Origin of the sequence: Campylobacter sp. CNRCH_2014_0184h (genome assembly GCF_025772985.1) — a bacterium.
Classification (GTDB): Bacteria; Campylobacterota; Campylobacteria; order Campylobacterales; family Campylobacteraceae; genus Campylobacter_D.
In genome coordinates this window covers 229,578-275,719 of sequence record NZ_JAKMTB010000002.1, presented here as the reverse complement: position 1 = coordinate 275,719, position 46,142 = coordinate 229,578, and the positions used below count along the sequence as shown (strand labels likewise).

Genomic DNA, 46,142 nt, shown 5'->3' with positions numbered 1-46,142 from the left:
GTTGGTGATATTTTATTGTTAGTTATTATTTAGATTGTTGTTTGTTTGGGTTGGAAAGATTGGTATTTGAATTAAATAGTGTTGTGGTTTTATAAAATTATAGAATTAATTAGACTTGTTTTATTTGTATATTGTAAGGCAAAATTTATTGTTGGGCTAGAATAAATATGTTTGATAAAGATTAATTGTTTTTGGTTGGTGGATTTTTTAGTTTTTGTTAATTGTTATATCTAGATATAGTATATAATGACATGTGAAAATAGTATGGATGACAATGATTAAATCAACTTCTTTTCAATCCTTTAAAGTAAATTTTAGTAAAATACAAAATATTCTTTATAAAGGATAAAAATGCACTTTACTTTGCTAAATGAAAAAGATTTTTTCAACCCCTACTACCGCAAAAAGCAAATTACACAAAATGAATTTGACACTTTTAGCAAGGCTTTAATGCAGTATATAAAAAGGCTTGAAAGTTCACAAAGTGAAAATGAAGACTATCTTGTAGCTAACGCACTTAGTCCATTTTTAACCACTCTAAATTTCAAAACCCACATCAAAACCAAGCAAAAAGGCAAAAGCGAGATCGACTTAGCCATCGCTAAAGATGAGCTTAGCAAAGACTTAGAAGTTCTCATCGAAGCTAAAAAGCCCAACTCAAAAGAATTCATCACCCACACAAAGCCAAATTCCAAAGCCTTGCATGAGGCCATTTTGTATTATTTTAGAAACAGAGAGCATAGCTTTAGCTTGAAATTTATCATCATCACAGACTTTTATAAATTCTACATTTTCAAAGCTAGTGAGTTTGAAGAACTTTTTTATAAAAACACAAGTTTTAAAAAGCTTTTTGAAGAATTTCAAAGCCCAAATTCACTTTTTAAAGGCAACACTGATGAATTTTATAAAGAAGCAAGCAAGCTCATAGAAAATTCCAAAGAAAGCTTAAAAGGCTTTTTCATTGATTTAGCCTTTTTAAAAGACAAGCAAAAGTCAAATTTCAAAAACCTAGCAAGCATTTTTAAAACCTTCCACAAAGACTTTTTGCTAAATGAATTTAGCCCAAATGACGCAAACTCACTAAACAACGCATTCTATAAAGAGCTTTTATACATCTTGGGTTTAAGCGAGAGCAAACAGCTTTCTAAATTCATCATCACACAAAGTGAGCAAAGCAAACAAGCCCAAGGCACACTTTATCATCTCATAGCGAGCAAGCTTCCAAAGCATGACTTTGAAGAGGTGCTAAAATTCATCATACTTTGGCTAAACCGTATTTTATTTTTAAAGCTTATTGAGTCAAATTTGGTTAGATTTAACGATGATAAAACCCTTAAATTTCTAAACTATGAAAAAATTCCAAATTTCACCACCCTTTCACACCTTTTCTTTGATATCTTAGCTAAAGAAAAGCACACAAGAGCACAGAGTAAATTTAGCTATTTGCCTTATTTAAATTCATCACTTTTTGAAAAACAAGCCATCGAAAAAACCACACTAGAAATCGCTACTTTAGAAAATGATGCTTTGCTAGAGTATCACCCACACACGCAGTTAAAAGATGACAAAGGCAAAAGTAAAAAAGGCAAAGTAGGTTTGCTTGAGTATTTGTTTGAGTTTTTAGACAGCTTTGACTTTGGAGCAGATGAGCAAAGCGAAGAACTCATCAAGCAAAAAGAACTCATCAACTCAAGCGTTTTGGGAAATGTCTTTGAAAAGCTAAATGGCTACAAAGAAGGTAGTTTTTACACTCCAAGCTTTATCACTTCATATATGTGTAAAGCAAGTATAGAAAAAGTCGTGCTTGATAAGTTTAACCATACTTTTAAGCTAAATGCCACCAAGCTAAGCGAGCTAAGAACCCAGCTACGCCAAGAAAAAATCCCTCAAGAGCAAAAACTAGCCTTGCTAAATTCCATACGCATTTGCGATCCTGCGGTGGGAAGTGGGCATTTTTTAGTTTCAGCTTTAAATGCCATGCTTATGGTGCATTATGAGCTTGGTTTGTTTGAAGAGGACTTTTACCTAAGTGTACAAAATGATGAAATTTTAGTGCAAAATCACAAAGGCCAGTTTTTAGAGTATAAACGCCCTGATTTTGACAAAGACAAAACCCATCTTTGTCAAAAAGAACTTTTCGAGCGTAAAAAAGACATCATAGAAAACAACCTTTTTGGAGTAGATATCAACCCAAACTCATGTGAGATCACCAAACTAAGGCTTTGGATAGAGCTTTTAAAACACAGCTTTTATGAAAGCTTTGATGATACAAACTATCATGATCTTAAAACCCTACCAAATATCGACATCAACATAAAATGCGGAAATTCACTTATAAGTTATTTTGAAATTCACAAAAGCCTTTCTCACTACCCCAACATCAAAGAACGCATGGATAAATACAAACGCATAGTCAAAGACTACAAAGAAGGCTTTTACAACGATAAAACTCTCATCGCAAAAGAGATCAAAAACCTTAAAGAGTCTTTTAAAAATTTCTGCTTAAAAGACAAATTTGCCAAAGAGATCAAGCAACTTACCAACGGTGCTAATGAATACTCTAAAAAATACGGCGATTTTTTAGTACAAGATGAAAAAGATGAGAATTTTAGAGCATTTTTCTCTAAAAATATGTTTGAATTTGACTTTGATGAAAGTGCTGCCAAGAAAGAATTTAAAAAGCTTAAAAAGCTTTATGAGAGTATATTTGACTTAGAAAGTGCAAATCCTTTTGAATGGCGTTTTGAATTTAGTGAAGTGCTTGATGAGGGCGGGAGTTTTCAAGGGTTTGATCTCATCATCGGTAACCCACCTTATATAAGAATACAAGGGTTAGATAAAAATTTATCGCAGTATTATAAAAAACATTTTAAGGTGGCAAGTAAAAATTATGATATATACATTTTGTTTGTAGAGCAATGTTTTAAGCTTATAAAAAATAAAGGAGCAATTGCTTTTATAATGCCTCATAAATGGATTAATGCTGATTTTGGGTTAAATTTAAGAGAATTTGCAAAAGATAAGATTAGCAAGATTATATCTTTTGGGGAATTTCAGGTTTTTGATGCTTCAACATATACCGCTTTACAATGGTTTGAAAATAATTCTTCGCATTTGAAATTTATTCAAACGGATAAAAATATCAACTCAAAAGAAGAAATGTCAAATTTTATTTTTAATTTACAAGAAGAAGATTTTAAAATTATAGACAATAAAAAATTATCTTCATCATTTTGGAGTTTTGAAGAAAATTTAAATCAAGAAATTTTCTTAAAAATCAATCAACATATATTGGTAAAGGATTTATTTAGGGTTTTTGTAGGCTTGCAAACAAGCAAAGATAGTGTTTATTTTTTAAAAGATTGCAAAGAAAATAAAAATCTAGTTAAAGGATATTCTAAAGAGCTTAATAAGGAAGTGGAGATAGAAAAAGAAATTTTAAAACCACTTTTAATGGGTGATAATTTTCATAGATATGAAAAACCTGTTTCAAGTTCAATGGTTTTATTTCCTTATTATAAACAAGATGATGCAAATGCTAAAGCAAAAATGTCTCTTTATGATGAAAAAGAATTAAAAGCTAAATTTCCAAAAGCTTGGAGTTATTTAAAAGAGTGTGAAAATGTTTTAAGAGCAAGAGAAAATGGAAGATTGTCTAATGATGATTTATGGTGGAGATATATTTATCCAAAAAATCAAACATTATTCGATAAAGAAAAATTACTTTGTCCAGATATTTGTAATAATACTCATTTTGCTTTTGATGATCTTGGAAAATTTTATTTCACTACAACTATTTATGGTTATGTTAAAAATGAAGAATATAAAAATTTAGATTATAAGTATTTAATAGCTATTTTAAATTCATCATTAACTTGGTGGTTTTTGCAAAAAACTAGCGTTGTGATGAGAGGTGGATTTTATAGGATTAAACCTGCTTATATAGAAAAATTTTGTATACCAAAAATAAATTCTAAAAATGAAAAACTAGCAAACGAGCTTGTAAGTTTAGTCGATGAGATTTTAGTTTTAAAAGAACAAGACAAAAACTCAGACACCAAAATCCAAGAAGATAAAATAAACTCTATCGTTTATAAACTTTACAACCTAAACGAAGAAGAAATAAAAATCATTGAAGGAAAATAATGAAAGAAAATATATATAACATTGATTTAGAAATACCATATAGTGGTATTTTTATAAAGGGTTTAGATGATGAAAAACTAACTATTTCTTTAGATATATTAAAATTTATGGAAATCAATACAGAAAAACTTGAATCTTTAGGTGGTAAGCTAGATGTTGGAGAATTAGCTAAACCATTAAATCCATATATTATTTATAAAACTTTAGAAGAAAATCATAAAAATAACTTTAATGGCATTAAAATTATAGACAAAATAGAAGAAGAAAATAACATTGTTTATTATTTTAATTTTGGATTAACATTAGATACTTTTATAGGACAAATAAAAGAAAATATAGATGAAATTTTATTAAAAAAAATAAACCAAATGAAAAATTTTATATCGTTTTGCTGTTTTTCTTGTGAAATAGTAGGAGACGCCACTTTAATTCTCCCAAGTGAGCTTGAAAATTTAAAAAATAGTTATGGCTATGAAGGAAAAAACTATAAAAGCATTTTTAAAAGAGAAGTTTATATAAATTATAGCTGCTTCGAAAGAATAGTTTTTTCAAATTGCAAATTTGAATCTAAAGTATCTTTACATGCAGTTGATGGAAGTAATAAAAAAATTGCTTTTTTTAATGGCGTAGATTTTTCAAATTGTGTTTTTGAAGATGAGATAAACTTTAAATTTTTTGTATCAGGGACGCCATTACCTGATGGTAAATACTACAACAATGAAAAAGACACTATATTTAAGAATTGTGTATTTAAAAAAAGAGTTGATTTTCACAATTCTAAATTTGTTAATAGTGTATATTTTAATAATTCTTATTTTAAAGATTATGTTGATTTTCATGAATGTAAATTTGAAAAATCAGCTTGTTTTTATGGAGTAACATTTGAAAAAACTCCAAATTTTAGTGCTTGTTATTTTAAAGAGCAAAAAGCTGTAAATTTAACAAATGTCAATATAGATAATTTAGATTTTGAATCAGTTGAAAAATATATAGAAGATAATTATCAAGATGAGACTTATAAAAACGAAATTGAAAATATACACAACGAGGAAAAAGAAAAAATAAATCAGATCAACAACAAGCATAAATTAAGATATGCTAAAAATTTAAAAGATTCTTTCAGAGTTATAAAAGATGTTTTGATAAGCCAAAATAATATTTTAGAGGCTCAAGAATGGCATAAGCTAGAACTTTATGCAAAAGAAAAAGAAACTATGATAAAAGCTACAAGTATAAATGATAATATAGATTCTAAAAATACTACTGCAAAATTTTTAAAAGAAGAATTATATAATTTTACCGAATGGATTAATTTTACATTGTTGTTTGTATATAGAAACACTAGTAGTCATCACACAAGTTTTTTAAAAATACTTAATTTCACAGTTGTAATGATTGCATTGTATGCTTCATTTCTTTTTTGGCTACAAAACGATGGTGCTATTAAATCGGTTTATGGTTTTATAGTTGTACTAGCTTTTGCAGCGGTTATAATTATAGCTTTCGTTTCTTTGATTGCTTGTAAAAGCATATTTAAATTACGCACATCTCGATTTTTTTTATTTGTGAGTATGGGATATGGTGTATTTTTATTATTATGTTTTCAAACTTTAGAGGCTCTTATTGTATGTTGTTATATTTTATTAGCTTCTTCTATTAGTTTGATGTTTTTTTGTAAAAAATGCCTGCGTTTTTTTATTGTAGCTTTGGCATATATTGTTTTTTCTGTTGTTCTAATCGAAAAACCACAATTTATCAACCCTTTTATAGGTGTTTTTTCATCAGAAAAACTTCATGAAAGTAAAATTGAAAAAACCATTCAAGATTTAAATTCTAGTTCTATTCTAAATCTTGCAAAAATTTCTCATAAAGATTTTAACCTATCTTGGCATTATCAAGATGTTTCTTTTGTAGAACTAGATGTGGCTAAGAAGTTAATCATAGAAAACAAAGATAATATCTTAGATTTAAAAGAACAAAATTTAACCATAGCAACAGAATTTTTAGGTAAAAAATATACCGAAATTTCTAAAGCTATAAAGCAAGATGAAATTACATCAAATGTCATAAAATCCACTAGCGTTTTATATAGTATTATACTTTTACTTTGTATATTCTCACTCCAAAAAACCGCACGCAAAAACTCCATAATGCCAAGCTAAATCAAAAGGCTTATTAAAGCCTTTTTTATTTTTTGCTTTTTAAATTTTGCTCGTTTTTAGCTTATGGTATAATGAAAATTATCCAAAAAAGGAGTACCATGCTAAAGACAAGTTTTAAAAAATCAGTTTTTATCCCAAGCATTAGCATTATAATCATCTTAAGTCTTAGTTGTATTTTCTTACCTAAGCTTACAAATGATTTTATCAATCATATAAAAAGCGGGATTTTTGCAAATTTTTCATGGTTTTATATACTAAGCGTAAGTTTTTTTGTGTGTTTTATGCTAGCACTCGCACTTTCAAAATTTGGCGATATCAAGCTCGGTGATGATGATGAAAAACCTCATTTTAAATTCACTTCATGGCTTGCTATGCTTTTTGCTACGGGTATGGGTGTGGGGCTTATGTATTTTGGTGTGGCTGAACCTCTTATACATAAAAAAGCCTTGCAGACAAGCGATGAAGAAGCTATGCTACATACTATCTTTCACTGGGGAATTCACCCATGGGCTATTTATGGGATATGTGCTTTGGCTATGGCGTATTTTGGTTTTAGATATAAAATGCCTCTTAGCTTGCGTAGTGCTTTTTACCCTTTGCTTAAAGACAAAATTTATGGTTTTTGGGGAAATTTAGTCGATATGCTAGCTTTAATTGTCACGGTTTTTGGCATTAGCACTACGCTTGGTTATAGTGCTTCTCAGCTTAATGCTGGCTTTTTAAATTTAGGCATTTTAAACGAACAAAGTTTTTTAGAACAAAGCGTGATTATAATCATCATCATTTCTTTAGCTACGCTTTCATCGATTAGTGGTTTGACAAAGGGCTTAAAAATTTTAAGCGAGGCAAACTTGGTTTTTGCAGTGTGTTTAATGCTTTTTGTACTTTTTTCAACAAATACCATTCAAATTCTTTCGCAATTTAGCTCTAATATTGGCAATTATTTGCAAAATTTAATTTCTTTGAGCTTTAAGACTTATTATTATGAAAAAGAGCATATAGAGTGGTTTAATAACTGGACTATTTATTATTGGGCTTGGTGGCTTAGTTGGGCGCCTTTTGTGGGCTTTTTCATCGCTAAAATTTCTCGTGGTAGAACGATAAGGGAATTTATCTTTGGCGTGCTTGTAGTGCCTACTAGTTTTAATATACTTTGGTTTAGCATTTTTGGTAATAGTGCTTTAAATTTTAATGATATCTTAAGTCCTTTTACTTCAGCACCTGAAAGCTTGCTTTTTTATTTTTTACAAAATTTTTCTTTTTCTTATTTTAGCTCTTTGCTTGCACTTTTGGTTTTAGCTTTATTTTTCATCACTTCAGCAGATAGTGGGATATTTGTGTTAAATTCTTTAAGCAGTGGTGGGGCTCATGAGCCATATAAATGGCAAAATATCCTTTGGGGTTTTGTACTTGCGCTTTTAGCTACTTCTTTGCTGTATTCAGGTGGTTTGGGGGCGATTTTAAGTATCACTATGATAGTGGCCTTACCTTTTGCCTTTTTGCTTTGTTTGATGTGTTTTTCACTGCTTAAGGGTTTAATCGTAGATGTAAATTACTCTTTAACTAAGCTTAGTCAAAGTAGTGTGTATTTTTCAGGGGAATTTTGGCAAGAAAGACTAGCTAGAATTTTAAAACAAAGTAAAGAGCAAGACATACAAAATTTCTTAAACACCAAAGTTAAAAATGCTATGGAATCACTCAGCCAAAGTCTAAAAAATTACGGCTTAAAAACACAGATCGTTCAAGAAAAATCAAGTATAAGTTTGATTATAAAAAAAGAATTTGCAAAAGATTTTATCTATGGAGTGCAAGTAGTAAAAAAACAAGCAAGCCAAAGCATAATCGATGATAAATTTATGCCAACTTATTCTAAAGAATTTATCTTTGAGCCACAAACTTTTTTTGCTGATTCGCGTAATGGTTATAATATAGAGTATTTAAACGAACAAGAAATCATCGTAGATATACTAAAGCAGTATGAGAGGTATTTGCAACTTTTATTTGATGATAAAAATGAAATTTTTACCAAAGCTTATGATTAAAAAGCGTTATAATTTCACTTTATTTTATAAGAAAGGTCTTTTATGTTGCGATTTTTTTTAATGCTTTTTTGTGCTTTAAATCTTTTTGCTGCTACGCCAAAAGATACGATTGTTATAGCAGTGGAGAATGAACCAGAGCGTATTAATCCGCTTTTTAGTGAAGATCACGATGTGGCGATTGCTCTTGTGTTTTCAGGGCTTACGCGCTTTGATGAAAATATGAATCTAGCGCCTGATCTTGCTAGTTCTTGGAAAGTTAGCAAGGATGGGCTTGTTTATGAATTTACTTTAAGAGATGATGTGTTATGGCATGATGGGGTTAAATTTAGTGCTAAAGATGTAGAATTTAGTATAAATGCTTTAAAAGATGAGAAGTTAAACTCGCCTTCAAAAGTAAATTTTGATGCGGTTAAAGAAGTAAAAATCATCGATGATTATCACTTGTCTATCACACTTTCAAAGCCTTTTCCTGCATTTTTAGATGCTTTGAGTGTAGGGATTTTACCAAAACACTTGCTTGAAAAAGAAAATTTAAATACCACTAAATTTAATCAAATGCCTATAGGAACAGGATCATATAAGCTAAAGCAATGGAAAAAAGGTCAATACATGATCTTAGAGGCAAATGAAAATTATCATTTAGCTAAAGTAAAAACACCAAAACTCATACTAAAACACATTAAAGATCCAAGTATTAGTGCTATTGAGCTTAAAAATGGTTCTATTGATGTGGCTTTGGTTGATTTTGCTCTAGCTTCAAATTTTGAAAATGATAAAAACTTTAAAATGCTTATAGAACCTTCAGCTGATTACCGTGCTTTGATGTTTAATCTTAATCATGAGTTTTTAAAAGATCAAAATGTGCGTTTAGCGCTAAATTACGCTATTGATAAACAAGCTATTATAAATTCACTTTTGCATTCTTTTGGAAAGGTGGCAAATCATCCTTTAGAAAAATCATGGGCAAATCCTAAAGAATTTGCAAGTTATGCTTATGATATAAAAAAAGCAAATGAGCTTTTAGCAAAAGCAGGCTTTGTGAAAAACAAAAATGGCATTTTAGAAAAAAATGGCAAAGAATTTAGCTTTGAAATGTATGCTATGAGTGAAGATCCGCTAAGAGTGGCTTTGGTAAATATCTTACAAAGTGAGTTTTTAAAACTTGGCATAAAAGCAAAAGCAGTAGCTAAGCCAAGTGGAAGTTTTGATTATACGAAAATTGATAGTTTTTTAGTGGGTTGGGGTAGTCCTTATGATCCTGATTTTCACACCTTTAGAGTTTTTGCAAGCTCTCAAGATAGTGCTTTAAACTCAAGTGGATGGAATTTTGGCCATTATCAAAATGCTAAAGTTGATGAAGCTTTAACAAAGGCTAGAAATTCGCTTGATATAAATGAAAGAAAAAAACACTATAAAGAATTTATTGATGCATTACAAGATGATCCTGCGTTTTTATTTATAGCTTATATTGATTATCCTTTAGTTTTTGCTAAAAATATCCAAGGTATAAAACCTCACATTTTAGGTCATCATGGAGTAGGTTTTACTTGGAATGCTTATGAGTGGAGCAAAAATTAGTGTTAAAACTCATTTTTAAACGCCTTTTATGGGCGTTTTTTTTGATGATTTTTGCAAGTTTTTTATGCTTTGTGATGATTTATCATGCTAAAGGAAGCGTGGTTTTTGCTAGCGTGCCTCAAGGAACTAGTATTAAAATAAAAGAAGAAATCGAGCGTAATTTAAATTTAGACAAGCCCTTATTAGAGCAGTATGAAAATTGGCTTTTTAATGCCATGAAAGGCGACTTTTCCTACTCTTTAATCAGTGGAGAAAAAGTTAGTGAGATTTTAAAAGAAAAACTTCCCTATACCATCATACTAGGGAGTTTAGCTTTTTTGGTGCTTTTTATGTTATCTTTGGTTTTAGCACTTTTTTGTGTTCTTTATAAAAATAGTTTTTTAGATAAATTTATTACCTTTTCAACGATGAGTTTTTTTGCATTGCCTGCTTTTTCTTTATCGCTAATGCTTATTTTGGTTTTTGCTGTATTTTTTAAGCTTTTTCCAAGTTCGGCTATTGCAGATATTGGCTTTGAAGATGATGTGCTTAATCGTTTGTGGCATTTGTTTTTACCAGTATGTGCTTTAGTGCTTTCGCATTTAGCTGTTTTTGTGCGTTTTATAAGGACAAGTTTGATTGATAGTTTAAATCAAAGCTTTATAGAAAGTGCTTTTGCAAGAGGGCTTAGCAAAACAAGAATTTATTTGCACTTTGTGTTAAAAGATGCTTTTGGTTCTATACTTGCGTATTTTGGTGCTTCTTTTGTGAGTTTTTTAATGGGAACTTATATAGTAGAAAGTGTGTTTTCTTATGAGGGCGTGGGAAATTTAGTGATTAAAAGCATATTGTTTAAAGATTATCCTGTGGTGCTAGCTGTGGTGATTTTTAGCATTTTAGTAGTGGTGCTTGTAAATTTGATCGTAGAAATAATTTGCAAGATGATTAATCCAAGGTTTACTAATGCGTAAGTTTTGTGTGATGATGATTTTGCTAAGTTTTATTTTAGCACTTTTTGCACCTTTAATAAGTTCTTATGATCCAAATTTAGTGGATTTAAGTAAGGCTAAAATAGCCCCAAATTTAAATCATATTTTTGGTACAGATTTACTTGGTAGGGATGTTTTTACACGTATTTTATACGCCTTGCGTGTTTCTTTATTTGTAGGGGTAATGGCAGCATTTTTTAGTGTGCTTTTTGCTTGTGCTTATGTGTTTTTAACAAGATTTTTTGCTTATGCTTTTTTTGCTAGGGTGCTTGATATGCTTTTAGCGCTACCTTCTTTGCTTGTGATTATGTTTTTTCAAAGCTTTTTAGCAGGATCTTTGTGGAGTATGATTTTTATCATCGCTTTGGGGCATTTTGCTTTTGTGGCAAAAGTGCTTGATACCCAACTGAATAAATTTCAAAAACTTGAGTTTTATCAAAATGCTATCATTTTAGGTTCTAGCAAGATGAAAGCTTTATTTAGTGAACTTTTGCCTGCTTGTTGGAATTTGCTTTTTGTGCTTTTTGTTTTAAATATTGCTCATGCTATTACAAGCGAAGCCACTTTGAGTTTTTTTGGTTTGGGCGTAGAGCTTTGGACTCCAAGTTTAGGAAATATGCTAAATGAAGCAAGCAAGGCTGTGTTTTTAGGATTTTGGTGGATGATAGTTTTTCCAGTAGCCTTTATACTTATGCTTATTTTGCCTTTGCTTGCTTTGGGTAATGATTTACAAGAAGAGATTAAAGCATGATAGAAATTTCAAATCTTAACCTTAGCTTTAAAGATAAAATCTTACTAAAGGATGTAAATCTTAATTTAGAAGATGGTAAAGCTTTGGCTATCATGGGTAAAAGTGGAGCAGGAAAAAGCTTACTTTTAAAAAGCATGATTAAGCTTTTTGATAAACACTATAAGCTTAATGCGCAAAAATTTCAGATAGATCAAAAAGATATTTTAAAATTAAAAGAAAAAGAACTAAATGCCTTAAGAGTTAAGATAAATTTGCTTTTTCAAGATGTTTATGGGAGTTTTTATCCTCTTGTTGATATAGGAAGTTATTTTAATATAGTTTTAAAAACTCATACTAATTTAACCACAAAAGAGATTAAAGAAAAGGCCTTTTATTATTTTGAGTGCTTAGGGCTTAAAAATCATGATCTTTTGTGGCATTCTTTTATATATCAGTTAAGTGGTGGTATGGCAAGACGCATTCAAATAGCGCTAGCTTTGTTAAGCGAGGCTAAGTATTTATTGTGTGATGAGATTACAAGTTCTCTTGATAGAGCTAATGAAGAAAAAATCATCGCTATTTTAAAAGAGCTAAAAACGCAATTTAAAAATCTCATTTTCATCATGCATGATATAAATTTAGCTAAAGAGCTTTGCGATGAGGTGGCCATCATAGAAGATAAAACTTTGCTTTATCAAATGCCTATGAAAGAATTTTTAAGCAATCCAAAAGGAACTTTTGCAAAAGAATTGCTAGAACTTTATGAGAATGAAAATGTTTTTAGAAGTTAAAAATTTAAGCAAATCTTATAAATTTAAAAAACACTGGTATTTAAAAGAAGAAGAAATTTTTGTTTTTAAAGATGTGAGTTTTGCTTTAAATCAAAATGAAAATTTATTGCTTTGTGGGGAAAGTGGTAGTGGTAAAAGCACTCTAGCTAAAATTCTTTGTATGCTTGAACGAGCAAATACTGGAGAAGTTTTGTTTGAAAATGAAAATATATTAAATTTAGATTTTAATACTCAAAGAAAATTACGCCAAAAAATTCAATATGTTTTCCAAGATCAAAAGCTAGCTTTAAATCCTTACAAAAGCACTAAAAGACTTTTACTTGATGTATATGAAAATTTTAAACTTAAGCCCGATTTTGAAGAGCTTTTTAAACTTTTTGATGCTTTTGAACTTGAAAAAGATATTTTAAATTTAAAACCCTCTAAGTTAAGTGGTGGTCAAAGTCAAAGATTAGGTTTGATTAGAGCTTTGCTTTTAAGGCCAAAATTACTTATTTTAGATGAAATCACAGCAGCGCTTGATGTAGTAACTGCTTATAAAATTTTAAACTATTTGCACGCTTTTCAAAAAATGCATGATATTACTTATATATTTATTTCTCATCAAGAAAAAATCTTACAAGATATATGCCATAAAAAAGTGTTTTTATAATAAAGATAAAAATTGTTTCATTTTGAAATACCTAAAAAATTATTTTTTTGATAATAAGTTTTTATATAGCTAAGTTAAAGTAAAATAAATTTTAATTATGCTTGAATAAAAGGTTTATTATGACGCACGCAACTATAGAGCATCAATACTTTGGCATCTTTGCAATGCTTGTTATTGCAAGTGTTATATTTTTTACTTTGGTGTACATTTCTTCTAAAATAGGCTCCAAACTCGCCTCTCATAATAGAAAAAAACTCGGACTTGGGATTTATGAGTGTGGGCCTATGGCTTCTAAGCAAGCAAATAAAATCAATTCTCAATTTTTTGTTTTTGCATTGATTTTTATTTTGCTTGATATTGAAGTAGTATTTTTATTTCCTTGGGCAGTGATTTTTAAAGATTTAACCGCAGAGCTTTCAAATTACAGCCTATCTTTATTTGCCTTAGTGGAAGTATTTGTTTTTATTTTATTGCTTGCAATAGGTTTTTTATACGCTTATAAAAAAGGAGCATTCGCATGGCAGAGTATCAAAAAATGAGCAATGCACCAGTTGTTTTAACTACGGTTGATAAGTTAGTGCAATGGGGTAGGAGTAATTCTTTATGGGCGCTATCTTATGGGCTTGCCTGTTGTGCTATTGAAATGATGGCAGCAGGTGGTGCAAGATATGATTTTGATAGATTTGGAACTATTTTTAGAGCAAGTCCAAGACAATCTGAAGTAATGATTATAGCGGGTACTTTAAGCAAAAAACATGCTGAATTTACAAGAAGACTTTATGATCAAATGCCTGATCCTAAATGGGTTATTTCTATGGGTTCTTGTGCAAATACCGGCGGTATGTTTAATACCTATTCTACTGTTCAAGGGGTAGATAGGATTATTCCTGTTGATATTTATGTGCCAGGTTGTGCCCCACGCCCTGAAACTTTTCAATTTGCTTTGATGATTTTGCAAAAAAGAATTCGTAAAGAAAAAGCAAGCAGAAAAATAGCTCCAAAAAGGCTTATATGATGAGAAAATATAGCGATAAGAAAAATGCTCAGCTAAAAAATTATTATGAAGATAGATTTTACCATGCACCTGCAACTAAAAAACTAAGCACAGAGAGTAGTGCTTTTGAGAGCGATCATCAAATTTTAAGCCAAGAATTTGAGTTAAAAAATTCTTTTATAGAGCTTGATTTTTGGGTAATTGAAATAAATAAAGATGATAATGTTGCTATTCTTAGCATGCTTAAAAATTTAGGTTATAGTTGTTTTACTGATGCAAGTGCGATTGATTTTGTCGCTCAAAAACAAGGTTTTGAAGTATATTATCAGCTTTTAAATATGGAGAAAAATTTAAGAGTGAGAATAAAGACTTTTGTTGGTTTAAAAGAAAGACTTCAAAGTGTTATGAGTGTTTTTAAGGGTGCTAATTGGTGTGAGAGAGAAATATATGATATGTTTGGAATTTTCATCATCAATCATCCGAATTTAAAAAGACTTTTAATGCCTGATGATTGGTATGGACATCCTTTTTTAAAAAGCTATCCTTTGCATGGTGATGAATTTGCTAAATGGTATGAGATAGATAAAATTTTTGGAAAAGAATATCGCGAGGTTGTAGGTGAGGAAAATAGAGATCCAGGTTTTGTAGATGAAAAAGACACGCTAAATTTTAGCAGAATTTATCATGAGGTTGGTAAAGGTGAAGCCCCAAGAGAAGATAAATACCTACAAGAATATCAAGAAGAAGGTGGTGTGCCTTTTGTGAAAAAAGCCAAGAGAACGCAAGTAAAAATTTTAGACAAGAGAAGATAAAATGCAAATTTCTACTAAATTAAAACCTTATTATGAAAATATAAGCTTTGAGCGTGAAGATGGTACTATGATAGTAAATCTTGGTCCCCAACACCCTAGTGCTCATGGAAATTTACGCCTTATTTTAGAACTTGATGGAGAAGAAATCACTAAGGCTGCTCCTTGTATAGGCTATATGCATCGTGGTATGGAAAAAATGGCTGAAAATATGATCTATCAAGAGTTTATCCCAACTACTGATAGAATGGATTATATCGCAGCTAGTGCAAATAATTATGCCTATGTAGCTGCTGTGGAAAAACTTTGCGGTTTGGAAATTCCACGCAGAGCAAGTGTGATAAGGATGATTTTACTTGAGTTAAACCGCATTGCTTCGCATTTGTTATGGCTTGCTACACATGCTCTTGATATTGGTGCGATGACAGTATTTTTATACTGCTTTAGAGAGCGTGAATATGTGCTTGATTTAATAGAAAAATATTGTGGGGCAAGACTTACACATTCATCTATGAGAATAGGTGGGGTAATGCTTGATTTACCTGAAGGTTTTTTAGATGAGCTTTTAGCATTTTGCAATAAATTTCCAAATGATATAAAAGATTATGAAGCCTTGCTTGATGATAATAGAATTTGGCGTGCAAGAACTGAAAATGTAGGAGTGGTAAGTAAAGAACAAGCGCTAAGTTGGGGTTGTAGCGGGGTTATGCTAAGAGGAAGCGGGATTGCTTATGATGTTAGAAAAGAAGAGCCTTATTTGCTTTATGATGAGGTAGATTTTGGCGTGCCTGTGGCTAAAATGGGTGATTCTTATGCAAGATATAAAGTTTATATGCAAGAATTTAGAGAAAGTTTGAAAATTTTAGTTCAATGTGCTAAGCTTTATCAAGATACTCCGCCTGAAATTTTATGCAATCATCCTGAGTATGTAAGCGCTTCAAAAGAGCAAATCATGACACAAAATTATTCGCTTATGCAACATTTTGTTCTAGTAACCCAAGGCTTAAAGCCACCAAAAGGAGAGGTGTATGCGCCAACTGAAAGTCCAAAAGGCGAACTTGGATTTTTTATCCACTCAGATGGTAGCGGTAGACCATATAGATTAAGAGCTAGAACCCCAAGCTTTTTTCACTGTGCGTTTTTAGAAGAAATGCTTATAGGGTCATATTTGGCTGATGCGGTGGCGATTTTAGGAAGTATTAATATAGTTTTAGGTGAGATAGACCGATGAGACGCGTGGATTTAAGAAAAAGTCAAGATTTGTTTAAGGATTTAGAACAAATCATTCAAAATGCCTATATGGGTGAAGTTTTGGTGGTTTTGTTTGAAATAGGAGATTTTTCTAATGTAGAAAAAAGTTTTGCTTTCATAAAAGAGCAAAATTGTGAACTTTTAAATTCTTTAAAATTTAATCAAGTAGATTGGACTATAGTTTTTAAAAAGGTAGGACAATGAAATTAGCAAAATATCAAGAAGGCTTAAATGCTTTGTGTTTTGTGGATTTACTTTCTTTAAAAAATCCTTCACTTTGTGCTAAGCTTAACAAAAGTAAAAATTTCAATATTTCCTGTTTAGAAGATAAAAATTTAAAAGCAAGCTTTTATAAATGTGAGATTGCAAGTGTGCCTTTTGTGCTTGCATTACTTTGTAAGATGAGTTTGGATACTGAATTTAACGAGCTTGATGAGGGTTATTTAAGTGCTGAATCTTGCTTTGGCGAAGAAGAGGCTTTAGAGATTTTGGAGTTTTTAAAAGAAGCAAAGTGTATTATTTTTGATGAAAATTTATACCAACATAAAGACTTTGAAAATATTAAGTATTTTTTAGAAAAACTTTGTCATAAATTTAATCTTTTGCTAATTTGCTCTAATGAAAATGAAGAAAATTTGTCAATACAAAATTCTTTTAGTGAACTTTTAGAACTTGATAATTTTGACGGAACTATCATCATGCAAGCACCTTTAAGGGATAAAAATTTGCATTGTTCTTCATCTTTTGCTTTGATTGCCAAGGTTAAGGATGAGGATAAAATTAATTTAAAAATAAACACTCAAGAATTTACAACTATAGTAAAAATCAATCATGATTTAAAAGGCACGGTGGCTTTGTTTGATTATGAAAGCGCTGATTTTGCTTTTTCAAAAGCTCAAGTTAAGGTTATAAAATGAAAGTTATCATTAATGGTATAGAATGTGAGGCAAATGAGGGTGAGTATATCTTAAATGTCGCAAGAAAAAATGATATTTTCATTCCTGCAATTTGTTATTTAAATGGTTGTTCTCCAACACTTGCATGTCGTATGTGTATGGTAGAAGCTGATGGTAAAAAGGTTTATTCTTGTAATACTAAAGTTAAAGAAGGTATGGTAGTAGAGAGTGATTTGCCAAATTTATGGGATGAGCGCAATGCTATCATGCAAGCATATTGTATCAACCATCCTTTACAATGTGGGGTATGTGATAAATCTGGCGAATGTGAGCTTCAAAACTTTACACACAAAGCAAGAGTAAATGTGCAAAATTATTGGATTAAAGATACCCATAAAGAGCATAAAAAATGGGGCGAGATTAATTATGATCCAGCTTTATGTATAGTGTGTGAAAGATGTATCACAGTTTGTAAAGATAAAATAGGTGAAAGTGCTTTAAAAACTACTCCAAGAGGAGCAAACGCGCCCGATGCAAGTTTTAAAGAGAGTATGAGTAAAAACGCGTTAGCGATTTGGACTAAATTTCAAAAGAGTTTAATTGCGCCAAGTAGTGGTGATATGCTTGATTGTTCATTTTGTGGAGAATGTACAAGTGTATGTCCAACAGGAGCCTTGGTGGGTTCGGCTTTTCAATATACATCTAATGCTTGGGAATTAAAGAAAATTCCAGCTAGTAATCCCCATTCTAGTGATTGTGAGTTGATGTATTATGATATTAAACAAACTAGTATTAATAATCAAAAAGAAAAAATTTATAGAGTGAGTAATGATTTTGCTTTTGCTACGCTAAATAAAGCTGCAAGATATGGTTTTAATACCCAAAATGAAGTTCAAGGTAAAGACGAAAAAGCTTTTGAAAAACTAGTAAATATGATAAAAAATAATGAAATAAAAAATATTTTATTTAATAGTTTTATTACTAACGAAGAAGCTTTAATCTTGCAAAATTTAAGTAAAAAATTTAATCTTAATCTTATAAATCATGAAGCTAAAAAATTCCAAGATTTCCTAGCTTGTTTTTATCAAAATGCAAATGCAATGTATAATGCAAATACAGACGATATCACTCAAAGTGATTTTTTAATCATCGTAGGTTCGTTTTTACGCTATGATGCGCCAACGCTAGGATATAAAGTTAATAACGCTTTGGTAATGAATAAAGGTGCAGGACTATATTTTCACCCTATAAAAGATAAGGGTGTGGATAAATATTCTAAAAATTTCTTGCAGATTAATCATGATATTAAAGATAATGAAAGTATTTTATTATTTATCTTGCAAAAATTTGCCAAAGAGCTTTCGCAGGATTTTAAAAACACATTAGAAAATGCATATTATCAAGATACAAAAGAAATAGAAGAAACTATTAATGAAGAAGTTACTGAAAAGATAGAAAAGCAAAATGAAAATGGCGAAACTATTATAGAAGAAGTTAAAAAACTTGTGCCTAAAAAAATTAAAAAAAGCATAGAGGTGCAAAGATCAAATTATGCGAAAAATCTTGGTATAGATGAGGATATTTTAGAGACTTTACTCGCAAAAAAGCAAAAATCTACACTTATTATAGGAAGTGATTTTTACTATGATGAGCAAAGTGCAAAGCTAGCAAAACTTTGTGCTTTGGTGCAAAAATATACTGATTTTAAAGTCTTTTTAAATCCAACTTGCACTAATACTTTAGGCGTGAGTTTGATTTGTGATTTAAGTCAAGATTTTCAAGCGGGAAAAACACTAGGTTATAATGAAAAAGGTGATTTTACTTTTTCTTATGATGGGCATTTTGATCTTGCAAGTTCTAGTTTAAATCAACAAGAAGGTAGCTTTGTAAATTATGACAAAAGATTAGTTCCTACGAATGCAGCTTTAGAATTTAAAGGTTATTTTTTAAATGATTTAGCAAATGCTTTAGGTTTTGATGAAGAATTTACAATCAACTATACTAAATTTTTACCACAAAATAAAGGCTTTAGGGCAATTGATTTTGATGAGTTAGAAAATCATTATGATAATGGTGGAACAAACCATAGAGGCTATGAGCTTGATTTTTCTCATTTTGAGTTTGAAAAAATATTAAACACCCAAGAAGTCAAAGAACAAAATGAAGGAAATTTAACCTTATATCATGCAAATCGTATTCATCAGTTTTCAAAGCTTAGCAATAGAGCTTTTAATGAGGTTGGAGCTTTATTTTTATCGTCTGATTTAATGCAAAAATTTGATTTAAATCAAGATGATAGTGTTATTTTAAAAAATGAAAAAACTCAAATTGCTATAAGTGTAAAATGTGATGAATCTTTAGAAAATGGTGCGTATTTGGGGGATTATGATGGTAAGATTGATTTTAAATCTTTGTTTAATAATACTCGATATGCAAAAGTTTGGCTTGAAAAAGCAGGAGCTAAAATATGAGTGATATTACTTTTTTTATTATAGAAACAATTATCAAATGCGTGCTTGTTATAGCTATTTTTGCTACTTTAGCAGGCTTGGCAACTTATCTTGAAAGAAAGGCTTTGGCTTTATTTCATCGTCGTTTAGGACCTGATATGGTAGGTCCTTTTGGATTGCTTCAAGTGGTTGCTGATATGATTAAACTTTTTACTAAAGAAGATATTGTTCCAACTTATGCTCAAAAAGTGGTGTTTTTAATCGCTCCATTAATCGCAGCAATTTGTGCTTTTGTGGCAATTGCAGCTATTCCTATTTTTCCTGAATTTACTTTATTTGGTAGAGTGATTCGTCCTATTATCGCTGATATTAATGTGGCTTTATTATTTGTCATAGGTATGGGCGGGGTTAGTTTTTATGCGATTTTTTTAGGAGGCCTGGCTAGTAATAATAAATGGTCATTGTTAGGCGGGGCAAGAGGACTTGTTTCTATCATTTCTTATGAGAGTGTTGCAGGTCTTTCTTTGGTATGTGTTGTAATGCTTGTTGGTTCTTTGTCTTTGGTAGATATTAATAATTATCAAAGTGAAGGCATACTTTCTTGGCTTATTTTTAAACAACCTTTAGCTTTTATTTTATTTGTGATAGCTATTTTTATAGAAACTAATAGAACTCCACTTTGTTTAAGTGAAAACGAAACTGAACTTGTTTCAGGTTATGGCACTGAATATAGCGGACTTAGATGGGGTATGTTTTTTATCGGAGAATATACAGCCATGATTACCGGAGCGATTATGATATCGCTTTTATTTTTGGGTGGATTTAATGATTTTTGGATTATACCAGGGGCTATTATGATGCTTTTGAAAGTGTCTTTTGTGTTCTTTTGGTATTTTTGGGCTAGAGGGGCTTTTCCGCAACTGCGTCCTGATCAAGTAATGAGAATGTGTTATTTGATTTTAATTCCTTTAGCGGTTTTAAATTTATTAATTAGTGCTTTAGTACTTGTGATATAGGAAAAACAATGAAAAAAGGTTATTTTAAAGTAGATTTTGAGCGTAAAAATCCTCAAAATGCTTATGAAAAATTTATACAAGTAATCAAGCGTTCTTTAAATACAGAACTTTTTGTAGGTTTGTTTGTCGTATTAAGAGAAATGTTTAAAAAAAATAATAGCGCAACGATTAAATACCCTATGGAAAAAGTTGCTTTAGATAATCGCTACCGTGCGGTACATCGTTTGATGCGTTTTATTGAAAGTGAAAATGAATGTTGTATTGGTTGTGGCTTGTGCGAAAAAATTTGCATTAGCAATTGCATAAGAATGGAAACAAGTTTAAGCGAAGATGGACGTAAAAAGGTTGAAAATTATAGTATCAATTTAGGACGTTGTATTTATTGTGGCTTTTGCGCTGATGTTTGTCCTGAACTTGCTATTGTGCATGGCAAAGAGTATGAAAATGCAGCAGAGCAAAGATCGTATTTTGGTCAAAAGGAAGATTTTTTAACTCCTATCGATGAGCTTAAAAATCAAGTAGTATTTGAAGGAAGTGGTAGTTTAAGAAAAGATGCTGATGATTTAGTAAAGAAAACTCCAAATTATTATGAGATAGATTTGCAAAGACAGCAAGATACCCCAAAGGAAGAAAATGTTTGAAACGATAGCTTTTTGTTTGTTAAGTGTTTTGGTATTGGGATTTTTTCTAATTAGCGTTTTAAGTACTAGTGTACTTTATGCTATTAGTTCTTTGGCTGCGGCTATGGTGTTTTTGAGCGGATTTTATTTTTTACTTAATGCTGAATTTATTGGAGCGATTCAAATTATCGTTTATAGCGGGGCTATTTTAGGTCTTTATAGTTTTGCTATGATGTTTTTTGATGCTTCGATAAAAGTAAAGGAAAGTCTAAAAGGTAAAAGAGTATTTATTTTTGCTGTGATTTTTAGTGCCATTTTGTTAATTAGTATTATTATGGGCTATAACTTTGGTTTAAATGAAACTAGTGAAGTTTATGATCTTGATTCAACTCAGCAAATAGGTTTTACTTTATTTACAAAATACATGCTTGCTTTTGAATTTATGGCAATTTTACTTTTAATAGCTTTAATTTGCGCTATAGCACTTACTCAAAAAAATATAAAAAAGGATGAGCAATGATGTTAGAAAAATACTACATTGTGGCTATTTTGATGTTTATCATTGGTCTAATAGGTATTATAAAACGCCAAAATTTAATTATGCTTTTTATTTCAAGTGAAATTTTATTAAACGCTGCTAATTTAGCTTTAGTTACAGCAGGAGTTTCTCATAAAGATATTGAAGGACAAATTTTTGCTTTATTTGTAATGGGGGTTGCAGCTTGTGAGGTAGCTGTTGGGATAGCACTTTGTGTTTTATGGTATAGAAAAACAGGAACACTAGAGCTTAGTTCTTTAGCTGAAAAAGGAGAGTTAAAATGCAAAATTTAGCTTTAATTGCACTTTTTTCTCCTTTAGTTTCAGCCATTGTTTTAGGTGTTTTTGCTTTTAGTGCTAAGAAAATTATTTTAGGTTATTTAGCTTCTTTGCTTATAGCTTTTTCGGCACTTGCCTCAATTATTTTATTAAGCAATGGAGTGCATTTTAATTTTGAACTTGGTACTTGGATATCTTTGGTAGATGTTAGTTTTGGTTTTAAAATAGACTCTATTACTTTAATTATGATGAATGTAGTAAGCATAGTTGCTACTTTTGTGCATTTATATAGTATATTTTATATGGAACACGATGAAGGGTTTAATCGCTATTTTAGTTATTTAGGGCTTTTTGTTTTTTCTATGATGTTCTTGATTATGAGTGATAATTTCTTAGGACTTTTCATAGGTTGGGAGGGCGTTGGACTTTGCTCATGGCTTTTGATAGGTTTTTGGTATCATAATGAAAAATATACCTTTGCTGCTAATGAAGCATTTATCATGAATAGAATTGCAGATTTGGCTTTGCTTTTAGGAATTTTCTTAATTTATATAGAGTTCAATTCTTTAAAATACGATGAGTTTTTTACCCTTTTATCTTTAGGGCATGAAAATGATATGATTTTGATTTTAATAGCACTTTTACTTTTTGTGGGCGCTATGGGCAAATCAGCACAATTTCCTTTCCATACTTGGCTTGCTGATGCTATGGCAGGACCTACACCAGTTTCAGCGCTAATCCATGCTGCAACTATGGTTACTGCGGGAGTTTATTTGGTGATTCGTGCCGGAGAGCTTTATTTGCAAGTCCCTGAAGTAGGGTATTTTATCGCTATACTTGGAGCTTTTGTAGCGCTTTTTGCCGCTTCTATGGCTATGGTGGCTAAAGATTTAAAGAGAATTATTGCTTATTCAACGCTTTCTCAACTTGGATATATGTTTGTAGCAGCAGGTCTTGGGGCTTATGCTATAGCTTTATTTCATCTAGCAACCCATGCATTTTTTAAATCTTTACTATTCTTAGGTGCGGGCAATGTTATGCATGCGATGAATGATAAACTTGATATTAGCAAGATGGGCGGGCTTTATAAAAGTATGCGTTTTAGCGCTATTTTAATGCTTATAGGCTCTTTGGCTTTGGCAGGAATTTATCCTTTTGCAGGATTTTTCTCTAAAGATTTAATTTTAGGATTTTCTTTTATAAGTCATCATCATGGAATTTTCTTGGTACTTTTAATAGCAGCTTTTATGACAGCTTTTTATAGTTTTAGACTTTTAATGCTTGTATTTTTTACTCCAAAAAGACATGAAGAACATCCTCATGAAGCTAGTAAAATAGCTTTATTTGCGATGAGTCCTTTGGCTTTGCTTGCTATTGTTGCAGGATTTTTTGAGCATAGCTTTATGGAGTTTGTAAGTCAAAACTTAGCTTTTATTGATGGGCAAAATTCTTTAGTTATGATGCTTGCAAGTGCTGCTGCAGTGCTTGGAGTGCTTTTGGCTATCATGGCTTATTGGAAAAATTGGTTTAAACCATCACTTTCTAAAACAAGTATTTATAAGATTTTGTTTAATGAATACTATATACCAAGGTTTTATCATCAATTTATTGTTAGTAAATATGCTTTATTTTGTGAATTTTTAAGAAAAAGCGATAAAGAAATTTTAGATACTTTGGTAGATAGTGTTGCATTTTTCCTTAAAACTTTTGCTAGGACTCTTAGCATAGGTAAGGATTATTCTTTGGTTTTAAGAATTACAGTGTTGGCTTTTGTATGTTTATTTTGTTTAGCGTTGGCGGTGTAAAATGCTTAGTTTATTAATGTTATTTCCATTTTTTGCAGCTTTTATAGCTTTGTTTTTGCAAAAAGAAGATAGCAAGTCTTTTGCTGTTTTAGTTAGTTTTTTGATTTTAATTTTTAATGTTTTTTTGTTGTTTAATTATCATGGTGGCATAGCTTATGAGTTTAGTTTAAATTCTTTAATAGTTAATTTTCATATCGGTGTAGATGCTATAGCGCTTTATTTGATGTTGCTTTGTTCTATTATGATTTTTTTATCTTTTATATGTTTAGATATTCAAGATAAAAGTGTTGTAGTAAGTATATTTTTATTGCAATTTTGTATTATAGGGCTTTTTGCTTCATTGGATGCTTTATTGTTTTATGTATTTTGGGAGTTTTCTCTTATACCTATTATTTATTTAATAGGCAGATATTCAGATAATTATAAAGCAGGGATTAAATTTTTCATTTATGCATTTTGCGGTTCTATGCTCATGCTTTTAGCGATTATTTATGTAGGATTTTTGTATTATCAAAGTTTTGGGTATTGGAGTTTTGATTTACTTGCTTGGTATCAGAGTGAATTTTTCATACCTGAAAGTGTGCAAAATTTAATCTTTATAGGATTTTTTATCGCTTTTGCGATTAAAAGTCCTTTATTTCCTTTCCACACTTGGGCGCCAAAAGTTTATGCAAAAAGTCCGACTTTAGTATCTGTAATGCTTGTTAGTTTTAAAATGGCTCCTTTTGGATTTTTAAGATTTATCTTGCCTTTAACACCTGATACTTTAAATCATTATTATTCTTTACTTGCTATTTTATGTATAGTTGGAATTTTATATGCAGCTTTAATTGCTTTTAAAACCAAAGATTTAAAAGAATTAATTGCTTATAGCTCAATTTCGCATTTGGGTGTGGTGATTTTGGGTATTGTGACTTTTACTTATAATGGGGTTAGTGGTTCTGTATTTTACATGTTTGCACATGGTATAGTAACGGGTGGTTTGTTTTTGGCTGCTTATATGCTTTATAAAAGATATCATACTTTTGATTTAGACTTTTATAAAAATTTAGCTAAAACAGCTCCATTATTTAGCTTTTTCTTTGCGGTGTTATTATTTTCATCTATTTCACTACCTTTGACTATTTCTTTTGTAGGTGAGTTTTTAATTTTACAAGGCATAGCAAGTGTGAATTTATGGTATGCATTATTTGCAGGTGGTGTGATTATTTTAGGGGCTATTTATATGTTAAATATTTATAGAAATATGTTTTTTGCCACTAGTGAAGAAAAAATAGAGAAATTAATATTAAAAAAAGGTGAAATTTTTGTTTTGAGTATTTTAAGTGCCTTGGTAATTTATTTAGGGATAGCTCCAAGTGCTATGCTTGATGAAATTGCTTTGAATGTAAATAGCATTCTTGAAGTTATGCAAACAAGAAATATTGCAATAGAAAATCAAAAAATCATAGATGATATAAGAGGTTTTTAATGAGTGGCTTTAGTTTAGAAAAATTCAATTTTGTATTGTTATTTCCTGTGTTATCATTGCTTTTTTGGGCTATTGTTTTGCTTTTGTTGGATGCATTTAAAAAGCTTTCTAGAAATTTTTATATAGGAGCAAGTGTTATAGCTTTATTTAGCGCTTTGTGTTTTTTATTGCTTTATAATGGCTTTGTTTTAGATAATTCTCATGCCTTTTTTGGTTTATTTGTAAGTGATAATTATGCAATTTTTGCTCAAATAGTTATTTTAGTTTTTTCAATGCTTTATTTATTAATGGATAAAGATGAGCAAAAGGCAGAGTTTTTTTCTTTGTTTTTATTTATGATTGCTTCTTTGATATTAATGATATCAAGCACTAATTTAATTGTAATTTTCCTAGCTTTAGAAGGTTCTTCTTTAGCTCTTTATACATTAATAGCACTAAGAGGAACTCATAATGCTATTAGCTCTAGTATAAAGTATTTTACTTTAGCTGCGGTAGGCGCTGGGTTTTTTGTCTTTGCTTGTGCTTTTGTATATTTAAAAACAAAATCTTTGGATTTAGATAATCTATTGCATTCTGAATATATTTCAGATCCTATCTTGCTTTGTGCTGGGGTAATGTTTTTAGTTATTGTTGGAGTAAAACTTTCTATTGCACCTTTTCATTTTTGGTTAAAAGATGTGTATTGTGGAGTGCATACAAATTTTATAGCATTTATATCTATAGTACCAAAAATAGCTATGATAATAGTAGTTTTAAGAATTTTTTCTGCTTTAGGCGGTGGAGTAAAATTTGAATACATAGTAGCATTACTAGCAATTTTTTCTATGCTTGTTGTAAGTATAGTAGCTTTAATCCAAAAAGATGTGAAAAAAATGCTAGCATATAGTTCTATTACTCATTCTTCTTTTATATTAGCAGTTATTGTTTCTAGTATGAGTGTGAGTTCTCAAGGAGATGGGACTTCTTATTTGCTTTCAATTTTTGCTTTGTTTGTGTATTGGATATCTTTTGCTTTTGCAAATTATGGAATTTTTTTAATATTGAGTTTATTTCAAAAAAGTTCATTTGAGAGTTTTTCAGGTTTGTTTGATCAAAGACCAGTGTTGTCTATAATGCTAGCTATATTCATTTTGTGTATAGCAGGTATTCCGCCTTTTGGTATTTTTTGGGGTAAAATTTTAATTTTAGCTTCTATTTTAAACTCAGGCTATTATGTACTTGTATTTGCTATAGCTTTAAGTTCTATGATTATGCTTTATGCTTATTTAAAAATTTTAATTTATGTTTTTTTCAAAAAGGCTCAAATCATAGAAAGTGCAAACTTAGATGTAAAACAAAAGATTATTTTATGCTTGTGTTTGATTGGAAGTGTTTCTTGCGTGTTTTTGCTTTTGTAAAATAATATTGCTATAATCACGCTTATGATAAGGGTTTTATTTTTATTTTTATTAAGTATAACTTATACATTTTCTTTTGAAATTATTGTTAATAAAGGAGAAGAGCATAAACGCCCTTTTACGCTTTTGCATTTAAAAGATGATAAGGATTTTACTTGCAAAAGTGTTTTTGAATTTGAAAAAACCCATTTTGAGTGCAATGTTTTAGGTGTTAGCAATATGCAGTTTCAAAATAAAGAATTTGATGATTTTACGATTTATTTTGAAAAGCACCAAACTTTTTTGACAATCAAAATCTATCCTAAAATTTTAGCTAAGATGTTTAATTATTCTCAAGATATTTTTAATGCTAAAGAAATTCAAAGTCAAAGTGAAGATGCTTCTAAGCATTTTGTATTTATTTTTACCAAAGATTTAAGGTATTATAAACCTAGCGATGGGCTTGATTTTGATATTTATTTTGATGATGCATTAATGCCTTATATTGGAGCATTAGATTTAAATTCTAATCCTATGGAAACTTCAAAAAGTGCAGATTTTAACGCTTATTTTAGTATAAAACAAGAATATGAAGCAAAAAAATATGATCAGGTTTTAAGGGATGCAACTAGCGCTATTAAGCGTTATCAGGGTAGTGTATTTATGAATGAATTTGAGCTTTATAAATTAAGAGCTCAAAATAAACTATACACCTATGAACTTGATAAAGACCAAGTAATTTTAGAGCAAATGTTAGATGATGCTAAAAGATGGGTAAGAACTTATATTAACGATAAAGATTATACAGAAGTGATGTATATTATGATGAGAGTTTATATGGGTTTATCGCAAAGATCTAATGTTGAATATATTATAGATACTTTAAATACTGAACACAAAGGTGATAAATATACTATAATGGCTTTACTTGATTATGCAGATTATTTGTATCATTTGGGTAAAAAAAATACCGCAAATAATATTTATCAAGATGTATATTATTCTACCCCAAATGCAGATTTAGCCAGTAGAGCTGCTTTATTTTTATCAAAAAATCATCTAGAGGCAAAAAATATAAAAGAAGCCAAAGAATTAGCAAATAAAATTTTAGAATCAAACCCTGAATTTTTCATGAGCGATTTAGAAAATTCTTTATTATTAGCAAAAGCTTTTGCTAATAATAGGGTTTATGGTTTAAGTTCTAAAATTTATGAGTATATTTTTACGCATTTAACCAAGGTAGATAAAGAATATGAAAGAGTATTAAAAGATCTTGCCTTGTCTTTATTAAATGCAAATGAGCATATTAAAGCTCAAAAATATTTAGATCTTTATGCAGAAGATTTTCCTTTGGGTGAATATGTGAGTTTAATTAAAGAAGCACAAGATAAAAACTTTTTATATTTAAAAGATGCTAATGCAAGTTTTTTGCATCAAAAATATGAAGAAATTATGAAAAAATACGCTGGAGAAATTTCTAGTAAGGCGCTGTTTGATAATGTCAAATTATATTTTCAAGAAAAAAATTATGAAAAGGTTATAAGTTATCAAAAAGACATTGAAAAATACTCCAATAAAGAAGTAAAAAATCTTTTAGAACAAGCTGCTATTTTGGTTTTAGAGCAAAGATTAAAAAATGATGAGTGTTTGGCTGCTATTAAAATATATGATGATTTTAAAGCTTATAATATAGGAGGCAAAATACAAAATAAAAAGCAAATGCTTGAATGTTTTAAACGCACAACGCGCATAGAAGAAGCTAAAAAATACATAGTGGAAAATGAAAATGATGATATTATTTTTTATAAGCTTCAAAGTGCTGATTTAGCTCTTAAAGATAAGCGTTATAGCTTTGTTATAAAAACAATTAATGATATTTTAAACACAAGAACGATTATTAGTGATAATGAAAAATTTGAAGCAAATTATATTAAATTTTTTGCTGAGCTTAGATTGCAAGATTATAATGCTATGATAAGAACTTTGCAAAAATTAGAGCAATTTCCTATGAATTATCGTATGGTGGAATTATATTATGAGTTTTTGCGTTATTGTGAAAAAAATAATTTTCTAACCAGCATTTTAACTTATGCTCCAAAGGCTATTGACTATCAAAATTTAAAAGGGGTGAATCTTTTTAGTCCTGATTTAGAATTTATCTATATCAAAGCCTTAAAACAAAACAATCAAGCCCAACAAGCCTTAACTTTGTTTAAAGACTTACTTGCTAATCCTTTAAAAGATGATGAGCGCGCAAGAGCTTTTTATATGCAAAGTAATATTTATGAAGATTTAAAAGATGTACAAAATCAAAAGCAAAGTTTGCAAAATTGTATAGATATTAATGCAACAAGCAATTGGCAAAATTTATGTAAAGATAAATTAAATGTCTTAAATACTCAGCCTTGATATTTTTTTAAAATATAAGCTTTTAAATTTTCATAAGCGTTTTGAAAATCTAAAATTTCTTTATTGAATTTTTTATTAAAAGTTCTTTGTCTTTTAGCAAGTTGTCTTGTGTGAATGACGATGAGCTCTTCAAGCTCATTTAAATTTATTTTTTTATCTAAAAACTCTTTGCATTCTTTTAAACCTATGGAATTTAGTGCTTTTAAATTATGATCATAATTATCAAATAGCATTTTAGCCTCATCTACTAAACCCTCATTTAGCATATTTTTAGTGCGCTTAATAATGCGTTTTTCTAAAAGATCTTTTTGCCAAGAAATTTCAAAAATATCAAGTTTTTTAATCAAAGCTTCTTGTTTGGTTTCTTTTAAAACTTCACTTGGAGTTTTATTAGTTTGCTCATAAATTCCAAGCCATTTTTTCAAACGATAAGTATCGTTTTTTTCTATTTTTGCTTGTGGATCAATTTTTGTCATTAAATGATAAATTTCATCGTTACTTAGTGCGCTTTGACTTTCTTTAAAATTTTCACTCAAGCCATCCATTAAAGCTTTTAAATAAAAGCTAGTTCCACCTGTGATAATAAGCATTTGATTATTTTTTTGGGCAAAAGCTTTTGCTTTTTTGTATTCTTCAAAAAACAAAGCGATGTTAAAATGCTCATTGACATTTAATAAATTTATGCCAAAATAATCAAGCTCGTCTAAGGTTTTTTGCTCTGTTTTGGCTGAAGCGATGTTGATTTGTTTATACACGCAAAGACTATCAAGGCTTAAAATACTTGCGTTAAATTCATAAGCTAGTTTATTAGCAAGTTCTGTTTTGCCACTTGCGGTAGTTCCAATGAGTGCAAATTCAAAAAACATCGTAAAAATATCCTAAATTTAAAATTATTTTAGTAAAATCATAACAAAAATATATTATAAAGAGAAAAAATGCCTATATTAAAAGAAAAATTGAAAGATATTTTAGACTTGATAGTTTTTAAGCATTCTATTTTTGCTTTACCTTTTTTATTCACTTCAATGATTGTGGCTTCTGTTATTTTAAATGATAGCACTTGGTTTGGCTTTAAGGCTTTATTTTTGGGTGTTATTTGTGCAGTGAGTGCAAGAAATTTTGCAATGGCGATTAATCGTTTGATGGATGAGGATATTGATAAAAATAATCCAAGGTGTGCAAATAGACCTAATATCGATGGGCGTATAGGTAAAACTAGTATTTTACTTTTTATTATTTTAAATGCTATTGTTTTTGTTTTGGCAAGTTATTTTATTAACAAACTAGCTTTTGCTCTTTCTTTGCCGGTATTATTTATTTTAGCTATTTATTCAGCTTTTAAAAGATTTTCATCCCTAGCACATTTAGTATTAGGATTTTGCTTAGGGCTTGCTCCTATTGCAGGTAGCATTGTAGTTTTGGGAAGTATTGAAATTTATAGTGTGATTTTGTGTTTGGGTGTTACTTTTTGGACAGCTGGTTTTGATTTGCTTTATGCTTTGCAAGATATGGAATATGATAAAAAAACAGGCTTGCACTCTATACCTGCTAAATTTGGACTCGAAGCAACCTTATTTATCTCAGCGTTTTGTCATGTTTTAGCAGTACTTTTTTGGCTTTTATTTGTTTGGGTGGCTCCAACGGGAAATATTGCCTTTTTAGGCGTGATAATTAGTGCGATTATTTTATTTTTTGAGCACCGCATAGTTAGAAAGAATTTTGCAAAAATTGATAAAGCATTTTTTACTTTAAATGGATATTTAAGTATAGTGTTTTTTATATTTATTTGGGTTGATCTTTTATGGAGATAAAATTTTTTAAAAGCTCGTTAGAGCTTGAGTTTGAAGAGAGCAAAGAAAGATATGAAGAGTTTTTACAAGAATATCTTTCAAGTAATAATTATGTCAATTTAAGTAAATGGAAAAAGCTTGCCTCAAGAGTGGAATTTAGCGAAGGTGAGCAGTTGATTTTTGATTTGCTTATGGATTTAAAACAAGAATTGTATTTGATAAAAAATGATATCAATAAAACAAAATTATTTACAGATTTAAAATATAAAGCTTTTGTGGTAGGTGTAAATTTTGCACACATTCAATTTAAAGAAAAGTGTTTGACTCAAGATGAGGAATATTATGCAAGATTTGAGTTAAATGGTCAAAAAATTAGTATTTTTTTTAAAGCTTTAAATGAAAATGAGGCAAAAATCACACAAATAAAAGCAGAAGATGAGCTTGTATATGATAATTTTGTGGCAAATATGCAAAGAGCGATGATTAAGATTTTAAAGGAGCAAGAAAATGGGTAGTGATTTATTATTGTGGCTTGTGGTAGCTTTATTAATTTTTGCTATGTTTGCTTATATGATGATAAAAGAAAAAGAAAGTATTGCTAAGATTAACGAGCTTGGTAAGATGATAGAAGATTTAAACAAGCAATATCATTATTTAAAAAAAGAAAGTTTAGATGAACAAGAACAAGAAAAAGAAGAAATAGATACTGAAGCCATTAAAGAAGAGCTAAAAGAAGAACTTTTGCAGGTATTGGAACAAAAAATTAATCAAAATATCCTTCCTATTTTAAGTGCTTTAAAAGAAGTAGAAGAGGTGATTGAAGAATTTCAAAGTGAGCAAAAAAATCGTTTATTAAATTTAGAACAAAAAACCCAAAGTATTACAAAATTAAGCCCAAGCTATGATAATGAAGAACAAAAGGTAATAGAGCTTTTTAATCAAAAAAAATCCATTGAGCAAATTGCCAAAGATTTGCGTATAGGTATGGGTAGAGTTGAGCTTATTTTGAAATTTAATAAATTATTATAAAGGCCTTTGATGTTGGTAGATAGTTATGGAAGAGTGATAGATTATTTAAGAATTTCAGTAACACAAAGATGTAATTTTCGTTGCCTTTATTGTATGCCAAAAACTCCATTTGAATGGAGTGCTAAGGAAAATCTTTTATCATTTGAAGAACTTTTTATGTTTGTTAAAGTTTGCATTGATGAAGGGGTTAAGAAAATTCGTATTACAGGCGGTGAGCCTTTAGTAAGAAAAGATTTGCATAAATTTATTGCTATGATTAGTGAGTATAAGCAGGATATAGACTTAGCACTTACTACTAATGCTTCTTTGTTAAAACAACAAGCAAAAGATTTAAGACAGGCAGGTTTAAAAAGAATTAATATCTCTTTAGATACCTTAAAAGAAGAAGTGGCTTTTAAGTTAGCCCAAAAAAATATACTTAAAGATGTATTAAATGGTATTAATGAGGCTTTAGAATTAGGCTTTAATATTAAATTTAACACCGTAGCTCTTAAAGGGATTAATGATAGTGAATTTATCGATCTTTTAGAATTTGCCAAAGCACGCAAAAGCCAAATTCGCTTTATAGAATTTATGGAAAATTATCATGCTTATGGGGATTTAAAAGGCTTAAAATCAGCAGAAATTTTAAATATTATTGCTCAAAAATATTCTTTTAAAGAAGGACAAAAAACCCCTAACGCGCCTGCGACTATTTATGAGCTTGAAGATGGGTATGAGTTTGGCATTATTGATCCACATAGCCATGATTTTTGTGATAGTTGTAACCGTATAAGACTTTCAGCTGAAGGGCTTTTAATACCTTGTTTATATTATGATGAAGCTTTAAGCATTAAAAAGGCTATACGTAATAAAGACATAGCAGGTGCTTGTGAGGTTTTAAAAACCGTGATAAAAAATAAATCAGAAAAAAATAGATGGGCAGAAAATGAAGCCAATCAAAGTTCTACAAGAGCCTTTTATCAAACAGGTGGATAATGGAAGTTGTTGAAACTTTTTTAAGCTTGCAAGGTGAGGGAAAATATAGCGGAAATTTGGCTGTTTTTGTTAGATTTGCCGGGTGCAATTTTAATTGTATTGGCTTTGGGGTGAAAAAAGAACAAAACTCTAAAATACTTTTAGGGTGTGATACCATTAGAGCGGTTTTTACTCAAGAATTTAAAGCTTGTTATCAATCATATAAAGCAAAAGAACTTTTTGATGAGGTTGTAAAACTCGCAAATTCACACAAAGCTATGGTTGTTATTACAGGTGGTGAGCCTTTATTAAATTATCAAAATAAAGATTTTTTGTGTTTTATTAATTTGCTTTTAGAAAATGATTTTAAAGTGCATTTTGAAACCAATGCAAGTATTGAAATTGATTTTGAAAAATATCCTTTGTATAAAAAATGTTATTTTGCTTTGGGTGTAAAGCTTAGTAATAGTGGGGTTAAAAAAGAAAAAAGGATTAATGAAAAAGCTTTGAAAGCTTTTAAATGTTATGCTAAAGATAGTTTTTATAAATTTGTTTTGGATAAGGATTTTTTACAAGAAAATAAAGCCTTAGGCGAAATTAATGAAATTTTACAAGTTTGTAAAAATGATGTTTTTTGTATGCCTATGGGGTCAAATGAAGAAGAAATTTCCAAAAACGCCTTAAGTGTTGCTGAATTTTGTATAAAAAATGGATATAATTACTCCGATAGATTGCATATTAGAATTTGGGGAGATAAAGAAGGCGTATGATTATTAGAAAAATATTTGAATTTGAAAATGCTCATATTGTTAGATTTTGTAGCTCCAAGCGATGTAAAACAAGCATACATGGCCACTCTTATAAGGTAGAAATTTTACTTGAGAGTAAATACCTTGATAATGCGGGAATGGTATATGATTTTGGTTTGTTAAAAGATGAAATAAAACAAATTATTGATAGTTTTGACCATGCTATTACGCTTTTTAAAGATGATGATAAAGTTTATTTAGAAGATATGAAAAAACACTCACAAAGATGGGTAAGTTTACCTGTGAATGTAAGTGCAGAAAATTTTGTACGCATATTTTTTGTACTGATAGATACTTTGCTTTTAAAGACTAAGATGGTCAATGGCGAGCAAGGTGTTAGTTTAAAAAGTATTATTGTGCATGAAACAAGAACAGGCTATGCACAAGGTTTTAGAGAAGATGCTTATAGTGAGTTTTTACCAAAGATAAATTTGGCAGATATTGAATTTTCACAAGCTATAAGCGATGAATGGAAAGATAAAGATTTTTTTAAAAAACTTCAAGATGCAAATTTTGTTTTTATTAATCAAAAGGAGGTGTAATGAAAAAGATTTTATTGATTGTATTATTATTGTTTTTTATTGCTTGCTCAAGTCAAGAAGATACAAACGTAAAAAAAGAGGTGCAGACTGAGCAAGTTCAAATTGAGCAAAGTGATTCTAATGTGATTATAGATGATGATACGCTTCCTATACCTGTAGATGATGATATCAAAGATGAAAATAACACACAAGGACAGTGATGGATCAAAGTTATGAGTTTTTTTTAGCATTGCATGTATATAGTTTATACGCAAATGGCTTTTTAATGTTGTTTTATTTGTATTTAACTCAAAGTAGTTTTTCGCAAGAGTTTATTTTTATAAAAAGAATTCGCCTATTTTTGCCAATTTATTATTTATTTTTAGCAATTACACTTTTTACAGGAAGTTTGCTTTGGGCTTTAAAGCATTTTGAGCTAAATTTATACATGCTTTCTATGTGGTTTTGTTGGATTTTTATCTTTGCCTTGGCTATTTATCAATTTGTTTTATTTAAAAAAGCAAGATTGTTCAAACGTTATGCTAAATTTAGATTTTTAAGCTTTTTTATTTTGTGTTTAGGTATATTCTTACTTTTTGTGCCTTATTTGCTTCAAAGGTTTTATTTTTAATGCGATTTTTGTATCACCCACAAAGCGGTGCTTTAAATTTAGAGTTAGAAAATGAAGCTTTCTTGCATTTAAAAGCTAGAAGAATTAAAGTAGGCGATAAAATCATATTAAAAAATTTAAAAGATTTTTTTGCTTATACTTATGAATGCATAGAGTTTTCTAGACGCTCATGTGTATTAAATTTACTTGATAAAAAAGAAGAAAAACAAGAATTAAAAACGCATTTACACCTAGCTTTAGCGGTGATTGATCCAAAGATTATAGAAAAAACCTTACCTTTTTTAAATGAACTTGGAGTAGCTAAGCTTTCTTTTGTGTATATGGATTATTCACAAAAGAATTTTAAATTAGATTTTAAAAGAATGGAAAAGATTCTTATAGAATCATCCCAGCAATGCGGTCGTGCCTCTTTAATGGAGCTTGAAAGCTTTGATGATTTTAAAAAATTTCAGCAAGCTTATGAAAATATTGTTTTAATAGACTTTGAAGGTGAAGATTTGATGAGATTTGAACCTAGTAAACATGTATTTTTAATTGGAGCTGAAGGTGGATTTTCGCAAAAAGAAAGAGAGGAGAATGTAAAAAAAGCAAAATTACAGGCTGGTTTTATACTTAAAGCGCAAACAGCTTTAATAGGGGTTGCTTCAAAATTCATAATTTAAAAACATGCTTAAATTTAGCTATTTTTTATATAAAAATTTATATAATTACGCCTTAATGTTTTGAAAAAGGATAAACAATGAAAAAAGAAATTCACCCAGAATATGTAGAATGCAAAGTTAATTGTGCTTGTGGAAATTCTTTTACTACTAAGTCAAATAAACCAGAAATTAAAGTTGATATTTGCTCAAGCTGCCATCCATTTTTTACGGGTAGTGAAAAAATCGTAGATGCTGCGGGTCGTGTAGAGAAATTTAAGAAAAAATACGCAATGCAATAATGTTATATTTTATTCCTACGCCCATAGGAAATTTAAACGATATTTCTTTTCATTCTTTAGAAATTTTACAAAAATGCAAACTCTTTTTATGCGAAGATACGAGAGTTTGCAAATCCTTAGTTCATCTCCTTAATGAAAAATTTAATTTAGAAATAAAACCTGATAAATATCTAGCCTTACATACCCATAATGAAAAAGATTTTTTAGCAAAAATAGATGATGATTTTTTTAAACAAGATATTGCATATTTGAGTGATGCGGGTATGCCAGGTATTAGCGATCCGGGGCAATTTTTAATTGAATATGCCATTAAAAATAATATTGATTATGAAGTCTTGGCAGGGTCAAATGCTGCTTTACTTGCATTAGTTTCAAGTGCATTTTGTAAAAAAGAATTTATTTTTATGGGTTTTTTGGCTAATAAAAATCCTCAAAGACAAAAAGATATTGAAAATTTAATGCTTAATCCTTATCCTAGTATAGTCTATGAAGCACCTACTAGAATACTTAATTTAGTAGAAGAAATTAGTAAAATTGATCCTTTAAGAGAAATTTTTATCATAAAAGAAGCAACAAAGAAATTTGAAGCCAAATTTAGAGCAAATGCCTTAGAAGCTTTAGAAAAATTAAAAACAATGGACTTGCGTGGTGAATGGTGTGTAGTCGTAAGTGCTAAAGAAAAGCAATTTCACCAAAATACCTTGTGTGAGCAAGATATTTATGAACTTGATTTGCCTTTAAAAACAAAGGCAAAGCTTCTTTCAAAAATCAATGCGAAATCTCCAAAAGAAAATTATCAAAAACTGCTTTTAAGTTGAATTTGGTTATTATTTAAAAATGATAGTTTATGGTAAGCAAGTGTTTTTTTATATCTTAGAAAAACACAAAGAAAAAATTAAAGAAATTTATTTAGCAAAAGAATGTGAAAAAGCTGATTTTTCAAAAATAGCAAAGGCATCAAAAAAAATTAAAAAACTTGATTTTAAGGCCGCGCAAAGTTTGGCAAGAGGTGGAAATCATCAAGGTTTTTTAATGGAAATTGATGATTTTGAATTTAGCTCTTTTGAGAGTTTAAAAGAAAAAGATTTTATAGTTATTTTATATAATATTAGCGATGTTGGAAATATAGGCGCTATCGTGCGTAGTGCTTATGCTTTGGGTGCTGATGGGATTATTTTGGTAGCTAAAAATGTAGCTATAGATGGAGTTATTCGTGCAAGTAGTGGCGCGGCTTTAGATATGAAAATAGTTTTAAATGATGATATTTTAAGCATGATAAATGAATTAAAACAAAAAGGTTTTTATATCTATGCTAGTGCAAGCGGAGGTAGTGATATACATACTATCAAGGCCAAAAATAAAAAAGTTTTGATTATGGGAAGTGAGGGTTTTGGTATAGCACCAAAGGTGCTTAAAAAATGTGATGAATGTGTAGGGATAAAAATGCACAATGATTTTGATAGTTTAAATGTTAGTGCAGCATTTGCAATACTTTGCGATAGGATGAAAAATGGATAGTTGGAAAAAATTAGAAGATTTAAATTTATTAGAAGTTCAAAAAAGAACACAAATAGAAATAACTTGTCTTGAATATATTATTAAAAAAGATTTTAAGTCTTTATCTCGTTTTAATATAAATGGTTTTATCAAAATTTTACAAAGAGAATATGAGCTTGATTTTTCTAGCTTTTTAGAAGAATATCATGCCTATTTAGAAGAAAATGGTATTGAGAAAAAAAATCATGTGCATATTGCTCCTAGAATGAACTCATATACCAAAGAAAGCTCAAGTGTATGGTATATTGTGATTATAGTAATAGTGCTTTTGATAGTGGCTTTAGCTTGGGGTGTTTCAAGATTTTTCCAAAGTTCCACACTAGATGAAAATACTACTAATGTGCTAAATCAAGAACAAATTATCTTAGAAGAAAAAGTTGATGAGAATGAAACTCCGGTTCTTAATTTTTTTGCTGATGAAACCACAGAAAACAATGAAACAAATACAAGTGCTATTTTAGAACCAATAGATGAGAGTAATAATACTATAGAAGAAACATTAGAGGGTAATACTAGTTTAAATATGCCTGAAGAAAATATGGTTTTGCTTAAAGAAAGTATTATAAAACCAAGCGCTGAGCTTTGGCTTGGTATGGTGGATTTAAAAACTTTTAGAAAAAGTTCTTTGACTATTAAAAATGATTATATTTTATCTTTAGATAAAGATATGCTTATTACTACAGGTCATGCTGCTTTTAGTTTAAATGATGAGAATAATAATACTTTAGAGTTTAAAAATGGCGTGTCTAAGTTTTTAATGATTAAAGATGGTAAAATCAAACAAATTACAAAAGCTGAGTTTATAAAAGAAAATAGAGGAAAATTATGGTAAGGATTTTAATATTTTCCATTTTTTTTGCTCTTAATGCTTTTGCGCTAAGTGCTTTAGAAGTTGCTAAGCATATTGTTAATGATAATTCTAAAGATGCACAATTGGAACTTTTGTTTGCAAGAAATGATTATAAAGATGAGCGCGGAAACGTAGATATTTACACTATTTCTCAAATTTTAAAAACCAATTCTTTGGCAAATTTTATATTAAATGAGCCAAAAACTTTAACTTTTAGTTTTAAAGCCCGAGCTGATTCTGTTTTGTTTTTTAAAACAATCAATGATACTTTAAATGAACTAGGTTATATTTATTTTATACCAACTGAATTAACTTTAAGGGAAAACTATATCACATATAAGTTAGCTGTAGATTCTCAGTATATGCTTGATCCAGGAGTTTTTTATAAGGCTTTGTTGGGTAGTTCTGTTTTTATTAAAGATATTTATAAAATTTCAGAGTTAAATTATGAATATGAGCTAGATTTTTCAAAAGCAAAACCTAAAGTCAATACTCAAATTCCATTAAATACTATTACTCAATTAAACAAACCTTTAAGAGAATATATTATTGATTTGCAAGGTGCAAAAAGTATGGAGCTTAGTGCGCACAATCTTGATTCTTGGTTTTGCAAAATTCAATTTTTAGATAAAAACTTGAATTTTATACAAGGTGTAGAAAATACACATAAGCAAAATGAAGTAAATGTAAATATACCATTGGGCGCAAAATATGCTATTATAGGAGATATGTTTAGCCTTGATAATATAAAAAGGGGTTTAAAAATTTACTTAAGACGCTAAAAAGGACGGACGATGTTTGAAGAAATTCATTTTAATACCATAGAAAGACTTCCAAATTATGTTTTTGCTGAAGTTAATGCGATTAAAATGGCAGCAAGAAGAGCAGGGGAGGATATAATAGATTTTTCTATGGGAAATCCTGATGGCAAAACTCCTCAACATATTATAGACAAGCTTTGCGAAAGTGCAAATAAAGACAAAACTTCAGGGTATTCTGCTTCGAGTGGAATTTATAAACTAAGACTTGCAATTTGTAATTGGTATAAAAGAAAATATGATGTTGATTTAGATCCTGAAAGTGAAGTAGTTGCAACGATGGGCTCTAAAGAAGGCTTTGTAAATTTAGCAAGAGCTGTTATTAACCCAGGAGATGTAGCTATTGTGCCTACGCCTGCTTATCCTATACATACTCAAGCTTTTATCATAGCAGGTGGTAATGTAGCAACTATGAATTTTGATTTTAATGAAAATTATGAATTAAACGAAAATACTTTTTTTGAAAATTTACAAAAAACACTGCATGAAAGTATTCCGCGTCCAAAATATGTAGTGGTAAATTTTCCGCATAATCCTACAACAGTTACAGTGGAAAAAAGTTTTTATGAGAGATTGGTTGCTATGGCAAAAAAAGAAAGATTTTATATTATTTCTGATATTGCTTATGCGGACTTAACTTTTGGCTCTTATAAAACTCCTTCGATTTTTGAAGTTGAAGGTGCTAAAGATGTAGCAGTAGAAACCTATACACTTTCAAAATCTTACAACATGGCAGGTTGGCGTGTAGGTTTTGTGGTAGGTAATAAACGCTTAATTGCGGCTTTGAAAAAGATCAAATCTTGGTTTGATTATGGTATGTATACGCCTATACAAGTTGCTGCTACTGTAGCTTTAGATGGGGATCAAACTTGTGTTGAAGAGATTAAGGCAACTTATGCAAAAAGATTGGAAGTCTTACTAGAATCATTTTACCAAGCAGGATGGGAATTAAAAAAGCCTAATGCAAGTATGTTTGTTTGGGCAAAACTCCCTCAAAGCAAGGCTCATCTTGGTAGTATGGAATTTTCTAAGCAGCTTTTACAAAAAGCAAATGTAGCAGTAAGTCCTGGAGTTGGCTTTGGTGAAGCGGGTAATGAGTATGTTAGAATAGCTTTAATAGAAAATGAAAACCGTATTCGTCAAGCAGCAAGAAATATCAAAAAATACTTAAGAGAATAAAATGAAAATAGCGATTTTAGGCTATGGCACGGTAGGAAGTGCTGTTGTAGAAACTTTGTTAAAAAATCAAGATTTAATTAAAGCAAGATGTGATGAAGAAATTATTCCGGTAATTGCTTTAGCAAGAAGTGCAAAACCAAATGCATTGATTCCTGTGGTTAATGATATTGATGAGGTTTTAGAGTGTGAAGATATTGATGTATTTGTGGAGTTAATGGGTGGTATTGATTTACCTTTTGAAATAATTTCAAAAATTTTAAAAAGAAAAAAATCAGTAGTAACTGCTAATAAAGCTTTACTTGCTTATCATCGTTATGAGCTTGAAAAATTAGCACAAGATACAGCTTTTGGTTATGAGGCAAGTGTAGCGGGTGGAATTCCTATTATTAAAATTTTAAAAGAGGGTTTGAGTGCCAATAATATCGTTTCTATCAAAGGCATTTTAAATGGCACAAGTAATTATATTTTAAGCAAGATGGCAGAAGATAATGCCAAATTTCAAGAGGTATTAAAAAAAGCCCAAGATTTAGGATATGCTGAAGCTGATCCTACTTTTGATATAGAAGGATTTGATGCTGCGCACAAGCTTTTAATTTTAGCAAATATTGCTTATGGACTAAGAGTAAAACCTGAGGATATCTTGATTGAGGGTATTAGCAAGGTAAGCGATGAGGATATTTATTTCGCAAAGGAATTTGAGTACACCATAAAACATTTAGGTATTGCTAAAATAAAAGATGAAAAAATAGAATTAAGGGTTCATCCTGTTATGTTAAATAAAGATAAAATGTTAGCAAAAGTTGATGGAGTGATGAATGCTATCAGTATAGATGGGGATATTTTGGGCGAAAGTTTATACTATGGTCCAGGAGCAGGTGGTAAGGCAACTGCAAGTGCTGTTGTAGCAGATTTAATTGATATAGCAAGAAAAGAAAAAAATAGTGCTATTTTTGGATATTTAAACGATACTTCTTATAAGCTTTTAAATAAGGATGAAATTTATACAAGATACTATCTAAGATTAAAGGTATTAGATAAAATAGGGGTTTTATCAAAAATTACGCAATTAATGAGCGAACATCAAATTTCAATCGATACTTTTTTGCAAAAGCCAAAAAAAGAAAAGCAAGATTGTAGTACTTTATTTTTTATTACTCATCAAACTTATGAAAAAAATATACAAATTTTAACTCAAAAACTTAAAGAACAAGAATTTGTTAAAGATGATGTTTTTATGATGAGAATAGAAGATTAAATGGCTTTATCACAGTATCTTTTTGGTATAAAAGGTGAAGATATAGCATGTGAATATCTTAAAAATAAAGATTTTGAAATTTTAGAAAGAAATTTTCATTCTAAATTTGGAGAAATTGATATTATTGCTAAAAAAGATAAAATTTTACATTTTATTGAAGTTAAAAGTACACAAGGAAATTATGAAGTAGCCTATAGACTAGATGGCAAAAAATTTAACAAAATTATTAAAACCATAGAGTATTACTTTATGAAACACAAAAGTAATGAAAATTTTCAATTAGATTTACTTTGCGTGTATAAAGATGATATAAAACTTTTAGAAAACATTAGTTATTAAGAGAATGTTTATTTTAATCTAATAAAATCTTAAAAAATTAAAGGAGATAACATGGGAAAATATATTGATTTAACTGCAGAAAATTTTGCACAAGCAAAAGAAGGCGTAGCTTTAGTAGATTTTTGGGCTCCATGGTGCGGACCTTGTAGAATGCTTGCACCGGTAATTGATGAGCTTGCAAACGATTTTGATGGCAAGGCTAAAATTTGCAAAGTAAATACAGAAGAGCAAGGTGATTTAGCTGCGCAATTTGGTGTAAGATCTATTCCAACTATCTTTTTCTTTAAAGATGGTGAAGTGGTTGATCAATTGGTTGGTGCTCAATCAAAACAAGTTTTAGCAGATAAACTAAACTCACTTTTATAATCTCAAGCCACTTTTAGTGGCTTTTCTTCATATTTTTTACTATTTAATAATTTTTATTATTTATAATTAAAGAAAAATTTGTATAATATCTCTGAAATAAATCACAAGGAAAACAATGATGTTAGATTTAGCTATTATAGGCGGTGGCCCTGCTGGTTTAAGTGCGGGATTATATGCTACTAGAGGCGGATTAAAAAATGTTGTAATGTTTGAAAAAGGTACACCAGGTGGGCAAATAACTTCAAGTTCAGAAATTGAAAATTATCCTGGAGTTGCACAAGTTTTAGATGGAATTTCTTTTATGGCTCCATGGAATGAGCAATGTATGCGTTTTGGTTTAAAACATGAAATGATAGGTGTAGAACAAATTAGCAAAAATACTGATGGTAGTTTTAATATTAAATTAGAAAATGGTAAAGTCGAACAAGCAAAGGCTGTTATTGTTTGTACAGGTTCTACTCCACGTCGTGCAGGTTTTAAAGGCGAGGATGAATTTTTTGGCAAAGGTGTAAGTACTTGTGCAACTTGCGATGGATTTTTTTATAAAAATAAAGAAGTAGCTGTTTTAGGTGGAGGAGATACAGCCTTAGAAGAGGCATTGTATCTAGCTAATATTTGCTCAAAAGTATATTTAATCCATAGAAGAGATGAGTTTAGAGCAGCGCCTTCAACGGTAGAAAAAGTAAGAAATAATGATAAAATAGAATTAATCACAAATGCAGTAGTTGATGAGGTTTGTGGTGATAATATGGGTGTTAATAAGGTAAAAATAGCATTTAATGATGGATCTAAAAGAGATCTTGATGTACCTGGAATTTTTACCTTTGTTGGATTGAACGTGAGAAATGAAATCTTAAAACAAGAAAATGGTGAGTTTTTATGTGCTATGGAAGAAGGTGGTCAAGTGGGTGTTGATCTTAAAATGCAAACTAATATAGCAGGGTTGTTTGCAGCAGGTGATTTAAGAAAAGATGCTCCAAAACAAGTAATATGTGCAGCAGGCGATGGAGCAGTCGCAGCACTTAGTGCTTTAGCATATATTGAAAACTTGCATTAATCTTCACATAAATTTCACAAAAATTAATTAAGATTCTCCTATAAAAAATCAAGGAGAATCTAAAATGAAAAAAATACTAATTCTAAGTACAACTTTAGCACTAATGGCTAGTGCAAATATTACACAACAAAATACTAATTCATATCAACAAAATATGCCTCATATGCCTCAGCATAATCCTTATGCGCAAAATTATTATGGGCTTTCTAAACCTATTATGGATAAAATTCAAAGTTCTTTTCCTGGAGCTTTTATTGTAGATGTGGATTGGGAAGAATTTGGTTATGAAATTAAACTAAGTAATAATATGGAAATGTTTTTTGATAGAAATGGAAATTTTTTAGGGCAAAAATGGGATGATTAATTAAAAGCGTTATTTGCTTTTAAATAAATAAACGCTACAATTTTCCAAATTCTAAAAAGGCAGATTTAAAATGATTAATATTGGAATCCATGGAAGTAATGGGCGTATGGGTACTCAAATAAGACTTTGCCTAGAAGATGATGAGCAGGCAAAGGCTAGTGCGTTTTTTGATCAAGGATCAAATTACGAAGATTTTTTTAATAAATGTGATGTAATTATTGATTTTTCTACTCCAAAGGGTTGTGAGGATTTGCTTTTATATGCAAGAAGTAATCCCAAGCCTTTGGTGATAGGTACTACAGGTTTGGATGCTAAGCAAAATGAGTTAATGCAAAGTGCAAGTATTACTATGCCTATTCTTTATGCAACTAATATGTCTTTGGGTGTGGCGATTTTAAAAAAGCTTTCTTATTTAGCTAGTGAGGCTTTGAGAGATTTTGATATAGAAATACTTGAAATGCACCATAATAAGAAAAAAGATGCTCCAAGTGGTACCGCAATGACTTTAGCACAAAATGTTGCTAAGGCTAGAAATTTAGACTTAGAAAAGGTCAGAGTAAGCGGTAGAGATGGGATTATTGGACAAAGAAGTAAAGATGAAATCGCGGTGATGAGTTTAAGAGGCGGTGATATAGTAGGTTCACATAGGGTTGGTTTTTACAATGAAGGTGAATTTATAGAATTAAATCATACGGCTACTTCAAGAGCTACTTTTGCAAAAGGTGCGATAAAATGTGCAAAATGGTTAGCTTCTCAAGAAAATGGCTTATATGATATAGATGATTGTTTAGGAATTTAAATGTGTGCAGTAGTTGGAGTAATTAATTCAAAAAATGCAAGTACAGTGGCTTATTATGCTTTATTTGCTATGCAACATCGCGGGCAAGAGGCAAGTGGGATTAGCGTAAGTGATGGTTTGAGTATCAAAACACACAAAGCTAAAGGTGAAGTAGGGCAAATTTTTAATACACAAATTCTAGCAGGATTAAAAGGCGAGATAGCTATAGGACATAATCGTTATTCTACTGCAGGAAATTCTTCTTTGCATGATGCCCAACCTGTTGCAGCTACTTGTTCTTTGGGTGATATTTCTTTAGTGCATAATGGAAATTTGATTAATAAAGAAGAAGTTAGAAAAGAATTGATTAACAATGGGGCTATTTTTCATTCTAATATGGATACAGAAAATGTGGTACATTTAATAGCAAAAAGCAAAAAAGAAACTTTAAAAGATAGATTTATAGAAAGCTTGACTCAAAGCAAGGGAGCGTATTGCTTTATGCTTGCTAGTAAAAATCAACTTTTTGTAGTAAGAGATCCTTATGGGGTTAGACCTTTATCTTTGGGTAGATTAAAAGATGGTGGGTATATTGTAGCGAGTGAAACTTGCGCTTTTGATTTGATAGAGGCTGAATTTATCCGCGATGTAAAACCAGGCGAGATGTTGATTTTTACTCAAGGTAGTTATGAGTTTGAAAGCATTCAAGTATTTGATAAGACAGACCCAAGAATTTGTGCATTTGAGTATATTTATTTTGCTAGACCTGATAGTATTATAGAAGGTAAAAGCGTATATGAAGTGCGTAAAAAAATGGGTGAAGCCTTGGCTAAAAAATTTAAAGAAAAAGTGGATTTTGTAGTGCCAGTTCCAGATAGTGGTGTAAGTGCTGCTATAGGTTTTGCACAATATTTAAAAATCCCACTTGAAATGGCAATAGTGAGAAATCACTATGTTGGAAGAACTTTCATAGAGCCAACTCAAGAAATGAGAAATTTGAAGGTAAAATTAAAACTCAATCCTATGAAAAAAGTCTTAGAAGGCAAAGATATAGTGGTGATTGATGATAGTGTGGTAAGAGGAACAACTTCTAAAAAAATTATTGCACTTTTAAAACAAGCAGGTGCAAGAAAAATCCATTTAGCGATTGCATGTCCAGAAATTAAATTTCCTGATATTTATGGTATAGATACACCTACCTTTGAAGAATTAATCTCAGCTAATAAAAGCGTTGAAGAGGTTAGAGAGTATACAGGTGCAGATAGCTTGACTTTTTTGGATATTAATGAACTAGTTTCAAGTATAGGCGATGAAAGAAAATACTCTTTAATTAGTTTTGATGGGGATTATTTTATTAAATAATCCTTATCTGCATTTTAATTGTTTAAATACCTTATAGCTTTGAAAATGAGGTGGTAATCCCACTTCAAATGAAAAATCTTTATAAGTATGCCCTGGTAAGTTTTTTGCAATATTGATATTATATGAAGCATCTCTTTGTTCTTGATTTGCTCTTTTTATGCTATCAAAATTTTGTTGATTAAAGATTTCACCACTTACCTCATGTTTTTTGTTATCATCAATTATCCTAAGCTCTAAAAAGCATTCAGAAATTTTAAAATTAGTATCATTAGTTACTCTACCTTTTACAATAATACTTTCTGTTGCTAAGCGTCTGTAGGTTGAAAAATTACTCAAACTTGCTTTTTTGGTATATTGATCTATAGTTAATAGTAATGAAATGGTTAAAATTAATGCTAGTATAAAACTCACTATGCAAAAAATAATCATATATTTTTTATTTTGAACTTTTAAGTAAAGCAAAACCCAAGTTAAACCTGTAGAAGCTAACATAATAACAATGATTAAAATATGAAAAAATGTAAAATATCCCATTAAAAACACTTTGAACTAATCTCA

48 protein-coding genes (1 of these 48 only partly in view) are annotated in these 46,142 nt (G+C 29.9%); 45 read left to right on the top strand and 3 right to left on the bottom strand.

Features of this window, described 5'->3' with window-relative positions; all coding sequences use genetic code 11:
• Positions 1 to 351: 351 nt before the first annotated feature.
• From L8X36_RS03440 to L8X36_RS03330, 23 genes are all read left to right on the top strand, one after another.
• Positions 352 to 4,146: an Eco57I restriction-modification methylase domain-containing protein gene (locus L8X36_RS03440; protein ID WP_263682506.1), complete on the top strand. Its 3,795-nt coding sequence runs from the start codon at positions 352 to 354 to the stop codon at positions 4,144 to 4,146.
• Positions 4,146 to 6,308, top strand: coding sequence for a pentapeptide repeat-containing protein (locus tag L8X36_RS03435; protein ID WP_263682504.1), 2,163 nt, complete (start codon positions 4,146 to 4,148; stop codon positions 6,306 to 6,308). Before L8X36_RS03440 ends, L8X36_RS03435 begins: the two co-directional genes overlap by 1 nt.
• Positions 6,309 to 6,406: 98 nt before the next feature.
• A complete protein-coding gene (locus L8X36_RS03430; RefSeq protein ID WP_263682503.1) occupies positions 6,407 to 8,350 on the top strand; it encodes a BCCT family transporter in 1,944 nt (647 codons plus the stop codon).
• A 42-nt stretch (positions 8,351 to 8,392) separates the two neighbouring features.
• Positions 8,393 to 9,928 (top strand): ABC transporter substrate-binding protein, encoded by a 1,536-nt coding sequence (locus L8X36_RS03425; protein ID WP_263682501.1) that lies wholly within the window; start codon positions 8,393 to 8,395, stop codon positions 9,926 to 9,928.
• 11 nt (positions 9,929 to 9,939) lie between these two features.
• Positions 9,940 to 10,878, top strand: coding sequence for an ABC transporter permease (locus L8X36_RS03420; protein ID WP_318530088.1), 939 nt, complete (start codon positions 9,940 to 9,942; stop codon positions 10,876 to 10,878).
• Positions 10,871 to 11,647: an ABC transporter permease gene (locus tag L8X36_RS03415; protein WP_263682498.1), complete on the top strand. Its 777-nt coding sequence runs from the start codon at positions 10,871 to 10,873 to the stop codon at positions 11,645 to 11,647. Before L8X36_RS03420 ends, L8X36_RS03415 begins: the two co-directional genes overlap by 8 nt.
• On the top strand, positions 11,644 to 12,417 hold the full coding sequence (locus L8X36_RS03410; protein WP_263682497.1) for an ATP-binding cassette domain-containing protein: 774 nt from the start codon (positions 11,644 to 11,646) through the stop codon (positions 12,415 to 12,417). The genes L8X36_RS03415 and L8X36_RS03410 overlap by 4 nt, the downstream gene beginning before the upstream one ends.
• Positions 12,401 to 13,069, top strand: coding sequence for an ATP-binding cassette domain-containing protein (locus L8X36_RS03405; RefSeq protein WP_263682495.1), 669 nt, complete (start codon positions 12,401 to 12,403; stop codon positions 13,067 to 13,069). Before L8X36_RS03410 ends, L8X36_RS03405 begins: the two co-directional genes overlap by 17 nt.
• Positions 13,070 to 13,188: 119 nt before the next feature.
• Positions 13,189 to 13,608 carry an NAD(P)H-quinone oxidoreductase subunit 3 gene (locus L8X36_RS03400; RefSeq protein WP_263682493.1) on the top strand — a complete coding sequence of 140 codons (420 nt, stop codon included), beginning with the start codon at positions 13,189 to 13,191 and terminating at the stop codon, positions 13,606 to 13,608.
• Positions 13,587 to 14,084, top strand: coding sequence for a NuoB/complex I 20 kDa subunit family protein (locus L8X36_RS03395; protein ID WP_039619352.1), 498 nt, complete (start codon positions 13,587 to 13,589; stop codon positions 14,082 to 14,084). The genes L8X36_RS03400 and L8X36_RS03395 overlap by 22 nt, the downstream gene beginning before the upstream one ends.
• Entirely contained in the window at positions 14,084 to 14,875 is a 792-nt protein-coding gene (locus L8X36_RS03390; protein WP_263682491.1) for an NADH-quinone oxidoreductase subunit C, read from the top strand. The genes L8X36_RS03395 and L8X36_RS03390 overlap by 1 nt, the downstream gene beginning before the upstream one ends.
• A 1-nt stretch (position 14,876) precedes the next feature.
• Entirely contained in the window at positions 14,877 to 16,103 is a 1,227-nt protein-coding gene (gene nuoD / locus L8X36_RS03385; protein ID WP_263682490.1) for an NADH dehydrogenase (quinone) subunit D, read from the top strand.
• On the top strand, positions 16,100 to 16,327 hold the full coding sequence (locus L8X36_RS03380; protein ID WP_039642382.1) for an NADH-ubiquinone oxidoreductase subunit E family protein: 228 nt from the start codon (positions 16,100 to 16,102) through the stop codon (positions 16,325 to 16,327). Before nuoD ends, L8X36_RS03380 begins: the two co-directional genes overlap by 4 nt.
• Positions 16,324 to 17,040 carry a hypothetical protein gene (locus L8X36_RS03375; protein ID WP_263682489.1) on the top strand — a complete coding sequence of 239 codons (717 nt, stop codon included), beginning with the start codon at positions 16,324 to 16,326 and terminating at the stop codon, positions 17,038 to 17,040. Before L8X36_RS03380 ends, L8X36_RS03375 begins: the two co-directional genes overlap by 4 nt.
• A complete protein-coding gene (locus L8X36_RS03370; RefSeq protein ID WP_263682487.1) occupies positions 17,037 to 19,490 on the top strand; it encodes an NADH-quinone oxidoreductase subunit G in 2,454 nt (817 codons plus the stop codon). The genes L8X36_RS03375 and L8X36_RS03370 overlap by 4 nt, the downstream gene beginning before the upstream one ends.
• Entirely contained in the window at positions 19,487 to 20,485 is a 999-nt protein-coding gene (gene nuoH, locus L8X36_RS03365) for an NADH-quinone oxidoreductase subunit NuoH (protein WP_039619340.1), read from the top strand. The genes L8X36_RS03370 and nuoH overlap by 4 nt, the downstream gene beginning before the upstream one ends.
• An 8-nt stretch (positions 20,486 to 20,493) precedes the next feature.
• Positions 20,494 to 21,126: an NADH-quinone oxidoreductase subunit NuoI gene (nuoI, locus tag L8X36_RS03360; protein WP_039668894.1), complete on the top strand. Its 633-nt coding sequence runs from the start codon at positions 20,494 to 20,496 to the stop codon at positions 21,124 to 21,126.
• Positions 21,119 to 21,625 (top strand): NADH-quinone oxidoreductase subunit J, encoded by a 507-nt coding sequence (locus L8X36_RS03355; RefSeq protein ID WP_263679527.1) that lies wholly within the window; start codon positions 21,119 to 21,121, stop codon positions 21,623 to 21,625. Before nuoI ends, L8X36_RS03355 begins: the two co-directional genes overlap by 8 nt.
• Positions 21,625 to 21,936 carry an NADH-quinone oxidoreductase subunit NuoK gene (gene nuoK / locus L8X36_RS03350; protein WP_070255456.1) on the top strand — a complete coding sequence of 104 codons (312 nt, stop codon included), beginning with the start codon at positions 21,625 to 21,627 and terminating at the stop codon, positions 21,934 to 21,936. The genes L8X36_RS03355 and nuoK overlap by 1 nt, the downstream gene beginning before the upstream one ends.
• A complete protein-coding gene (gene nuoL, locus L8X36_RS03345) occupies positions 21,924 to 23,726 on the top strand; it encodes an NADH-quinone oxidoreductase subunit L (RefSeq protein ID WP_263682486.1) in 1,803 nt (600 codons plus the stop codon). The genes nuoK and nuoL overlap by 13 nt, the downstream gene beginning before the upstream one ends.
• 1 nt (position 23,727) lies before the next feature.
• On the top strand, positions 23,728 to 25,197 hold the full coding sequence (locus tag L8X36_RS03340) for a complex I subunit 4 family protein (RefSeq protein ID WP_263682485.1): 1,470 nt from the start codon (positions 23,728 to 23,730) through the stop codon (positions 25,195 to 25,197).
• Positions 25,197 to 26,594, top strand: a complete 1,398-nt coding sequence (locus L8X36_RS03335) for an NADH-quinone oxidoreductase subunit N (protein WP_263682484.1) — start codon at positions 25,197 to 25,199, stop codon at positions 26,592 to 26,594. The genes L8X36_RS03340 and L8X36_RS03335 overlap by 1 nt, the downstream gene beginning before the upstream one ends.
• Before the next feature lie 24 nt (positions 26,595 to 26,618).
• Entirely contained in the window at positions 26,619 to 28,982 is a 2,364-nt protein-coding gene (locus L8X36_RS03330; protein WP_263682483.1) for a tetratricopeptide repeat protein, read from the top strand.
• Here the strand turns inward: L8X36_RS03330 and miaA are convergent.
• The gene (gene miaA / locus L8X36_RS03325; RefSeq protein WP_263682482.1) at positions 28,973 to 29,848 is read right to left on the bottom strand and encodes a tRNA (adenosine(37)-N6)-dimethylallyltransferase MiaA; all 876 of its coding nucleotides are present in this window, start codon (positions 29,846 to 29,848) and stop codon (positions 28,973 to 28,975) included. The genes L8X36_RS03330 and miaA overlap by 10 nt on opposite strands.
• 69 nt (positions 29,849 to 29,917) lie before the next feature.
• On the opposite strand from miaA, the gene mqnP reads away from it, so the two are divergent.
• The 22 genes from mqnP to purF all read left to right on the top strand — a co-directional run bounded on the left by mqnP (position 29,918) and on the right by purF (position 45,584).
• Complete coding sequence (gene mqnP / locus L8X36_RS03320; RefSeq protein ID WP_263669487.1) at positions 29,918 to 30,793, top strand: menaquinone biosynthesis prenyltransferase MqnP; 876 nt, start codon at positions 29,918 to 29,920, stop codon at positions 30,791 to 30,793.
• Entirely contained in the window at positions 30,784 to 31,287 is a 504-nt protein-coding gene (locus tag L8X36_RS03315) for a hypothetical protein (RefSeq protein WP_263682481.1), read from the top strand. The genes mqnP and L8X36_RS03315 overlap by 10 nt, the downstream gene beginning before the upstream one ends.
• Positions 31,280 to 31,801 (top strand): hypothetical protein, encoded by a 522-nt coding sequence (locus L8X36_RS03310; protein WP_263663878.1) that lies wholly within the window; start codon positions 31,280 to 31,282, stop codon positions 31,799 to 31,801. Before L8X36_RS03315 ends, L8X36_RS03310 begins: the two co-directional genes overlap by 8 nt.
• A 9-nt stretch (positions 31,802 to 31,810) precedes the next feature.
• On the top strand, positions 31,811 to 32,779 hold the full coding sequence (gene moaA, locus L8X36_RS03305; RefSeq protein ID WP_263682480.1) for a GTP 3',8-cyclase MoaA: 969 nt from the start codon (positions 31,811 to 31,813) through the stop codon (positions 32,777 to 32,779).
• Positions 32,779 to 33,528, top strand: a complete 750-nt coding sequence (locus L8X36_RS03300) for a 7-carboxy-7-deazaguanine synthase QueE (RefSeq protein WP_263682479.1) — start codon at positions 32,779 to 32,781, stop codon at positions 33,526 to 33,528. The genes moaA and L8X36_RS03300 overlap by 1 nt, the downstream gene beginning before the upstream one ends.
• The gene (locus tag L8X36_RS03295) at positions 33,525 to 34,109 is read left to right on the top strand and encodes a 6-pyruvoyl trahydropterin synthase family protein (protein ID WP_263682478.1); all 585 of its coding nucleotides are present in this window, start codon (positions 33,525 to 33,527) and stop codon (positions 34,107 to 34,109) included. The genes L8X36_RS03300 and L8X36_RS03295 overlap by 4 nt, the downstream gene beginning before the upstream one ends.
• On the top strand, positions 34,109 to 34,309 hold the full coding sequence (locus L8X36_RS03290; protein WP_263682477.1) for a cytochrome C: 201 nt from the start codon (positions 34,109 to 34,111) through the stop codon (positions 34,307 to 34,309). Before L8X36_RS03295 ends, L8X36_RS03290 begins: the two co-directional genes overlap by 1 nt.
• A complete protein-coding gene (locus L8X36_RS03285; RefSeq protein WP_263679516.1) occupies positions 34,309 to 34,719 on the top strand; it encodes a hypothetical protein in 411 nt (136 codons plus the stop codon). Before L8X36_RS03290 ends, L8X36_RS03285 begins: the two co-directional genes overlap by 1 nt.
• On the top strand, positions 34,719 to 35,381 hold the full coding sequence (locus L8X36_RS03280) for a 16S rRNA (uracil(1498)-N(3))-methyltransferase (protein WP_263682476.1): 663 nt from the start codon (positions 34,719 to 34,721) through the stop codon (positions 35,379 to 35,381). The genes L8X36_RS03285 and L8X36_RS03280 overlap by 1 nt, the downstream gene beginning before the upstream one ends.
• A gap of 77 nt (positions 35,382 to 35,458) precedes the next feature.
• Complete coding sequence (gene rpmE, locus L8X36_RS03275) at positions 35,459 to 35,659, top strand: 50S ribosomal protein L31 (protein ID WP_263682475.1); 201 nt, start codon at positions 35,459 to 35,461, stop codon at positions 35,657 to 35,659.
• Complete coding sequence (gene rsmI / locus L8X36_RS03270) at positions 35,659 to 36,477, top strand: 16S rRNA (cytidine(1402)-2'-O)-methyltransferase (protein WP_263682474.1); 819 nt, start codon at positions 35,659 to 35,661, stop codon at positions 36,475 to 36,477. The genes rpmE and rsmI overlap by 1 nt, the downstream gene beginning before the upstream one ends.
• Before the next feature lie 19 nt (positions 36,478 to 36,496).
• On the top strand, positions 36,497 to 37,177 hold the full coding sequence (rlmB, locus tag L8X36_RS03265; protein ID WP_263682473.1) for a 23S rRNA (guanosine(2251)-2'-O)-methyltransferase RlmB: 681 nt from the start codon (positions 36,497 to 36,499) through the stop codon (positions 37,175 to 37,177).
• On the top strand, positions 37,170 to 38,048 hold the full coding sequence (locus L8X36_RS03260; protein WP_263682472.1) for a hypothetical protein: 879 nt from the start codon (positions 37,170 to 37,172) through the stop codon (positions 38,046 to 38,048). The genes rlmB and L8X36_RS03260 overlap by 8 nt, the downstream gene beginning before the upstream one ends.
• Positions 38,042 to 38,848 carry a hypothetical protein gene (locus L8X36_RS03255; RefSeq protein WP_263682471.1) on the top strand — a complete coding sequence of 269 codons (807 nt, stop codon included), beginning with the start codon at positions 38,042 to 38,044 and terminating at the stop codon, positions 38,846 to 38,848. The genes L8X36_RS03260 and L8X36_RS03255 overlap by 7 nt, the downstream gene beginning before the upstream one ends.
• Before the next feature lie 12 nt (positions 38,849 to 38,860).
• Positions 38,861 to 40,063 (top strand): LL-diaminopimelate aminotransferase, encoded by a 1,203-nt coding sequence (locus L8X36_RS03250; protein ID WP_263663885.1) that lies wholly within the window; start codon positions 38,861 to 38,863, stop codon positions 40,061 to 40,063.
• A 1-nt stretch (position 40,064) separates the two neighbouring features.
• Complete coding sequence (locus L8X36_RS03245; RefSeq protein ID WP_263682470.1) at positions 40,065 to 41,318, top strand: homoserine dehydrogenase; 1,254 nt, start codon at positions 40,065 to 40,067, stop codon at positions 41,316 to 41,318.
• Complete coding sequence (locus L8X36_RS03240; RefSeq protein ID WP_220555475.1) at positions 41,319 to 41,657, top strand: YraN family protein; 339 nt, start codon at positions 41,319 to 41,321, stop codon at positions 41,655 to 41,657.
• Between the two features lie 51 nt (positions 41,658 to 41,708).
• A complete protein-coding gene (trxA, locus tag L8X36_RS03235) occupies positions 41,709 to 42,023 on the top strand; it encodes a thioredoxin (RefSeq protein WP_012662110.1) in 315 nt (104 codons plus the stop codon).
• A gap of 118 nt (positions 42,024 to 42,141) precedes the next feature.
• On the top strand, positions 42,142 to 43,080 hold the full coding sequence (gene trxB / locus L8X36_RS03230) for a thioredoxin-disulfide reductase (protein ID WP_263663941.1): 939 nt from the start codon (positions 42,142 to 42,144) through the stop codon (positions 43,078 to 43,080).
• Between the two features lie 64 nt (positions 43,081 to 43,144).
• Positions 43,145 to 43,444: a PepSY-like domain-containing protein gene (locus tag L8X36_RS03225; protein WP_070255351.1), complete on the top strand. Its 300-nt coding sequence runs from the start codon at positions 43,145 to 43,147 to the stop codon at positions 43,442 to 43,444.
• Positions 43,445 to 43,514: 70 nt separating this feature from the next.
• A complete protein-coding gene (gene dapB / locus L8X36_RS03220) occupies positions 43,515 to 44,243 on the top strand; it encodes a 4-hydroxy-tetrahydrodipicolinate reductase (RefSeq protein ID WP_263663887.1) in 729 nt (242 codons plus the stop codon).
• A complete protein-coding gene (purF, locus tag L8X36_RS03215; protein WP_263663888.1) occupies positions 44,244 to 45,584 on the top strand; it encodes an amidophosphoribosyltransferase in 1,341 nt (446 codons plus the stop codon). It begins immediately after the preceding gene.
• Between the two features lie 3 nt (positions 45,585 to 45,587).
• Here the strand turns inward: purF and L8X36_RS03210 are convergent, their stop codons facing one another.
• Together L8X36_RS03210 and L8X36_RS03205 are read right to left on the bottom strand one after the other, a co-directional pair.
• Positions 45,588 to 46,118, bottom strand: coding sequence for a DUF2393 domain-containing protein (locus L8X36_RS03210; RefSeq protein ID WP_263663889.1), 531 nt, complete (start codon positions 46,116 to 46,118; stop codon positions 45,588 to 45,590).
• A protein-coding gene (locus L8X36_RS03205; protein WP_263682469.1) for a DUF2393 domain-containing protein crosses the window boundary here: on the bottom strand, positions 46,118 to 46,142 show its 3' end. It continues 512 nt past the right edge of the window; only the last 25 of its 537 coding nucleotides appear in the window; its start codon lies off the right edge, out of view; the stop codon is at positions 46,118 to 46,120. Before L8X36_RS03205 ends, L8X36_RS03210 begins: the two co-directional genes overlap by 1 nt.

Coding starts and splice junctions, on each gene's coding strand:
- nuoD (WP_263682490.1), top strand. CDS start 14,877: ATGCAAATTTCTACTAAATTAAAACCTTATTATGAAAATATAAGCTTT.
- L8X36_RS03340 (WP_263682485.1), top strand. CDS start 23,728: ATGCTTAGTTTATTAATGTTATTTCCATTTTTTGCAGCTTTTATAGCT.
- rsmI (WP_263682474.1), top strand. CDS start 35,659: ATGTTATATTTTATTCCTACGCCCATAGGAAATTTAAACGATATTTCT.
- L8X36_RS03370 (WP_263682487.1), top strand. CDS start 17,037: ATGAAAGTTATCATTAATGGTATAGAATGTGAGGCAAATGAGGGTGAG.
- purF (WP_263663888.1), top strand. CDS start 44,244: ATGTGTGCAGTAGTTGGAGTAATTAATTCAAAAAATGCAAGTACAGTG.
- L8X36_RS03400 (WP_263682493.1), top strand. CDS start 13,189: ATGACGCACGCAACTATAGAGCATCAATACTTTGGCATCTTTGCAATG.
- trxB (WP_263663941.1), top strand. CDS start 42,142: ATGTTAGATTTAGCTATTATAGGCGGTGGCCCTGCTGGTTTAAGTGCG.
- L8X36_RS03285 (WP_263679516.1), top strand. CDS start 34,309: ATGGATCAAAGTTATGAGTTTTTTTTAGCATTGCATGTATATAGTTTA.
- L8X36_RS03355 (WP_263679527.1), top strand. CDS start 21,119: ATGTTTGAAACGATAGCTTTTTGTTTGTTAAGTGTTTTGGTATTGGGA.
- L8X36_RS03250 (WP_263663885.1), top strand. CDS start 38,861: ATGTTTGAAGAAATTCATTTTAATACCATAGAAAGACTTCCAAATTAT.
- rpmE (WP_263682475.1), top strand. CDS start 35,459: ATGAAAAAAGAAATTCACCCAGAATATGTAGAATGCAAAGTTAATTGT.
- nuoK (WP_070255456.1), top strand. CDS start 21,625: ATGTTAGAAAAATACTACATTGTGGCTATTTTGATGTTTATCATTGGT.
- nuoH (WP_039619340.1), top strand. CDS start 19,487: ATGAGTGATATTACTTTTTTTATTATAGAAACAATTATCAAATGCGTG.
- miaA (WP_263682482.1), bottom strand. CDS start 29,848: ATGTTTTTTGAATTTGCACTCATTGGAACTACCGCAAGTGGCAAAACA.
- L8X36_RS03295 (WP_263682478.1), top strand. CDS start 33,525: ATGATTATTAGAAAAATATTTGAATTTGAAAATGCTCATATTGTTAGA.
- L8X36_RS03425 (WP_263682501.1), top strand. CDS start 8,393: ATGTTGCGATTTTTTTTAATGCTTTTTTGTGCTTTAAATCTTTTTGCT.
- nuoI (WP_039668894.1), top strand. CDS start 20,494: ATGAAAAAAGGTTATTTTAAAGTAGATTTTGAGCGTAAAAATCCTCAA.
- L8X36_RS03210 (WP_263663889.1), bottom strand. CDS start 46,118: ATGGGATATTTTACATTTTTTCATATTTTAATCATTGTTATTATGTTA.
- L8X36_RS03430 (WP_263682503.1), top strand. CDS start 6,407: ATGCTAAAGACAAGTTTTAAAAAATCAGTTTTTATCCCAAGCATTAGC.
- L8X36_RS03380 (WP_039642382.1), top strand. CDS start 16,100: ATGAGACGCGTGGATTTAAGAAAAAGTCAAGATTTGTTTAAGGATTTA.
- mqnP (WP_263669487.1), top strand. CDS start 29,918: ATGCCTATATTAAAAGAAAAATTGAAAGATATTTTAGACTTGATAGTT.
- L8X36_RS03245 (WP_263682470.1), top strand. CDS start 40,065: ATGAAAATAGCGATTTTAGGCTATGGCACGGTAGGAAGTGCTGTTGTA.
- L8X36_RS03330 (WP_263682483.1), top strand. CDS start 26,619: ATGATAAGGGTTTTATTTTTATTTTTATTAAGTATAACTTATACATTT.
- L8X36_RS03300 (WP_263682479.1), top strand. CDS start 32,779: ATGGAAGTTGTTGAAACTTTTTTAAGCTTGCAAGGTGAGGGAAAATAT.
- L8X36_RS03290 (WP_263682477.1), top strand. CDS start 34,109: ATGAAAAAGATTTTATTGATTGTATTATTATTGTTTTTTATTGCTTGC.
- L8X36_RS03405 (WP_263682495.1), top strand. CDS start 12,401: ATGTTTTTAGAAGTTAAAAATTTAAGCAAATCTTATAAATTTAAAAAA.
- L8X36_RS03335 (WP_263682484.1), top strand. CDS start 25,197: ATGAGTGGCTTTAGTTTAGAAAAATTCAATTTTGTATTGTTATTTCCT.
- L8X36_RS03410 (WP_263682497.1), top strand. CDS start 11,644: ATGATAGAAATTTCAAATCTTAACCTTAGCTTTAAAGATAAAATCTTA.
- L8X36_RS03375 (WP_263682489.1), top strand. CDS start 16,324: ATGAAATTAGCAAAATATCAAGAAGGCTTAAATGCTTTGTGTTTTGTG.
- L8X36_RS03315 (WP_263682481.1), top strand. CDS start 30,784: ATGGAGATAAAATTTTTTAAAAGCTCGTTAGAGCTTGAGTTTGAAGAG.
- L8X36_RS03255 (WP_263682471.1), top strand. CDS start 38,042: ATGGTAAGGATTTTAATATTTTCCATTTTTTTTGCTCTTAATGCTTTT.
- rlmB (WP_263682473.1), top strand. CDS start 36,497: ATGATAGTTTATGGTAAGCAAGTGTTTTTTTATATCTTAGAAAAACAC.
- L8X36_RS03225 (WP_070255351.1), top strand. CDS start 43,145: ATGAAAAAAATACTAATTCTAAGTACAACTTTAGCACTAATGGCTAGT.
- L8X36_RS03395 (WP_039619352.1), top strand. CDS start 13,587: ATGGCAGAGTATCAAAAAATGAGCAATGCACCAGTTGTTTTAACTACG.
- trxA (WP_012662110.1), top strand. CDS start 41,709: ATGGGAAAATATATTGATTTAACTGCAGAAAATTTTGCACAAGCAAAA.
- nuoL (WP_263682486.1), top strand. CDS start 21,924: ATGCAAAATTTAGCTTTAATTGCACTTTTTTCTCCTTTAGTTTCAGCC.
- L8X36_RS03260 (WP_263682472.1), top strand. CDS start 37,170: ATGGATAGTTGGAAAAAATTAGAAGATTTAAATTTATTAGAAGTTCAA.
- L8X36_RS03390 (WP_263682491.1), top strand. CDS start 14,084: ATGAGAAAATATAGCGATAAGAAAAATGCTCAGCTAAAAAATTATTAT.
- L8X36_RS03310 (WP_263663878.1), top strand. CDS start 31,280: ATGGGTAGTGATTTATTATTGTGGCTTGTGGTAGCTTTATTAATTTTT.
- L8X36_RS03435 (WP_263682504.1), top strand. CDS start 4,146: ATGAAAGAAAATATATATAACATTGATTTAGAAATACCATATAGTGGT.
- L8X36_RS03440 (WP_263682506.1), top strand. CDS start 352: ATGCACTTTACTTTGCTAAATGAAAAAGATTTTTTCAACCCCTACTAC.
- moaA (WP_263682480.1), top strand. CDS start 31,811: ATGTTGGTAGATAGTTATGGAAGAGTGATAGATTATTTAAGAATTTCA.
- dapB (WP_263663887.1), top strand. CDS start 43,515: ATGATTAATATTGGAATCCATGGAAGTAATGGGCGTATGGGTACTCAA.
- L8X36_RS03415 (WP_263682498.1), top strand. CDS start 10,871: ATGCGTAAGTTTTGTGTGATGATGATTTTGCTAAGTTTTATTTTAGCA.
- L8X36_RS03280 (WP_263682476.1), top strand. CDS start 34,719: ATGCGATTTTTGTATCACCCACAAAGCGGTGCTTTAAATTTAGAGTTA.
- L8X36_RS03240 (WP_220555475.1), top strand. CDS start 41,319: ATGGCTTTATCACAGTATCTTTTTGGTATAAAAGGTGAAGATATAGCA.